This is a genomic window from Gemmatimonadota bacterium, from assembly GCA_016704275.1.
In the GTDB taxonomy this organism is placed as follows: Bacteria; Gemmatimonadota; Gemmatimonadetes; order Gemmatimonadales; family GWC2-71-9; genus Palsa-1233.
In genome coordinates, this window is record JADJAK010000001.1 from 1 (window position 1) to 54,108 (window position 54,108).

The 54,108-nt window shown below is 67.8% G+C and carries 61 protein-coding genes and 6 pseudogenes (1 of these 67 only partly in view); 26 read left to right on the forward strand and 41 right to left on the reverse strand.

Annotation, left to right across the window (positions count from 1 at the left end; translation table 11 throughout):
- Positions 1 to 1,141: hypothetical protein (locus IPG05_00005; protein MBK6493486.1), on the reverse strand; the 1,141-nt coding region annotated here is incomplete at its 3' end.
- Between the two features lie 50 nt (positions 1,142 to 1,191).
- Entirely contained in the window at positions 1,192 to 1,599 is a 408-nt protein-coding gene (locus tag IPG05_00010; protein MBK6493487.1) for an NUDIX domain-containing protein, read from the reverse strand.
- A 237-nt stretch (positions 1,600 to 1,836) separates the two neighbouring features.
- Here IPG05_00010 and IPG05_00015 point away from each other — a divergent pair, with 237 nt between their 5' ends.
- From IPG05_00015 to IPG05_00025, 3 genes are all read left to right on the forward strand, one after another.
- Entirely contained in the window at positions 1,837 to 3,144 is a 1,308-nt protein-coding gene (locus IPG05_00015; GenBank protein MBK6493488.1) for a hypothetical protein, read from the forward strand.
- Positions 3,145 to 3,224: 80 nt separating this feature from the next.
- The gene (locus tag IPG05_00020) at positions 3,225 to 3,869 is read left to right on the forward strand and encodes a hypothetical protein (protein MBK6493489.1); all 645 of its coding nucleotides are present in this window, start codon (positions 3,225 to 3,227) and stop codon (positions 3,867 to 3,869) included.
- A 118-nt stretch (positions 3,870 to 3,987) separates the two neighbouring features.
- Positions 3,988 to 5,424, forward strand: coding sequence for an alpha-L-fucosidase (locus IPG05_00025; protein MBK6493490.1), 1,437 nt, complete (start codon positions 3,988 to 3,990; stop codon positions 5,422 to 5,424).
- Positions 5,425 to 5,499: 75 nt separating this feature from the next.
- Here the strand turns inward: IPG05_00025 and IPG05_00030 are convergent, their stop codons facing one another.
- The 11 genes and pseudogenes from IPG05_00030 to IPG05_00080 all read right to left on the reverse strand — a co-directional run bounded on the left by IPG05_00030 (position 5,500) and on the right by IPG05_00080 (position 15,235).
- Positions 5,500 to 6,678, reverse strand: a complete 1,179-nt coding sequence (locus IPG05_00030; protein ID MBK6493491.1) for an exo-alpha-sialidase — start codon at positions 6,676 to 6,678, stop codon at positions 5,500 to 5,502.
- Positions 6,669 to 7,262, reverse strand: a complete 594-nt coding sequence (locus tag IPG05_00035) for a GNAT family N-acetyltransferase (GenBank protein ID MBK6493492.1) — start codon at positions 7,260 to 7,262, stop codon at positions 6,669 to 6,671. The genes IPG05_00030 and IPG05_00035 overlap by 10 nt, the downstream gene beginning before the upstream one ends.
- A 22-nt stretch (positions 7,263 to 7,284) precedes the next feature.
- A pseudogene (locus IPG05_00040) lies at positions 7,285 to 7,762 on the reverse strand (CYTH domain-containing protein).
- Complete coding sequence (locus IPG05_00045; protein ID MBK6493493.1) at positions 7,762 to 8,346, reverse strand: bifunctional (p)ppGpp synthetase/guanosine-3',5'-bis(diphosphate) 3'-pyrophosphohydrolase; 585 nt, start codon at positions 8,344 to 8,346, stop codon at positions 7,762 to 7,764. Before IPG05_00045 ends, IPG05_00040 begins: the two are co-directional and overlap by 1 nt.
- Before the next feature lie 72 nt (positions 8,347 to 8,418).
- Positions 8,419 to 8,559: a hypothetical protein gene (locus tag IPG05_00050; protein MBK6493494.1), complete on the reverse strand. Its 141-nt coding sequence runs from the start codon at positions 8,557 to 8,559 to the stop codon at positions 8,419 to 8,421.
- Positions 8,560 to 8,562: 3 nt separating this feature from the next.
- Positions 8,563 to 10,013 (reverse strand): annotated as a pseudogene (locus IPG05_00055) (NAD(P)/FAD-dependent oxidoreductase).
- A 325-nt stretch (positions 10,014 to 10,338) separates the two neighbouring features.
- Positions 10,339 to 11,307, reverse strand: a complete 969-nt coding sequence (locus IPG05_00060) for a zf-HC2 domain-containing protein (protein ID MBK6493495.1) — start codon at positions 11,305 to 11,307, stop codon at positions 10,339 to 10,341.
- The gene (locus IPG05_00065; protein MBK6493496.1) at positions 11,291 to 11,791 is read right to left on the reverse strand and encodes a sigma-70 family RNA polymerase sigma factor; all 501 of its coding nucleotides are present in this window, start codon (positions 11,789 to 11,791) and stop codon (positions 11,291 to 11,293) included. Before IPG05_00065 ends, IPG05_00060 begins: the two co-directional genes overlap by 17 nt.
- Complete coding sequence (locus IPG05_00070; GenBank protein MBK6493497.1) at positions 11,788 to 13,971, reverse strand: VWA domain-containing protein; 2,184 nt, start codon at positions 13,969 to 13,971, stop codon at positions 11,788 to 11,790. Before IPG05_00070 ends, IPG05_00065 begins: the two co-directional genes overlap by 4 nt.
- A 107-nt stretch (positions 13,972 to 14,078) precedes the next feature.
- A complete protein-coding gene (locus tag IPG05_00075) occupies positions 14,079 to 14,366 on the reverse strand; it encodes an N-acetyltransferase (GenBank protein MBK6493498.1) in 288 nt (95 codons plus the stop codon).
- A gap of 8 nt (positions 14,367 to 14,374) precedes the next feature.
- Positions 14,375 to 15,235, reverse strand: coding sequence for a hypothetical protein (locus IPG05_00080; GenBank protein ID MBK6493499.1), 861 nt, complete (start codon positions 15,233 to 15,235; stop codon positions 14,375 to 14,377).
- 166 nt (positions 15,236 to 15,401) lie between these two features.
- On the opposite strand from IPG05_00080, the gene IPG05_00085 reads away from it, so the two are divergent.
- Positions 15,402 to 15,617: a CsbD family protein gene (locus tag IPG05_00085; protein ID MBK6493500.1), complete on the forward strand. Its 216-nt coding sequence runs from the start codon at positions 15,402 to 15,404 to the stop codon at positions 15,615 to 15,617.
- Between the two features lie 27 nt (positions 15,618 to 15,644).
- Here the strand turns inward: IPG05_00085 and IPG05_00090 are convergent, their stop codons facing one another.
- From IPG05_00090 to IPG05_00150, 13 genes are all read right to left on the reverse strand, one after another.
- A complete protein-coding gene (locus IPG05_00090; protein MBK6493501.1) occupies positions 15,645 to 15,956 on the reverse strand; it encodes a hypothetical protein in 312 nt (103 codons plus the stop codon).
- A complete protein-coding gene (locus IPG05_00095) occupies positions 15,953 to 16,147 on the reverse strand; it encodes a hypothetical protein (GenBank protein ID MBK6493502.1) in 195 nt (64 codons plus the stop codon). Before IPG05_00095 ends, IPG05_00090 begins: the two co-directional genes overlap by 4 nt.
- Positions 16,148 to 16,630 (reverse strand): hypothetical protein, encoded by a 483-nt coding sequence (locus tag IPG05_00100; GenBank protein ID MBK6493503.1) that lies wholly within the window; start codon positions 16,628 to 16,630, stop codon positions 16,148 to 16,150.
- A complete protein-coding gene (locus IPG05_00105) occupies positions 16,630 to 17,085 on the reverse strand; it encodes a hypothetical protein (GenBank protein MBK6493504.1) in 456 nt (151 codons plus the stop codon). The genes IPG05_00100 and IPG05_00105 overlap by 1 nt, the downstream gene beginning before the upstream one ends.
- 83 nt (positions 17,086 to 17,168) lie before the next feature.
- On the reverse strand, positions 17,169 to 17,399 hold the full coding sequence (locus IPG05_00110; GenBank protein ID MBK6493505.1) for a hypothetical protein: 231 nt from the start codon (positions 17,397 to 17,399) through the stop codon (positions 17,169 to 17,171).
- 171 nt (positions 17,400 to 17,570) lie between these two features.
- Positions 17,571 to 18,068, reverse strand: a complete 498-nt coding sequence (locus IPG05_00115; GenBank protein MBK6493506.1) for a 2'-5' RNA ligase family protein — start codon at positions 18,066 to 18,068, stop codon at positions 17,571 to 17,573.
- A 10-nt stretch (positions 18,069 to 18,078) separates the two neighbouring features.
- Positions 18,079 to 18,603, reverse strand: coding sequence for a DinB family protein (locus IPG05_00120; protein MBK6493507.1), 525 nt, complete (start codon positions 18,601 to 18,603; stop codon positions 18,079 to 18,081).
- 113 nt (positions 18,604 to 18,716) lie between these two features.
- Positions 18,717 to 19,814, reverse strand: coding sequence for a hypothetical protein (locus IPG05_00125; GenBank protein MBK6493508.1), 1,098 nt, complete (start codon positions 19,812 to 19,814; stop codon positions 18,717 to 18,719).
- A 112-nt stretch (positions 19,815 to 19,926) separates the two neighbouring features.
- Positions 19,927 to 20,994, reverse strand: a complete 1,068-nt coding sequence (locus IPG05_00130) for a hypothetical protein (GenBank protein ID MBK6493509.1) — start codon at positions 20,992 to 20,994, stop codon at positions 19,927 to 19,929.
- A 201-nt stretch (positions 20,995 to 21,195) separates the two neighbouring features.
- Positions 21,196 to 21,669: an energy transducer TonB gene (locus IPG05_00135; GenBank protein MBK6493510.1), complete on the reverse strand. Its 474-nt coding sequence runs from the start codon at positions 21,667 to 21,669 to the stop codon at positions 21,196 to 21,198.
- Positions 21,666 to 21,872 (reverse strand): hypothetical protein, encoded by a 207-nt coding sequence (locus IPG05_00140; protein MBK6493511.1) that lies wholly within the window; start codon positions 21,870 to 21,872, stop codon positions 21,666 to 21,668. Before IPG05_00140 ends, IPG05_00135 begins: the two co-directional genes overlap by 4 nt.
- A gap of 82 nt (positions 21,873 to 21,954) precedes the next feature.
- Positions 21,955 to 24,336, reverse strand: coding sequence for a hypothetical protein (locus tag IPG05_00145; protein MBK6493512.1), 2,382 nt, complete (start codon positions 24,334 to 24,336; stop codon positions 21,955 to 21,957).
- Between the two features lie 34 nt (positions 24,337 to 24,370).
- Positions 24,371 to 24,838 (reverse strand): helix-turn-helix domain-containing protein, encoded by a 468-nt coding sequence (locus IPG05_00150; protein ID MBK6493513.1) that lies wholly within the window; start codon positions 24,836 to 24,838, stop codon positions 24,371 to 24,373.
- Positions 24,839 to 24,915: 77 nt separating this feature from the next.
- On the opposite strand from IPG05_00150, the gene IPG05_00155 reads away from it, so the two are divergent.
- Genes IPG05_00155 through IPG05_00170 form a run of 4 tightly spaced genes read left to right on the forward strand, consistent with a single transcriptional unit; the run spans position 24,916 to position 27,137 of the window.
- Positions 24,916 to 25,407, forward strand: coding sequence for a DUF2938 domain-containing protein (locus IPG05_00155; protein MBK6493514.1), 492 nt, complete (start codon positions 24,916 to 24,918; stop codon positions 25,405 to 25,407).
- 35 nt (positions 25,408 to 25,442) lie between these two features.
- The gene (locus tag IPG05_00160; protein ID MBK6493515.1) at positions 25,443 to 25,754 is read left to right on the forward strand and encodes a DUF2798 domain-containing protein; all 312 of its coding nucleotides are present in this window, start codon (positions 25,443 to 25,445) and stop codon (positions 25,752 to 25,754) included.
- On the forward strand, positions 25,751 to 26,458 hold the full coding sequence (locus tag IPG05_00165; GenBank protein MBK6493516.1) for a DUF2306 domain-containing protein: 708 nt from the start codon (positions 25,751 to 25,753) through the stop codon (positions 26,456 to 26,458). Before IPG05_00160 ends, IPG05_00165 begins: the two co-directional genes overlap by 4 nt.
- Positions 26,459 to 26,471: 13 nt before the next feature.
- Entirely contained in the window at positions 26,472 to 27,137 is a 666-nt protein-coding gene (locus tag IPG05_00170; GenBank protein ID MBK6493517.1) for a hypothetical protein, read from the forward strand.
- A gap of 70 nt (positions 27,138 to 27,207) precedes the next feature.
- Here the strand turns inward: IPG05_00170 and IPG05_00175 are convergent, their stop codons facing one another.
- From IPG05_00175 to IPG05_00190, 4 genes are all read right to left on the reverse strand, one after another.
- Positions 27,208 to 27,723: a hypothetical protein gene (locus IPG05_00175; protein MBK6493518.1), complete on the reverse strand. Its 516-nt coding sequence runs from the start codon at positions 27,721 to 27,723 to the stop codon at positions 27,208 to 27,210.
- 309 nt (positions 27,724 to 28,032) lie between these two features.
- Entirely contained in the window at positions 28,033 to 29,274 is a 1,242-nt protein-coding gene (locus IPG05_00180) for a hypothetical protein (protein ID MBK6493519.1), read from the reverse strand.
- 103 nt (positions 29,275 to 29,377) lie between these two features.
- A complete protein-coding gene (locus IPG05_00185; protein ID MBK6493520.1) occupies positions 29,378 to 30,043 on the reverse strand; it encodes a DNA alkylation repair protein in 666 nt (221 codons plus the stop codon).
- A gap of 28 nt (positions 30,044 to 30,071) precedes the next feature.
- Positions 30,072 to 31,331, reverse strand: a complete 1,260-nt coding sequence (locus IPG05_00190) for a hypothetical protein (GenBank protein MBK6493521.1) — start codon at positions 31,329 to 31,331, stop codon at positions 30,072 to 30,074.
- A 112-nt stretch (positions 31,332 to 31,443) separates the two neighbouring features.
- Here IPG05_00190 and IPG05_00195 point away from each other — a divergent pair, with 112 nt between their 5' ends.
- On the forward strand, positions 31,444 to 32,637 hold the full coding sequence (locus IPG05_00195) for a hypothetical protein (GenBank protein MBK6493522.1): 1,194 nt from the start codon (positions 31,444 to 31,446) through the stop codon (positions 32,635 to 32,637).
- Between the two features lie 33 nt (positions 32,638 to 32,670).
- Here the strand turns inward: IPG05_00195 and IPG05_00200 are convergent, their stop codons facing one another.
- From IPG05_00200 to IPG05_00220, 5 genes are all read right to left on the reverse strand, one after another.
- Positions 32,671 to 33,138, reverse strand: coding sequence for a hypothetical protein (locus IPG05_00200; GenBank protein MBK6493523.1), 468 nt, complete (start codon positions 33,136 to 33,138; stop codon positions 32,671 to 32,673).
- Between the two features lie 31 nt (positions 33,139 to 33,169).
- Positions 33,170 to 33,520, reverse strand: a complete 351-nt coding sequence (locus IPG05_00205) for a hypothetical protein (protein ID MBK6493524.1) — start codon at positions 33,518 to 33,520, stop codon at positions 33,170 to 33,172.
- A gap of 63 nt (positions 33,521 to 33,583) precedes the next feature.
- On the reverse strand, positions 33,584 to 33,952 hold the full coding sequence (locus IPG05_00210) for a DoxX family protein (protein MBK6493525.1): 369 nt from the start codon (positions 33,950 to 33,952) through the stop codon (positions 33,584 to 33,586).
- A 26-nt stretch (positions 33,953 to 33,978) separates the two neighbouring features.
- Entirely contained in the window at positions 33,979 to 35,679 is a 1,701-nt protein-coding gene (locus tag IPG05_00215) for a hypothetical protein (GenBank protein ID MBK6493526.1), read from the reverse strand.
- Positions 35,680 to 35,715: 36 nt separating this feature from the next.
- Positions 35,716 to 36,273 carry a GNAT family N-acetyltransferase gene (locus tag IPG05_00220; protein ID MBK6493527.1) on the reverse strand — a complete coding sequence of 186 codons (558 nt, stop codon included), beginning with the start codon at positions 36,271 to 36,273 and terminating at the stop codon, positions 35,716 to 35,718.
- Positions 36,274 to 36,402: 129 nt separating this feature from the next.
- Between IPG05_00220 and IPG05_00225 the strand changes: the two genes are divergently transcribed.
- The 15 genes and pseudogenes from IPG05_00225 to IPG05_00295 all read left to right on the forward strand — a co-directional run bounded on the left by IPG05_00225 (position 36,403) and on the right by IPG05_00295 (position 48,190).
- Positions 36,403 to 37,401, forward strand: coding sequence for a ketoacyl-ACP synthase III (locus IPG05_00225; GenBank protein MBK6493528.1), 999 nt, complete (start codon positions 36,403 to 36,405; stop codon positions 37,399 to 37,401).
- A 69-nt stretch (positions 37,402 to 37,470) separates the two neighbouring features.
- Entirely contained in the window at positions 37,471 to 37,752 is a 282-nt protein-coding gene (locus tag IPG05_00230; GenBank protein ID MBK6493529.1) for a hypothetical protein, read from the forward strand.
- A gap of 24 nt (positions 37,753 to 37,776) precedes the next feature.
- Positions 37,777 to 38,031 (forward strand): hypothetical protein, encoded by a 255-nt coding sequence (locus IPG05_00235; protein MBK6493530.1) that lies wholly within the window; start codon positions 37,777 to 37,779, stop codon positions 38,029 to 38,031.
- A 48-nt stretch (positions 38,032 to 38,079) separates the two neighbouring features.
- Positions 38,080 to 38,331 carry an oxidative damage protection protein gene (locus IPG05_00240; protein MBK6493531.1) on the forward strand — a complete coding sequence of 84 codons (252 nt, stop codon included), beginning with the start codon at positions 38,080 to 38,082 and terminating at the stop codon, positions 38,329 to 38,331.
- Positions 38,332 to 38,386: 55 nt separating this feature from the next.
- Positions 38,387 to 38,890 (forward strand): hypothetical protein, encoded by a 504-nt coding sequence (locus IPG05_00245; GenBank protein MBK6493532.1) that lies wholly within the window; start codon positions 38,387 to 38,389, stop codon positions 38,888 to 38,890.
- Positions 38,891 to 38,953: 63 nt separating this feature from the next.
- Positions 38,954 to 40,579, forward strand: a complete 1,626-nt coding sequence (locus IPG05_00250; GenBank protein ID MBK6493533.1) for an altronate dehydratase — start codon at positions 38,954 to 38,956, stop codon at positions 40,577 to 40,579.
- A complete protein-coding gene (locus IPG05_00255) occupies positions 40,576 to 41,361 on the forward strand; it encodes an SDR family oxidoreductase (GenBank protein MBK6493534.1) in 786 nt (261 codons plus the stop codon). The genes IPG05_00250 and IPG05_00255 overlap by 4 nt, the downstream gene beginning before the upstream one ends.
- 16 nt (positions 41,362 to 41,377) lie before the next feature.
- Entirely contained in the window at positions 41,378 to 42,247 is an 870-nt protein-coding gene (locus IPG05_00260) for a fumarylacetoacetate hydrolase family protein (protein ID MBK6493535.1), read from the forward strand.
- A complete protein-coding gene (locus tag IPG05_00265; protein ID MBK6493536.1) occupies positions 42,247 to 43,083 on the forward strand; it encodes an amidohydrolase family protein in 837 nt (278 codons plus the stop codon). The genes IPG05_00260 and IPG05_00265 overlap by 1 nt, the downstream gene beginning before the upstream one ends.
- Positions 43,084 to 43,086: 3 nt before the next feature.
- Positions 43,087 to 43,867 (forward strand): annotated as a pseudogene (locus tag IPG05_00270) (SDR family oxidoreductase).
- Positions 43,868 to 43,903: 36 nt separating this feature from the next.
- A pseudogene (gene fucP, locus IPG05_00275) lies at positions 43,904 to 45,200 on the forward strand (L-fucose:H+ symporter permease).
- A gap of 9 nt (positions 45,201 to 45,209) precedes the next feature.
- Positions 45,210 to 45,546, forward strand: a pseudogene (locus tag IPG05_00280) (L-rhamnose mutarotase).
- Positions 45,543 to 46,272 (forward strand): annotated as a pseudogene (locus IPG05_00285) ((Fe-S)-binding protein). Before IPG05_00280 ends, IPG05_00285 begins: the two co-directional pseudogenes overlap by 4 nt.
- Positions 46,273 to 46,274: 2 nt before the next feature.
- A complete protein-coding gene (locus IPG05_00290) occupies positions 46,275 to 47,636 on the forward strand; it encodes a lactate utilization protein (GenBank protein ID MBK6493537.1) in 1,362 nt (453 codons plus the stop codon).
- Positions 47,633 to 48,190, forward strand: a complete 558-nt coding sequence (locus IPG05_00295) for an LUD domain-containing protein (GenBank protein MBK6493538.1) — start codon at positions 47,633 to 47,635, stop codon at positions 48,188 to 48,190. Before IPG05_00290 ends, IPG05_00295 begins: the two co-directional genes overlap by 4 nt.
- Positions 48,191 to 48,802: 612 nt before the next feature.
- Here the strand turns inward: IPG05_00295 and IPG05_00300 are convergent.
- On the reverse strand, positions 48,803 to 49,231 hold the full coding sequence (locus IPG05_00300) for a DUF3187 family protein (protein ID MBK6493539.1): 429 nt from the start codon (positions 49,229 to 49,231) through the stop codon (positions 48,803 to 48,805).
- A 36-nt stretch (positions 49,232 to 49,267) separates the two neighbouring features.
- On the opposite strand from IPG05_00300, the gene IPG05_00305 reads away from it, so the two are divergent.
- On the forward strand, positions 49,268 to 49,846 hold the full coding sequence (locus IPG05_00305; protein MBK6493540.1) for a phosphatase PAP2 family protein: 579 nt from the start codon (positions 49,268 to 49,270) through the stop codon (positions 49,844 to 49,846).
- Between the two features lie 108 nt (positions 49,847 to 49,954).
- On the opposite strand, the gene IPG05_00310 is transcribed toward IPG05_00305, so the two are convergent.
- From IPG05_00310 to IPG05_00330, 5 genes are all read right to left on the reverse strand, one after another.
- Positions 49,955 to 50,338, reverse strand: coding sequence for a DUF983 domain-containing protein (locus tag IPG05_00310; GenBank protein MBK6493541.1), 384 nt, complete (start codon positions 50,336 to 50,338; stop codon positions 49,955 to 49,957).
- Between the two features lie 9 nt (positions 50,339 to 50,347).
- The gene (locus IPG05_00315; GenBank protein MBK6493542.1) at positions 50,348 to 51,058 is read right to left on the reverse strand and encodes a TetR/AcrR family transcriptional regulator; all 711 of its coding nucleotides are present in this window, start codon (positions 51,056 to 51,058) and stop codon (positions 50,348 to 50,350) included.
- A gap of 178 nt (positions 51,059 to 51,236) precedes the next feature.
- On the reverse strand, positions 51,237 to 52,520 hold the full coding sequence (locus tag IPG05_00320; protein MBK6493543.1) for a PDZ domain-containing protein: 1,284 nt from the start codon (positions 52,518 to 52,520) through the stop codon (positions 51,237 to 51,239).
- Between the two features lie 26 nt (positions 52,521 to 52,546).
- Entirely contained in the window at positions 52,547 to 53,155 is a 609-nt protein-coding gene (locus tag IPG05_00325; GenBank protein MBK6493544.1) for a hypothetical protein, read from the reverse strand.
- Positions 53,152 to 53,706 carry a sigma-70 family RNA polymerase sigma factor gene (locus IPG05_00330; protein MBK6493545.1) on the reverse strand — a complete coding sequence of 185 codons (555 nt, stop codon included), beginning with the start codon at positions 53,704 to 53,706 and terminating at the stop codon, positions 53,152 to 53,154. The genes IPG05_00325 and IPG05_00330 overlap by 4 nt, the downstream gene beginning before the upstream one ends.
- 219 nt (positions 53,707 to 53,925) lie before the next feature.
- Between IPG05_00330 and IPG05_00335 the strand changes: the two genes are divergently transcribed.
- Positions 53,926 to 54,108, forward strand: the start of a protein-coding gene (locus IPG05_00335) for a ferritin (GenBank protein ID MBK6493546.1). 333 nt of this gene lie beyond the right edge of the window; 183 of the gene's 516 nt are visible here — the first part of the coding sequence; the start codon lies at positions 53,926 to 53,928; the stop codon falls past the right edge of the window.

Below are 54,108 nucleotides of genomic sequence, written 5' to 3' on the forward strand. Positions count from 1 at the left end.
GCCCCACCCGATAGCGAACGACACCCTGCACGTCGTCCTCGTCCTTGGTCAGTCCCCAAATTGTACCGAGCTCCGCGACCTGCAGCTCCACTTCGGGTGGCAGCATGAGGGCGCCAACTGTCGCACCCTTCGGATCGAGGACGATCCAGCGATGGCCCGGGCCGAGGATGCGCTCCTCGAGCCAGACGGAGTAGTCACGGCCGAGCACGACTCGGCGGATCGGTGGATAGGTCGGGTAGGGAGTCACCTTGGGCATCGCCGCCACCATCGGAGCAGGCATTCCCTTTTGCGATTCCTTCCGCCGTGCAAGCATGCTGTCCATCGCGGGCTTGCTGATCGTCAAAGGTGTGTACGGAAACGACCGCGCGAAGCGGGTCGCTCCCTGATCGTCCACGACCGTGACTCGATAGCTCCCTGCCTTGCCCGCGCCCGCCTCGACTTCGACGGATGCTACCCCAATGGAGCCGTTCCAGTCGGTGGAGACTCGCTCAGGGCAAAACGGGATCATCGTGGTGCCGCTGCCCTTCTCGAAAGTGTACGAGACCTGGCACTTCGAACGGGCAGCGACCATCAACCGACGCTTGTACTCGCCCACCGGCGAGATGCGGACAAGCAGCGTGGCACCCGAGTCGACATCGGTGGCCCAGCTCGGCCGCGGGGCGGTCGCTCGGAGGGAGGCGATTGCGCGCAAGTCACCGCCCGGCAGCACGGCCTGGATGAAGTAGCTCACCGGGCGACTCGCGGCGCCACTCGTGGCCGACATCGGCTGGGGGAAGGTCCGGACATACTTGAAGTCGGGGCCGTAGATGTTGACGCGCATCAGGACGGGGTCGAGGGCCCACAGCGTGTCGCCCATGAAGCCGACTCGGGTCACCCGCTGGAACTCGCCGGGGCCACTCCCTTTCTGGCCGATCGTGGTGGTCGCGCCTCCGGGCGTGAAGACCTTGATGAGATTGTCGTCCATCTGCGCCACGAGGATCTGGCCTTTCGGCGAGACCGCGACGACTCCGCTGCCCGCGAGGTCAGCGTCGCTCGGCGGCACCAGCAGGTCCCGAGTGATCGTGAGGCTCTTGGGCGCTTGCGCCGCGAGGGAGATCGGCGACACGACCGCGGCGGCAGCCACCAGAAGCGCGAGGCGCATGAGACGCTCCAAACAGAAGGGGAGGGGTGTCCCTCGAATCTACGCCGAGGCTAGCGCAGGCGGCGGAATCCCCCCGCCAGCAGGTTCCGGATCGGCAGGAAGAGCGGTTCCGGCAGCGCGTCCCAGTCGAACCACCGCCACTCGGCGCACTTGGTCGGCTCCAGCACCATGGGCTCCCCGTCCGATGCCTCCGCCATCACGTACAGCGTGACGTAGTGCTTCCCCTCGGCCTCGAAGCGATCGTTGGTCCACGGCCCAAGCATGGGACCCGAGATGACGAGCCCGGTCTCCTCCAATGCTTCACGTGCGGCGCATTCCTCCACCGACTCGCCGTCCTCCAGATGCCCACCCGGGAACTGCCAGCAGCCGTCGCCGTGCGACGCGGAACGCCGGAGGCCGAGGAGGACGCGGCCCTGTCGTTCGATGATGACGGCGACGCCAATTTTGGGGAGGGGCATGCGGAAGGGAGGGCTGGGGGTGAACGGTGAATGGTGAACGGTGAATGGTAAGGGGTGAGGGGTGAGGGGGACTTACGACCTACGACCTACGACCCCTAACGACCAACGACTTACACCCTCCTGACATTCCCCGTACAACCATCCCCCGCCGACCCCCGTCCCAAGTGATTGGTGCCTTTCCTCCCTTCAGGAGTCCTCATGCCTGGTATCCGTTGCGCTCGTGGAACGTGTGTCCTCGTGCTGTCTCTCGGCTGGTTGCCCGTGCTGGCCGCGCAGGGTGGCACCGAGGCGCGGGCCGCGGCCCAGCGCGAGGATTTGCTCGCCTTTGGCCGGGACTTCCTTGCGGTCGACAAGGCGTACACGCCGGCGGCACGCGCGACGGCCGAGCAGCGGCTGGCGGCGCTCACGGCGAAGGCGGGGACGATCTCCGATGTCCGGATGGTGCTGTCGCTCGCGCAGATCGTGGCGCTCGCCGACAACGGTCACACGCTGATGGTGAGCCGCGGCTCCGCGCCGGAGATGGCGCGCGTCGGCATTCGCATCCTCCCCTTCGGCGACGACTTCGTGGTGGTCCAGGCGACCACCGATCATGCCGAGCTCCTCGGCGGTCGTGTCGTCGCGATCAATGACATCCCGATCGCGGCCGTGCGCGACAGCGCGCACACCCTCACCGGCGGCATCACGTCGTGGCGCGACCGGATGGCGCCGGCTTTCCTCGAGAGCCCCGGCCAGCTGCAGGCGATGGGGCTCGGCACCTCGGCGATGCAGGCGAGCTACCGTCTCGCGATGCCGGATGGCAAGAGCCGGGACGTCACGCTGACGAGTGGCCAAGCGTCGCCACGAGATCGACAGGGCTCGGTGGCGATGCTCTATCCCGCGAGTGGCGCGGGGTGGCAGAGTCTGCTGCCCGCCGACCGGGCACCGTGGTCGCTGCAGGGCGCGGGGGAAACGATGCGTCGGCGCGATGCGCCCGAGCTCGATGCGATGGTGGTCCAGTTGCGCGCCAACGTGAATGGTCAGCAGCCCATTGCCGGTTTCCTTGCCGAGTCCGATTCGTTGCGGAAGGCGGCAGGGCGGAAACACATCGTCCTCGACATGCGGATGAACGGTGGAGGCAACCTGCAGCTCACGCGCGACTGGATGCAGTCGATCGTGGCGAAGCTTCCTGCCGATGGACGTGTCGTCGTGCTCACTTCGCCTTCGACCTTCTCGGCGGCGATTTCGTCGGTTGGCTATCTCAAGCAGGCGGGCGGTGATCGCGTCACCTTGGTCGGCGAGGCACCGGGCGACCGGCTCAACTTCTTCGCCGAGGGGAGTCCGGCGGCACTGCCGCACTCCGGGGCGATGTTTCTGGTCGCGAAGGAGCGCCACGACTATCAAGGCGGGTGCAAGGCGTACACCGATTGCCACCGGCCGGTCGTGGCATACCCCATTGCGGTCGCGAATCTTGACCCGGCCGTGCCGGCGCCGTGGACGGCGGCCGCCTACCAGACGGGGCGGGACCCCGGGATGGAGGCCGTCGCCCGGGTGCTCGGCCACCCCTGACGCATTTCCAGTCAGCGAGTACTCTTGTGGGCGGCTCCCTGCATCGGGGAGGCCGCCCCCTATCGCATCACGAGGCTGCCATGCGCCGCATCCCCCTGGTCGTCGCCTGCTCGTTGCTGTCGTTCACCGCCACCGCCCTCCCCGCGCAGCAGCGCGTGCCGATCACGAAGGCCAAGGTCAGCGCCGTCCTTACCGCCTTCCTGGTCGACTCCGGCGTTCGCACACAGGGCCTCCCCTGGACCACCGGCAGTGGGTTGCCGATCCGATGGTCGACGAAGGCGCCGGTCCCCACCACCGATCCCGGACTGATCAAGCAGGGGATCACCCAGCACCGCGAAGGCCGCTTCCTCGGCACCTTGGGCGACAGCGTCGCGCTCTGGATGGAGCTGCGGCTGCGCGGCACCGCGACGGGGCTGACCGGGATGAGCATCGCGCTCGACTCGATGGAGGTCACCGGACCGCGGGGCAAGGGCGGCTTCTTTCTGACCCGCGAGATGATCGAGCAGGCGCTGAAGAACGACGGCCTCACCTTTCAACCGCTCAAGTGCAAGCGCGAGACTGAGGGCGCCTCCTACGGCAACCTGGTCGATGCGGTCAAGGCACCCGGCAAGACGGCCTCGGGCCTCTGGTGGGAATGGCACTCGGAGTCGCAGAAGCTGATGGTCTCGCTGAGCCTGCTGTATCGGAAGGCTGAGATGGCGCAGGTGGAGTGCTATGCGGGATGATGGATGATGGATGATGAATGATGGATGGTCGATGATCGATGGTCATCCCGGTTCACCGTTCACCGTTCACCCCTCCCCGTTTACCCTTCAGCACCCCCACTGCACCTCGGAGTCGCTGATGCGCCGCATCCTGCTGCCCTTGCTCCTGCTCGTCTCCCGCGCGTCGGCGCAGCATCCGCAGACGTACGTGCCCGACCCGGATCCGGTCGCGCGGCAGAAGATCGCCGAGTGGCAGGACCTGAAGCTCGGGCTGCTGATGCACTGGGGGCCGTATGCGCAGTGGGGGACGGTCGAGTCGTGGTCGATCTGTTCCGAGGATGTGGGGTGGTGCCGCAGTCGTCAGCGCGACTCGATCGGCGTGTATGACACCTACAAGCGTGCCTACGAGGGGCTGCAGACCACCTTCAATCCGACGCAGTTCGATCCCGAGCGATGGGCCCAGGCCGCCAAGGACGCCGGGATGCGCTACGTGGTCTTCACCACCAAGCACCACGACGGCTTCTCGATGTGGGACACGCGCCAGACCGACTACCGTGTCACCGGGGCGAAGACGCCGTTCTCGCTCAATCCGAGGGCGGACATCACCAAGGGGGTGTTCGATGCCTTCCGCGCGCAGGGCTTCCTGATCGGGGCCTACTTCTCGAAGCCGGACTGGCACTCGCCCGACTACTGGTGGCCCTACTATGCCACCCCGGACCGCAACCCCAACTACGACATCAAGAAGTACCCCGAGCGGTGGGCGCGCTTCGTGGCCTTCACGCACGCGCAGATCCACGAGCTGATGAGCAACTACGGCCGGGTCGACATCCTCTGGCTCGACGGCGGCTGGGTCCGGCCGCTCGCCGACTCGACGATCCGCACCGCAATGAACAAGCCCGACTACACCTTCGAACATCTGCAGAGTCAGGACATCGACATCCCGCGCCTGGTGCGGGAATCCCGCGCGCTCCAGCCGGGGTTGATCGTGGTCGATCGCGACGTCCCCGGGCCGTACCAGAACTACCTCACCCCCGAGGCGCGCGTCCCTGCCACGGCACTCCCCTATCCGTGGGAAGTGCCGATGCCGATGGCGAACAGCTGGTCGTACGTCGTGAACGACCGCTACAAGTCATCGCACGTGCTGATTCAGATGCTGGTGGATGTCGTGGCCAAGGGCGGCAACCTGATGCTCAACATCGGCCCCGGCCCCGACGGCACCTGGCACGATGCCGCCTACGACCGCCTCGCCGCGCTCGGTGCCTGGATGAAGGTCCATCAGGCGTCGATCTACGGCACCAAGCCGCTGGGCCAATCGTTGGAAGGGAAATTCCGATTCACGCAGTCGAAGGACGGCACCGGCTGGGTCACGTACCTCCCGGCCGAGGGCGAGGCGATGCCACGCGAGCTCACCGTCACCACGCTCGCCCTGCCCAAGGGGGCGACGATCACGCTGCTCGGCGCCAACCGAACCATCCCATGGGTGGCCGCAGGCAGCGGCTTCACGATGCGGATTCCGGCGGGCGTGGGTGCGCCGAATGCGGATGCGTGGGTGTTTCGGATCTCGAAGCTCCGTTGAGATTGAAGGAGCGTCACCAGTGACCCGTGACCAGTAACCAGTGACCGTCACAGGTTACTGGTTACTGGTCACTGGTCACTTCACGCACCGCTTCTCCATCCCCCGCACATCCACTCTCCGAAACGAAATCCACTCGTAGTCACCACGCTCGTACAGCACGCCGACAGTGTTTCGGTCCAGCATGGTGATCGTGGAGTAGGCGGACGGACCGGCGTCGATCACCTGCGACGCGGGCCACGTGGTGCCGTCATCGCAGGAGAGGCGCAGGGTCAGGTTGGTGCGCTGCGTCGGGTGGGCGGTGTTGCTGAAGAGCAGCCAGTGGGCGCGCGCATTGTTGGCCTTCGCCGTCGGATCGAGGCGGAGGATGGCGCCGTTGTTGGCCGGGTCGATGAGCGTCGAGTCGTCGTGCAGCGGGCCGTAGCTGACGCCACCGTCCGTCGAGAGGGCGACCTTCCGGTATCCCTTGGCACGGCTGTTGAGCATCACGCGGCCGTCGGCGAGCTCGACGGTCTTGTTCTCGTCGACGCCCGGGCCGACCAGCGAGCCCATGCGCCATGTGAGGCCGTGGTCGTCGCTGTAGGCCGAGGCGCCGTAGTTGCCGCCGCGAACGCGGACGACGTATTGCTGGATCAGGCGGCCAGCGTACGGGCCGTGCTGCAGCTGGATCCCCGCCCCCGACGACGCGAAGAGACCGCCCCAGGCCGGGTCCTTGATCGCGGCGGTGATCCGGCGATGCTGCCAGCTGCGGCCGTCGTCGTCCGACCAGGAGTACTCGGCGTGGAGCACCTTCGGGTCGGCGTCGTCGACCCCCGGCCCCGCGCCGAAGAAGCCCTGCTGGTGCGAGGCCACATAGAAGAGGAAGATCCGCCCGGTTCGTCCGTCGACCAGCAGCGATGGATCGCCGAAGCCGAACGGCGCGCTGTCGGCGCGCACCACCTGCCGGGCATTCCAGTGCTTGCCGCCATCGGTGCTCCGGCGCACCAGCACCGCGATGTTGCTCGGCACGTCGGCCCCGCTGGGGCGACCATCGTAGGCGGCGATCAAGGTTCCCTTGGTGGTGACCACGAGCGCCGGAATCCGGTAGACCGGATAGCCATCGCCCTTGTGCTCGAGGTCGACCGCAGGGCCTTGGGAGGCAAGTGGCAGCGCAACAGTCAACAGGAGCGATACGAGCCCATGCAATCGAAACGCCGTGTGCGTATGGGCGACGCATGCGTCGCCCGTTGCCCACCCTGCAGCGAACCTCAGCCCCATCGCGCCAGCCGCAGCTCCAGATGCCGCTTCACGTCGCGCCACTCGCTTCGGAGGATCGAGTAGAGGTGGCTGTCGCGCACGGTGCCATCGCGGCGCGCCATCTGGTGGCGAAGGACACCGTCGAGCTTGGCGCCGAGCGCGAGAATGGCGCGTTGCGAGCGAAAATTGAAGTTGTCGGTCCGGAGCCCGACGACCGCACAGCCGAGCGTGTCGAAGGCATGGCCGAGCAGGAGCAGCTTGCACGCCGTGTTGACGTGGCTGCGCTGTGCGCTGGCGCCATACCAGGTGTAGCCGATCTCCACACGATCGATCTCGGCGACGATGTCGTGATAGCGCGTCGATCCGACGATCGCGCCGGTCTCCAGATTGCGCACCGCCCACGGCAGCATATGCCCCGCGGCGGTCCCGTCGATGGCGTGCTGGATGTAGTCGGCGGTTTCGTCGGCGGTCGGCACCGAGGTGTACCACAGATCCCAGAGCTTGCCGTCGGCGGCGGCCGCAACAAGGCCGTCATGGTGCGCCATGGTCAGCGGCTCGAGCCGGACGCCGTTCCCCTCGAGGGTGATCGGGGCGGGGTGGATCATCGACGTCCTCGTGGCGGTGGGGTTACAGGGTGGACCAGGTGCAGAACGGCGCCTTCACCAGTGACGAATTGTAGTATCGCCGATCTCCCGTGACCTCCGCACCGAGCCAGTGCGGCCGCTCGAACGCCTCGTCCTCCGCGCCGAGCTCGATCTCGGCGACGACCAGCCCGGCGTTCTGGCCGAAGAACTCGTCGACCTCGAAGGTGTGCGGCCCGGCGGCCACCAGGTGGCGGAACCTTCTCGATCACGCCCGGTTCGGCGAGCGCCAGCAGCGCCTCGGCTTCGTCCACCGGAATCTCGCGCTCCCACTCGTACCGCGAGACGCCGGAGGCACTGGCCGCGCCCTTGATGGTGAGGAAGCCCTGATCGCCGGCGATTCGCACGCGCACGCTCCGCCCGGGCACCGAGGAGAGGTACCCCTGCACGATGCGCATCTGCCGATGGCTCTCGGTGCGCCAGCCGTCGTGCACCAGGAACTTTCGTTCGATTTCCTGTGGCATCAGGCGGCGCCGGCTTCCTGCAGGATCTTCTCGCGGCCGCGCACCACCACCTCGTCGAACATCCGTTCCAGCGCGGCGTTGGTGCCGCGGCAGCCGGCGATCACCCGCTCGGCCCAGGCGAGGTACTCGAGCCGCCGTTCCACGCTCCAGGTCGGCGGCGGCTGGTTCGTCACGTCGACGACGTTGACGATCTTGTCGCCAAGCTTCACCAGCTTGGCCGCCGGCGAGGCGTCGCGTGCGTGCTCGATCTGCAAGCGCTTCCGCTCCTCCTTCGGCAGCGCCTTGTCATCGGTGACCTCCGCCACGATCCGCGCCACGGCGGTGCCGAAGTGATCCGCGAGTTCCTGCGCTGTGGTTTCGGTGTCCTCGACCGTGTCGTGGAGGATGGCGGCCACCAGGACCGTCTGGTCGGTGATCTCGCCGACCCGCGCCAGCAACTCGGCCACGGCGATCACGTGGTTCACATACGGCGAGGCCTCCGCGTCCTTGCGCCGCTGGTCGCGGTGCTTGTCGGCGGCGAAGGCAATGGCGCGGAGCAGGTCGGCAGAGGTACTGATGGCGGCCCCCAGACAACGGTTGAGCATCGATCATCGATCATCGAGGGCCGTTCGGCAAGGCTCCCGTGGGACCGGATCCACGGGAGCCGCCGGTCGAGGTCAATCGTGGCTGCGTCGAATCACTCCCAGCATCTTCAGGTTGATCGCGACGAAGCGCCATGCCTGCCATGGGAAGAAGGTCCGCATGAAGACGGTCCAGCGCGTCGGCATGATCACGTGGGCATGCTTGGCCGAGGGCATGGGTTACTCCGGAATGAGGGACCACCCCGGACGGAGGCGGGCCTTGTGAAGGAAGAGATGGTGCAGGATGATCTTGATCCAATGCCCGGCCAGGCCGATTTCGCCGAAGGTCTGCTGGAGGTCGCGGCCCGTCTCCGGAAAGCGCTCGAAGTCCGGGACGATCGGATAGACAATCATCGACGCGGCGGTGCCGGTGAAGGGGTTGGCGCCGGCCGAGGCGACGCACGCGGCCCCCATGCGGGCCATCGACGCGGTGTGGAGCGGTCCCGAGCGACCCTGGATGATGTCGACGATGCTGCGGGCCACGGTCTTGCCGATGATCGCCGACGGCATCCCCGTGCGCGGTGGTGCGGGGGCGATTGCCGCGCCGCTTGGGGACGTGTACGGCCGGGAGATCGCATGGGGCGGCGCAAACGCGATCCCTGCCGCGAAGATGTTGGGGTAGGCCGGTGACTGATAGGTGTGCGGCCAGTCGCTGGCGCGCCACGCATCGTACGGCTTGGCGGTGTAGTCGGCATCCACCTTCATGAAGCCGTTCGGCTGGAAGAGGCGCTCGGTGATGTCGACACCCTGTCGGTCGATGGCCGTGAGGCCGACGCCGGCAAAGGGCGGCAGCAGCATCGCGAAGTCGAACGCCTGTTCGCCAATCGTTCCGTCCACCGTCTCGTAGTGAACCCGGCCCGGCTCGACCTGCAGCGGGTGCGCGCGCGTGATCCAGTCGATCCCCCGCTCCGCGAAGAGCGAGGCGTTGAACATGCTGCTCGGCGTGATGTAGCCGCCGGCGTTGAACTGCATCCCGCCCATGCCGAAGTCACCCAGCTCGTACTCGTTGGTCAGCCAGACGATCTCGGCGCGATCACGCACGCCGCGCGACCGCAGCTCGAATTCGAGGTTGACGATGTACTCGAAGGCGGCCCCCTCGCAGGTGCAGGTCCCGTGGCCCACACCCACGACGAAGCGCTGCTTCTCGCCGCGCTTCATTCGCTCCACCGACTCGCCGAAGGCCCGTGCGGCATCGGTGGCATGGTCCGCGGTGCAGACGGAGTGGCTGTTGGCGTCGGGACCGAGGCCCGGGGTCCGATCAAAGCGCAGCTGCGGGCCGGTCGCGTTGATCAGGAAGTCATAGGGGACGCGCACGCGCGCCTCGGGATCGCCTCCCGTGGGCGCGACCAGGACATGCGGCGTCGCGTCGTCGAGCGTCCCGTCGGGGTGGATGGCGCGCGCGGCGCCATGGACGAACTCGATCCCGGCCCGCTCGTACACCGGGCGCAGCGGGAAGGTCACCTGATCGGCGCGCATCAGGCCACCCCGACCCAGATGTTCGACGGAATCCAGTTGTAGAAGTCCTTGGGAGACACCACGGTCACCGTGTCGCCCCGATCCAGCCACTTTCGCGCAAAGGCCGCTGCGGTGTGACCAGCGACACCTGCCCCCAATATCACGACGCGACTCATGGTGTTACCTCCACCAACGGCCGTCCTGACACCCTCGTTCGCGCGTCGGTAATTCGCGGCAGAGGTGGCGCATCAGCGCCGAGCTGTGGCTGCATGGAGCGCCGATCACCTCCGCATGCACACCAGCGAACAGATCCGCTCGTTGGCCTTTCCCATGGTGTTGGCTCCCCTGCATCGCACGCCTGAATCATAGGGGATCGTCGAGAAGCGTGTCGCTGGCGGACTCATTCAATCTTGACGCGGGCGCTTCGCTCGGGGGTCGTAGTGCACGGCGACTGATTGCCGACAAGCCGCCTCGGATATTCTCTCCCACTCAACTGGCGGGCTACTCCCGCACCCGCCGCCGCAGTACCGCCAGCGAATCGGTCGGGAACCCCGGTGGCCCGTTGAGCGAGAGCCGGACGTCCCCGGCGACGAGCGACTGCACCAACTGCACCTCGACCTCTCCCAATCGATAGACGACGCGCACCGCGCCACCGCCCTGTTCGAATCGCAGCGGCACGAGCCCGTCGATCAGGCGGAGCTTGCCACCCATCGCCTCCATCGCCGAAACGAAGGAGATGGTGTCGACCCGCGCGATGTCGATCAACTGCTTCGTCGCCACGAGGTCCCGCGGTGCGAGATCGCTGCGATTGGCGCGTTCGGGCGCTGCGGTGCGCCGTGCTTCGGCGGCGCCCAATGCCAGCCCGCCTCCAGTCGCGGCGCGCGGGGCCATCGTGGCGGGTGCGGCGACCGGCACCGGTGCGGCAGCGCCGACCACTGCCTGCTGTTCCGCCGAGACCGACTTCGCCGTCACGTCGTTCCGACGATCGGCGAGCTCCTGGGCCGGCTTCGCCGACTCTTCCTGGCGGCCACGAACCACTGGTGCCGGTGCCGCGGCGCGCTCCGGCGCGGCCGGTGGCGCCGTCACGATGGTCGGCGGGACCGCGCTGATCGCGTCGGCGATCGGCGAGTCGACGCGTACCGCCGGCAGCACCCGCTGCACATCACCGCGTGCGTACCAGCCGGCGCCGACTGCGACGGCAATCGAGGCCGCCCACGCCAGCTGACGAATCCACGGACTCGATCGGGTGGGCAGTGGGGTGACGACCGTGGCAACCGGCGCTGCCACCGGCGGATCATCGAGCAACTCGACCAGTTCGTCACTGAAGTCCACCATCTCGCGCGCAGACTCGAGCCGAGCCCGACACTCGGCACACGACGCGAGATGCGCCTGCAGCGGCGGCAGCTGCGCTGACGGAATCTCGCCGTCGAGCAGTTCGTGAATCGTGCCGTCATCAAGATGCGATGTCATGGCGTCCCTCCCCGGCGCGGTAGGCTTCGACCAGCTTCTGGCGGGCGCGGGAGAGCGTCGTGCCGACCGCTCCCCGGGCCAGTCCCAGCGTGGCCGCAATGTCGTCGTAGCTGAATCCCTCGGCCTTCAGCAGCAATGCGTCGCGATCCCGCGCCGAGAGCTGGTCGAGGGCCGCACGCACCAGCGCCTGCCGATCACCGCGCTCCATGGCGTCGTCCGGCGCCTCGAAGGCCGCCGGCTGCTCCGCCTTGTAAAGCACCAGGCGTCGCTGCTGCCGGACTTCGCGGCGTCCTTCTTCGCGCACCAGGTTGAGCGCGACGGCAAACAGCCAGGGCCGCGGGTTGCGCGGTGGGGCGGCCACCGCGCGCGCAAAGACTTCCTGCGCGATCTCCTCCGCGCGATCCACGTCACCCGTGCGCCGCGTGAGCATGCGCACGAGTGAAGCGTGGTACTCGCGGAAGAGCTCTCCCACCGGTCCGGTCATCGGCCGTCAAACTCCGTCAGGAAGCGGTCGAGCGCACCGGCGCTCCACGTGGTGAGTCCACCCTCGGCGACCTTCACCGAGACTCGCCGACCGGCCAGGATCACCGGGGCGTCGAGGCCGAGTGCCTCGGCCAACGCCGGGCGCGCCTTCGCCAGCGCGAACCAGGCGGGGGAGAAGGGAGCAATCGTCGTGACCTTCAGCGAGTCGTGATGGCTCGCGTCGGTCCAGATGCCGCCCCGCTTGGCAAAGATACGTCCGGCGAGCCGACGGGTGGCGGCCGACTCGGTGCGTCCCACCGCCCCCCCGATCAGCTGCCGCGTGGCGACCTGGTCTCGCGCATCGGCGAGGGTGTTGCTCTTCGCCATCGCGGCATCGCTGCGGGCACTCTCGAAGGCGCGCTCCCCGGTCATCCGTCGGGCCTCGGCGGCACCAGCGGGTGCTGCCGGAAGGACCGGGCGACCACCACCCACCGCGACCACGCCGGGTTCCTGCACCAGATACGAGGTGTACTCGGTCAGGATGCCGTAGCGGAGGCCGAGGTCACGGACCTGCGCGATCAGCTCGGGCGACGACCCTTCGAGGCGGATCTGCCGGCTCAGTTCACCGATCCGGCGCCCGGCCCAGAGCGGGGCGATGTAGTCGTTCGCCGACGACTGCCGATCGAAGTGCCCGGCGAGACTGAATCGCTCCCGGCGACCATCGCGCGTTCCCTCGATCACGACCGGACCATCGCCGGTGCCGCGGTAGCGTGCCAGCACCACGAACTCTTCGCCGTAGAAGAGGTCGGGGAGCACGGCCGGCGCCTGGTCGAGGAAGCGGACCGGTGCACTCACGATGCGGAGATCGGAGAGCGCGGGGCGCGACAGCTTGCTCATCACGCCACCGACGGCATCGCCGACGTCGGCACCCGGCGCGACATAGGTGGCCGAGCCGCGGCCTTCGACGGCGAGCCGGTCGAGCAGGTAGGTGTTGACGTCGTGCCCGACGCCGAAGGTGAAGATCCGATGCCGACCGATCCGCCCTGCGGCACTCGCGGCGATCTTGTCGGGGGCATTCTCGCCGACCGACGGCAGGCCATCGGTGAGGAAGAAGATCAGCGACATCCGCTCCGCGTCGGCACGCTCGGCGAGTGCGGCGTCGAGCGCGCCCTGCAGGTTGGTGCCGCCGGTCGCGTTGAGGCCGTCGACGAACTCGCGCGCCTGGCGGAGGTTCGCGGGCGTCGCGGCGGTGTAGCCGTCACGGAAGGGACGGACGCCGCTGCTGAAGGCAATCAATCGAAAGCGGTCGCGCGCGGTGAGCGTGCCGAGGGCCTGGCGCAGCGCGGTGCGCGCCTGCTCCATCTTGTCGCCACTCATCGAACCGGAGATGTCGACCACGAAGGTCAAGTCACGGGCGACGACGGCGTTGTCACTGGCCGGCGGCGGCGAGAGGAAGAGGAGGGCATAGCCATCCTCACCCGGCACGGCGTGAGACAGCACGGTGCCACCGACGAGGCCACGGCGGAACGGCAGCACGAGGTCGACGTCGCCGCGCACCGGTGGCGTGATGGTGACGCGCAGCGTGCCGTCCCGGCGGCTCTGGGAGATCGGATGGGTCGGCGAGTAGGGCGTGGCGTACTCGGCTTCTCGTGCCACGTCGAAGCGCACCGCCACCGGCGCATCACCGCGCAGCCCGGCGGCATAGCGGAGGTGCAGCGCATCGCCGTCGCGGGCCAGGAGCTGGTTGTAGCGGAGGATGACGGTGCGGGTCTCGCCGGGCTGGATCGGGAAGACCTGCGCGCGGATCAGGCCGTGACCGACCAGGGTGATCAGCGCGGGATCCTTGAGCTGACGCACGATCCCTTCGTAGATGCCGCGCGCCTGGTCGGCGGGCATCATCTCCCCCTTGAGCTCCTTCTCGCCCTGAAAGAGGGAGAAGTCGGTGAAGAGCGCCTCGCCGGGCATCGGATAGTGGTATGTGCCCTCGGCGATGCCGCGACCGGTGTTCCGGAAGCGTTCCTCCACTTCGAAGCGGGCGATCCGGCCGTCGATGGTCACGCGGACCGTGGAACCGACACGTTCGATGGCGGGGGAGGAGCGGACAGGGCCTGGGCCCACGGGGCGTTCATCGATCCACCCCTGGGCGGCGAGCGGCGCCAGCGGGAGGAGGGCAAGCAGGAGCTGCGGAATGATGGGTCGCATCGGGTCGTCCCGGTTTGAGGTGCCGGGAGATGCGTATGGGGGGGAAACGTGCACACGGGGGGATCGGCGTCCGAAGGGGCGCAGCATGCTGCGCCCGTACGACGGCCCTATCCCCCCTGCCGGACGTCGTTGTAGGCGGGCGTCCGATCAAAGATCGCCCTCGCGAAGGGGCAGAGCGGCAGGAAGCGCTGGTGGTTGGCGCGCGCCCAGTCGACGGCGGCCGCCACCAGCGCCTTGCCGAGGCCGGTGCCGGCATGGCTCGGCGCGACCTCGGTGTGCTCGATGATCAGGTGCGAGGCGTTCATCCGCGAGGTGACCAGCTTGCCGGCGATCACGTCGCCGTCGTGTGCCGTGAAGGTGCCGCGATGGCCGGACTCGGTGAAGCGGATCTCCATGCTGGCTCCTACTTGGGGGTCATCGGGGCCATCGTGCATTCCCGGACCACGCGGGCGATCATCTCCTGCGGATTGCCCAGGCTCTTCGCCGTCATGAACTTGCCGGATCGGACCATGAAGTGCTCCGGCTTCTTGCCGCCGCCCTCATTGATGAGCAGTGCAGTCCCCTGCCCGATCTGGATCGAGATGGAGGTGCGTGGCGGCATCGTGTCCGACCCTTCCATCCCGCCAGGGCGGCTGTTGTCGCCGCGGTTGTCGTTGAAGAGTGCCGGGCTCCCGTTGGCGTCGAGCTCGACGTAGAGCGAGCGCCGCTCGGCGCGTGAGGCACCGGGGAACTCCTTGATCAAGAGGGTCCGGCCAGGTCCGGTGAAGGCGGGCTGCTGCGGCAGGCAGCGCCCGGAGGCGCTGTCATTCACCGCAACGCGGGCGACGAACTTCTCCGGATCGGACAGCAGCTTCACACGGACGTCGCTGCGCATCGGGACGATCGGCTTGCCGCTCGCCACCGCAGCATCGACGCCACGCGACGAGCGCACATCGAAGGTGTACTGATAGCGGTAGCGCATCAGGGTGTTGGCGGCCTCGACCCGCATCACCTCAACCGATTTGCCGATCGGGATCCGGATGTTCGGGGTCGCGCGCTGACAAGGCTGCCGCACGTTGACGCAGTCGACCAGCGTGAAGCCGGTCAACGTCAACTCTTCGCGGCTGTCGTTGCGCACGTAGAGGGTTGCGGCCTTGTTCGGCACGATGTCGATCGCGAACACCTGGACCGGCACGCCCTCGACGGGCGCCGGTCCCTTCGGTGATGCGGGGAGGCAGGCGGCACAGAGCAACGGGAACATCAACGCGAACGGATTCAGGCGCATGGAGGGCTCACCAAGTGATCGGCATGTTCAGTCGCGGCCATCAGGCCGCGGCAGGGCGGAGTACATCAGCCTTCCTGTTCCAACGATGGACATGTTGCATCATGCGCCTGTGCGCGCGCAGCGGCCTCGTTCGTTCACCGTGTACACCTCTGACATGGAGCACATGATGAACAAGGACATCATCGCCGGCAACTGGAAGCAGCTGCGCGGCAAGGTACAGCAGCGCTGGGGCAAGTTGACCAACGACGACCTCGATGTGATCGCCGGCAAGAAGGAGCAGCTGGTCGGCAAGATCCAGGAACATTACGGCGAAGCGAAGGAAGACGTCGAGCGCGACGTGGATGCGATGTGGGACTCCGCGGACGACGAGCTCAAGTCCTAGCGAGCTGTTCGGCCGTCGGTGTGGTGCTCAGCCCCACTGACTCAGCAGCATGGCGCCAATGGCCACCACCAGCATCACCGCGCCGAGCATCAGCCGTCGTGTCCTCGACACGGCGGCCTCGCGTGCTTCGTCGAGGTAGAATCGCCCGCCGCCGGCGTCCACCAGCACATGGCGATGTTCCTGGATTCGCACCAGCATCCCATGCCCGAGCCCGAGTTCTTCGAGCGTGCGGGCGGTCGTGGGCGAGGTGGCACCGTGGCTGCGGAACGCCGCAATCAGCTGGCGTCGCTTGCGCGCGATGAGTGCGGGGCCAACGGGCCCAAGGCCGGCCGGGATCATCGGGTGAGCGCGAAGTAGACGACGTAGACCCAGCCGAAGAAGCCGTGCAGGATGGCCCAGAGGATCGACTGGTGCAGGCTCCACGAAATCGTGATGGCGAGGGCGCTGCCCATGCCGATGCCTGCCTTGGCGACGTCGCGCGTGGCGTTCATCCGGGCCCGTCCGTTGTGAGTGTTGATCTCGACCGGCATTCAGGACTCCGAGGTGGTGCGGCGGAAGCGGATCGGGAGGCCGAGCAGCGGATCGTCGCGGAGCAGGCGGATGGTGATGCCTCCGACGATCGCGAGGGGAATCAGCAAGATTGCGATCCGCGCGGCGATTGACTCGGCGCCGAGGAAATCCGGGAGGAAGAGTCCGACCGCGAGTGCGCCGATCAGCGCGACGAGTGACCCCGCCATGATCCCGATGCTCCGGTAGGACGATCCCACCGCTCGGCCCTGCAACACCATGCCGGCCACCGCGGCAGTCAACCCGCACGCGGAGAATGCGGGGCTCCATTCGGGCACACCGAGCAGCGTCGACAGCTTTGTGGCCGTCAGCAGCAAGCCGAGGCCCCAGAGCGCCCGCGCGAGCGAGAGGCGCGCGGCCGTGCCGGTCAGGCGACGCCAGCGCCAGCCCCCTTCGAGCAGGATCCCGAGGCCCGGGATGAGCATCAGCCAGTCGTACGTGGTCATCATTGTGCCCTGGCGTTGCGGCGAACGCGCAGGAAATACCCCACGCTCAGGCCGGTGCCGAACACTGCCCCGCCCAGGACAATGAGGCGGACGGCCCCATCATCGATCAGGAAGGCGGAGAGCCCAGCGGCAGCAAAGGTGACCATCGCCGACGTCGCCGTGGTCGCTGGCGAATCGAGTTCCGGGTTCCGCCGGAGTTCGTGAGACATCATGTACCCGGCGATCGAGGCGACGACCGAGAGGGTGATGGCATAGCCCAGCATTGTGTCGACGCCCATCAGCATCGCGAGCGGCCAGCCGACCACGATGCAGGCGCCGGCGCTTGCCGCCATGACGAGCAAGGTCCGTCGATCGGCCCTCGGTTTCTCCGAGGCGGTCACGACGATCCCGAACGGGACGGCGACGCAAACCCACTGGAGCACGTCGAGCAGCGCGATCGAAGGCAGGAGGTCCATCGGCATCTCCGGGGCAGGCGGGGTGGCAAGCATTGAAGCTACATCGGAAGTTGAGGGCCGGGGGCGCCACCCAGCATGATGCCCTACCCCCGCTTCCCCGGCGGGCGGTACTTCATGTTGTACCAGGTCAGTCCGCCAAAGAGCAGGAGCTGACCCGCCAGATAGCCGTAGCCGCCCCACCCGAGCACGAGCCAGGTGATGATGCCGAGCAGGATGGAGAGTCCGGCCGTGACGAAGCCGGCACCATACTCGTGGTCGCCGATCCGATAGAAGAGGATCCCTCCAACGACGAGCAGGATGATCTGGGCTGGCATAGAGGTCCGGTGGGGAGGGGTTGGTGGAAACTACATCAGGGGCGGGAGGTGGAGGGCGCCACTCCCCGGAGTGTCATCCTGAGCGAAGCCCACGAAGTGGGCGCAGTCGAAGGCTTGCCGCCGCACACCCACGGGTCCTTCGACTTCGCGCCGGCTGCGCCGTCGCTCCGCTCAGGATGACAATCCACCCAACGCCGCCACCTCCCGCACCACCCACGGCCCCCCGTCGACCTGCTCGATCAGCGAAATCGTGTTGAATGTGATGCGAAGCGGCGTGGCGAGAGAGATCTCGCTCGGGGTGCTGTTCCCTGGCGCCCGCGGATTGCGTGGATGCGCGAGCGTTATGTGGGCCGCGTGCTGCCGGATCGCTGTCGAGCCGAGGATGGCCGCGCGAAGGCCGTGAAACTCCGTCGCCCCATCGATGCAGGGGAGCAGGACGCCGTGCGAGTCGAAGCCGACGGGCGCGCCAAAGGTCAGCGTGATCGCCATCGGACGCTGCGCCAGGCCGTGCAGCACGGCCAGCGGCGACTCTGCCAGTTCATCCTCCCGGCAGAGCGTGACATGCGAACCGATAAGCCCCTGTTGCACCGGGTCGAGTCGTTGGCGGATCGGCTCCAGGACGGCGGCGACGTCGTCAGGGACGAAGAGGGTGAGCTGCAGCCTGCGCATCTTCGGCGTCCTACCGGTCCAGCACGGGCAGGAACGCCCGCCACGGGCCGACCGCCTCGCGATACTGCTTGGCCATCACGCGCGACGTTTGCGCGATGTGGCCGAGGTCGTGGACCACCCACGCCGAGAGGAGCTGCCGAAGCGAGACGCGACCGAAGACCGGATGTTCCCCCTCAAGGGCGAGTTCATGCGCCCCGAGGTTCCAGCCCCGCAATGTCACGACGCTCGCGTTGCGCAGCTGCGCGAACTCGTCGAGCAACTCGGCGAGGCTTCGGTCGCGTCGTTCCTGCAGGTGACCGAAGCGATCAAACGGCGGAAAGCGCAGGTCGACGCCTTGCGCGAGGATCACCTCCGCGCGGGGAATCCAATCGGTCCGCTCGGCGTGGATCATGTGGCCAAGATTGTCGAGCGCGCTGAAGGTCTCAGGGCCCTCGTTCGGCGTCAGCCATGGATCGGTGAGCCCGCCGAGCAGGGCGCGGAAGGTCGCAGGAGTCCGGGTGAGAATCTCGACGGCGTGATCGAGGGCGAATTCCATCGGGGTGTCCCGGGGTGAAGGAAAGGGAGCACGATCGCAGGGAATCTACGACGGTGCTCGGTCGCCGAGGCTCATCCCGAGCAAAGCGATGGAGCTGTGTGATGGAACGGTCTTCACTCCTTCCGCGTCAACCTGAACACGATGATCCGCTGGGCCCCATCCGCATCCTCGGCGATCGCGACGATGTGGTCACGCCCGACCGCCTGGACATCCAGGTCGCCGGGGAGGCGGAGTGGCGGCAACGGCCGCCCGAGCGAATCGATCCCCTCGAGGACCGTCACGGGTTCACCCGCCGGTGACGTCACCGCCCACACCGCTCCGGTCGGATCGGCGAGGATGGCGCGGAAGGCAGGCATCGTGGCCGGGGCGGGGATGCGCATCAGGATCTCGCGCGGGCGCACCCGATCTTCCGGACGGCTGAGCATGCGTAACCACCGGTCGATCTCGGCCTGGTACTGTGCGGCCGTTGGGATGCGGCCGGCGGTGCCCAGCGGATGGCGAGTCCGCGTACTGTCACCGGGCCGCCAGCTCTCGACGAAGCCGGAGTCGCCCCGCCCGACGTACACGGTGCCGTTGGCCGACGCGATCCACCCCTGCTGCCCCATCGGGCGATTGCGATAGAGTGGAATGGTGTCGAGCACGCGGTCCGGCGTGTCAAAGCCGACCAGAGAGACGGTGCCCTGATAGAGTGGCGATTGCTCGGTTGGCATCCCGGTGTTGCCGATGAGGTCGAGACGCAGCATCTGCCCGGTCACATCACAGGCCATCATGCTGCCGCGGCTCTTGAAGGGGTGCTGCCGTACGAACTGGCCTTGGCTGTCGAAGAGCGAAACGCGGGCCGTGGCGGGATCAATAGCGAACAGAGTGTCGGGCCGGCACTCGCCCAGCCACATCGGGAACTGGAACTCGCCAGGGCCCTCCCCTCGGCGCCCGATCTCCCGGAGCGATTCCCCTGCGGCCCCGAACACGCGGATGGTCCGGCTCGATTCGTCGAGGATCGCCAGTTCGCCATTGGCCAGCCTCGCGACGAACTTGGTCGAGCCGAAATTCACCGAGTCGTTCGGCCCGAGCGACGGCAGCACCAGCACGGGTACCGTGTCGACGGTGACGGTTGTTGGGCTGATGGCGTTGGCGCCCACGCCAGCGGCGCGTTCGCTGCTGCAGGCCGGGAGGGTGAGCACGGCGATGAGGAAGGGGCGCGGAAATCGCATGAGTCATCCCAGGGTGGGGAAGGAGGAGTGCGATCCGAATGTCGGGAAACGAAATGGCGCTGGCGTGGCAGGGAGATGACAGTTTGGTGACACCTCCCGTCCCCGTCGTCCGTCAGCGCTGGTACCGATACACCCGCACGCTCTCGACGTCATCCTCGTTGCGGACGCGCGCCAATACATAGTCCCGGCCGATCTCGAGCGGCTCCACACCCGCCGGAAGCTCGATCGTCGCCATCCGCACGCCCGTCGCCGCGAAGACATGCCATCGCTGGGCCTTGGTCGAATCGCCATGCTCACGAGCCCAGACTTCACCGGTGCTCGCGACGACCAGTCCAGTGAACGCCGGATGGGTCGCCGGGAAGGAAAGCCATTTGCCAATCAACTTGCTTTGCTCAATTGACCGGGCGCGCATCGCCGGATCGGGATCCTTGTCGGCCTTGGCTGAGGCGATCAGGTCGGCGCGATGCGCGGCAATCTCCTTCGGCGTCACGGGCGCCGGCGTTCGCGCCAGGCGGACAATCGTCTTCAGCGCACCGCTCGGCGTGAACTCACGAAGCTCGAAGCGACGCCCGTCGTGGAACCAGAACGAGCTGGTGCCAGCCGCGACCTTGCCACCCGTGGTGAACGGGCGAATGTCCGACGAGAGGAGTCCAGTTGCGGATGATTCGAAGACATACACCTCGCCAATCTGCACCGCGCCGATGGTGGACACCGCACTGGGCGGCGTGATCCGGGCGAGGGAGAGGGTGTCACGGTAGAGCGCAGTTGGTGGATCGAGGCGCATTCCAGTGTAGCTCCCGAGCAGGGTGCCATCGGAGAATGCGCCGAGCAGCATGATCGAAGGGGTGGAGGAGACCATGCTGTTATGTCGGACGGTCGGAAGTCGATCGACGAGCGTCGTCCGCACGAGCAGGCCGGACCGCGAAAAGCGGGTCAGCCGATTCAGCTGAATGTCCCAGAGAAGGATGGTGTCCCCTGGGAGCCGAAGGAGTCCACCGAATCGTTCCAGGTCGCCAGGGCCCTCACCGCGCCGGGCCACCGTCCGCACGAGCCGTCCAGCGGCCTCGAAGAGCCGCAACTCCCTCGCCTTGCCATCGGCCACCACCACGCTGCCATCACTCAGGCGGATCGCGCCGACGACCGTGCCAAAGGTGACGGTGCCTTCATCCTCACCGAGCACGAGAAGCGGTCGAGGATCGATGCGCCGCGCCGGCACTGCGATGGTGCCGTTGGTGACAATGCGAATCCCGGCGCTGTCGCGGACCGTCGGGGCGCGCTGCCCCGTGACGGGGAGGGCGATCAGCCCGGCGGCAACGAGGGCGTATCGGAAGGGAGAGATAGCTCCTCCGGAGGTGGGCTCGGCATCAAGAAGCGCTGCGCCTCATCCACCACCCTTTGGCCGGATGAGGAATCCCCTCGAGTCGTAGTTCTTCGCCTCGAAGCCGAACGACTGGGTCACCTGCACGCGGACCGGGATGCCTGCGCGGCAGCCGGGCCAGAAGCGCGACCCGACGACCACGGCACGGGCCGGCGCGATCAACGTCGAGTCGCTGACCGTCATCACCACCACGTTGCTGCTGTCGACCCGGCCATCGGCGTTCACGACGTAGGCGAGCGTCACGCCACCCTTCCCGCCGGCTTCGCGGAGGGCCGTCGGCATTTCCAGCCTCCGAAAGCTCCGAAGCTGGGGACCGGGTGATGCTTCCTCGGCGTCGTAGATGGTGGAGTCCGCGGTCGGTGTGCCCTTGCACCCCTCCGGGGGCGCCGGCCGCACGTCGATCTGCTGGGCGGCGATGCCGAGGAGTGGCAGCCCGCACCACAGCAGCGCGAGGGCGATCGTGTCGCCACGCCTCATCGCGTTTCCGGCAACCGAGGGGGAACATCACTCGTATCGCGCGGCTTCAGAAACACCGTCACGATCGCTTGGCCGATCCAGGTCGACCCGAAGAGAAACATCGCGTTCGAGCCCCAGCGGAGCTCGCCAAAGAACGCGAGGATTGCCAGATAGACCAATCCCATCTGGAGGAGCCGCTGAACGGCCGGATGCTGCAGCGTCATGGTCGACCGACGGTTGAAGGATTCCCTCCCAAGCTACATCGAGGCGGTCCAGGGTGGGGCGCCACCCTGGCATCAGGTCACCTCACGGAACGGTCACGATCAGCCGTTGCTGGCGGCTGACCGAGCCGCTCGACGACTCGATCGTCACCTTCAGTTCGTACTGCCCGCCGCGGAGTTCTGCCAGGCCGAGGCGACGCTCCACCGAGACCGGTCCGTCGCCCACGACCTCGCGGAACGCTGCCGAGATGCGATCACTCCCGCGTCCCGGCGCGAGTGAGCGGATCTCGATCCGGCTTTGCAGCGTGTCCCCGGTCCGCGCGCCGTACACTTCGTAGTAGACCGCCGCCTCATCGCGCCGCGGCCAGGTGCCGAGCGTGTTGACCGGGAAGCTGCCGCCGTGCGGTGTCTTCCACGCGGCGCCCCCGGCCCGACCCAGCACGAGATCACTCATCGTCATTCGACTCGAGGGACCGATCGTGAGCTCCGGCAGGAGCGCGTACGAACCGGTCGTATCGATTCCCTGGGTCAGCTTGACGGCGACGCGCCAGGACCCCGGCGTGAGCGGGAGCTCGAGCAGCTGGTTGGCGAAACTACCGGAGAAATCGGTGTCGCGGCTCAGGAAGTGGACCAGCGAGTCGAGCGCCACGAATCGGCCGCTGCTCCGCTCGTACGCCGTCACGCGGATCTGCACCGGCTGGTCACGCCGCCCGTCGCCGACCGGCGTGCTCTCGAGCCGGTCGCGCGGGATCGCGAGCGCGATCAACGCCTTCCCCGTCGCCGCGTCGTGTCCGAGGCCGTAGACCGCAATCGCCGACGGCCAGGGGTCGTACATCGGCGGCGAATCGCTGTCGGTGGCGATGCCGAGCTCCGCGTCGACCCGCTGCTGGCGTACCGCGGCGCCGAAGACGTCGTCGCAGGTGATGGCGCGTGGATTCCCCGCCGTCGGCCGCTCCCGCAACCGGGCGTCTGCGCGCGCCCACTCCTCCGAAAGCCCGACGCGCAGCTGCCAATCGGCCGCGAAACTCCGACCGATCGCATCGGTGAGCGGGAGGTAACTCATCAGCGTGGTGGCGGCGTGGTAGCCGAGTGCCTGGCTGCCGCGGAAGGAGAAGGTGCGCCACCGTCCTTCCAGCCAATAGACCCAACTCTCGTTGAAGCGCATCGACTCCGCCATCACCTCGGCACGCAGCGCGGGGGCGAGGTTCGCACCGCGGCGGTTGATGAACTTCTGGATCGTCGTGTCGGTATCGGCTGCTGGCCTGCCGTGGACGCGACGCACCGGCAGCCCATGCCGCAACACGATCAGGCCGCGGTGGTCGAGGATCGGTTCGTCACTGCGCGTGTCGCCGGTCAGGCTTGGCTGCAATCGCGCGAGGTCCTCCTGCAGTCGGCGACCGGCGTTGTTGAGGCAGAGGTCGAGCTCCTCGAAGAGGTGCTCGACCCGGCCGAACTGCGCCCTGCGCCACGGGAGCGGGACGTGGTAGTCACGGAAGGCGTCGTTCCACCGCAGGAGCTGCTCTTGCAGTCGTTCGCCGGGCCGGTTGGCCGCGAGCGCATCGCGCTCGAGCCAGAAGCGCTGCAGCCAGTCATGGACCGAGTCGGTCGGCACGCGGTCGAAGGGTGCCAGCGTGTCGGGGTGGACGAACCAGGCGAGGTCCGTGCGATACGCTTCGCGCCCGGCCGGCGTGAGTGCCGTCATTCCCTCCCAGTACGCCGCTTCGCCTTCCGCGACTCGACCGAGGACCGCAAGCGTTCGCGCCCGCTCCAGGCCCAGGACACCGCGGTCGCCACCATGGGTGCGGGCGGCGTCGAAACGGGCCAGTGCGGCCGGCATCGCGCCCGTCGCGCGAAGTCGTCGTGCTTCCACGATCATCAGGTCGGCGTTCGACGGCTCGCGCAGCAGCAAGGTGCGCAGGACGGTCAGCTCATCGGGGCGAAGCGTGCGATCGCCAAGCGCGAGGAGCGCGTCGGTCGCGAGGCGCGCGGCGGGGGCAAATGCCGGGTGGGCGTCGATCAGCGGCACGAGCAGATGCCAGAAGGTCGCGACGTTCGATTCGCCCTCGGGCTGCGCCAGATTGCTCCGGATCGGCGCACGAAGCACGCTCAGGTCATGGAAGCCGCGTGCGAGGAAGTACGCCGGCCACGGCGACTCTCGCTGTGCGGTGCGTTCGATCACCAGCACGCGGATGCCGGCTTCGACGGTGTTCGCGTTGCCCGTCACGACGCCGCGCCGGAGTTGCCACCAGCCGCGGGCGAGGGAGCGTTGCCCGCCGTTCCAGATCTGAGTGTTGGCGCGCAGTGCGTCGAGTGCCGCGCCGGATGGTGCCGACGCAACCGAATCGGTCCACGCGACGAAGTCGTGTCCGGCCGGGCCGCCCTGGGCGTGTGCCACGGCGGGCATCACGAGCAGGGCAGCGAGCAGCAGACGAGGAAGATCAGGCGCCGATGGATGCTGCAGCGTCATGGTCAACCGACGGTTGGGGGAGTCTCCTTCCAAGCTACAACGAGGTGGGCCGGGGCGGGGCGCCACCGCGGCGTGGCGGCGGCGGTTGCGATCGCCCCGCACGCTTCGGCGTGACGGCCGCCTTCCACACCGCGAGCCCCATCAACCGACGGAACTTCGGACACGCCAGATGATCGGGCGCCTGGCAGGCGGCCGCGTGACGCAGTCCCTCGCGGATGGTCGTCAGCTTGCGGATCTGGTCGTCGATCGCATCCGCACGATCCGTCAGCAGCTGACGATCGACCTTCGCACGGCCACCCACCGTCAGCATCTGCCCGATCTCGTCGAGCGTGAGCCCCGCCGACCGCCCCAGTGTGATCAACGCCACCTGATCGAGCACCTCCGGCTCGTACTGGCGGCGCAGGCCGTGCCGTCCGCTCGAGCGGATCAATCCCCTCTCCTCGTAGAACCGCAGTGCCGACGGCGCCGAGCCCGACTGCCGCGCCAATTCCCCGATGTCCATCCGCCCCCCTTGACCTCAAGTCGACTTGAAGTTGTAACCTGTCCGCTCGAAGGGTTCAAGGTCACCTGGGAGGAACGATGGAACTGCTCATCCATGCATTGCCAATCGGCGTCGGTGCCACGCTGTGGATGGACCTCTGGGGCGCCGTGCGGCAGCCCCTCTTCGGCTTCGCGCGCCTCGACTACGCGTTGCTCGGCCGCTGGGTCGGCGGGATGGCCTCCGGGCGATTCCGTCACGACGCCATCGCCCGGTCGGCCCCCGTCCGCGGCGAGCGCCTCATCGGTTGGACGGCGCACTACCTGATCGGCGTCAGCTTCGCGGCCCTGCTGCTCGCCATCTGGGGCGCGGCCTGGCTGCAGCGGCCAACCCTCGGCCCGGCACTCCTCGTCGGCATAGGCACCACGGCGGCGCCGCTGCTGATCATGCAGCCAGCCATGGGCGCCGGCATCGCCGCGTCACGGACGCCGCGCCCCAACGCGGCCCGACTGCAGAGTCTCATCACCCACACGATCTACGGCCTCGGGCTCTACCTCGCGGGCTGGCTCGATCACGCGCTCTTCGCGTCGTGACCAACACGACCACAACTCAACATAAGGAGCACACAATGCGCATCCCTACTCGCTTCGCCCCCGTTCTCTTCAGCGCCCTCCTCTCGGCCGTGATGGTCGCGATCGTCTCGGGCTATGTCCTGTTCACCACGCAGGGCATTCATCCTGGTTTGCTCGCCCAGTGGGGACACAGCTGCCTCCGGACCTGGCCGATCGCATTTCCGACAGTGTTCGTCGTCGCGCCGCTGGTCCGTCGCCTCGTGGCTCGGCTCACGATGCCTGCGGCGGTTGCAGCGCTGGTGCTGCTGCTTGCTCCCGCAGCCGCCACGGCGCAGGCCGCGTTCGTGAACGCGGGTGCCCGTCGGTGAAGCCGGCGTCCACCACCGCGCGCCGAGGCGACTGGTTGGTGCCGTCGCTGCTCCTCCTGCTGGCGCTGGTTCCGTCGGTGGCGGGTGGGGCGCGTGTGGCTGACCTCGCGCGCGGCGGACCGATCACCGAAGCAAATGCTCGATTCATGGCGATGCCGCTTCCCGTGCTGTTGCACCTGCTGGCGGCGGTGCCCTTCGGCATGGTCGGCGCGTTCCAGTTCTCGGCGGGACTGCGGCGCCGCGCGCCGCGTTGGCATCGGGCCGCGGGGTGGCTCCTGCTCCCCCTCGCCCTGCTCGTTGCGGTGACTGGACTCTGGATGACACTCACCTATCCCTGGCCCGCCGGAGACGGCGTGGCGCTCTACGCGATGCGCCTCCTCGTTGGCGTCGCAATGCTGGGGTCGCTGGTGCTGAGCCTCGACGCGATCTGGCGGCGGCGCTACGCCGAGCATGGCGAATGGATGACCCGTGCCTATGCGATCGGGATGGGCGCCGGGACGCAGGTCTTTACGCACCTGCCATGGTTCCTGCTGGTCGGGCAGCCGACCGAGGGGCCGCGGGCGGTGATGATGGGGCTCGGCTGGGTGATCAACATCGTGGTGGCGGAGTGGGTGATTCGGCGCGGGGCGATGCGGGTGGCGGGTCGCGCAGGATGTCGCCTGTGCGGCCGATCTTCCGCATCATTGAGGTATGACCTACCCTGACCTGGAGATTGACATGACGACCCCGCGACGCGACTTCCTCGGCCTCCTCGGTGCCGCGACCCTCCTTGGCGGACACCTACCGGAAGCCCTCTCGGCAACCGCGGGACCGTCGCCGAGCTCGCCGACGCGCGGCCCGTGGGACATGACGTGGCGCTCGCGACTCGTCGGCGCCCACCGGGCAGTCTTTGACGCCCCTGAAGTGAGCGAGGGCGATCCGGTCCTGCGAGCCGTCATCTGGGGGAGGCAGATGACCGAGGTGTTCGGCACCAAGCCGTCGGGGATGAGCCGCGTGCTGGTACTGCGCCACAACGGGATCGAGCTGGCGATGCAAGACAGCTACTGGGCGGCATTCGACGCCTCGACCCGCCACGGATTCCGCGATGCCGCCGGCGCACCACTCAAGGTCAATCCCGTCCGTGCGGCGCGCGCCGAGGTTCCGGAACCGTTCCGAGACCTGACGCTCGAGCGGTTTGCGGCCGAGGGTGGGGTCGTGTTGGCGTGCGACGTGGCACTGCGCGTCTACGTCGTGCCGCGCTACGTCGCGACTGGGCTGTCGGAGGCGGCGGCCTACGCGACGGCGGTCCGCGCGTTGCTCCCAGGGGTGATCCTCCAGCCGTCGGGGATCTTCGCTCTCTCGGTGGCGCAAGAGGCGGGCGCCCGCTTCATCCCCGCGAGCTGAGCGAGGGGCGCGCTCCCGCAACCCCTGACGCCGCGCGGTCTCGTTGGTCCGGATCGTCGCGAGCTCGTGCTCAGGCTGGCTCGATCGCTTCGAGCCAGCCGAGTCGCGTGGCAGCCCAAGCCAGGCCCGCGACACAGAGGACGTAGAAGTAGCCAACGAGCAGGCTGAGCACACCATACATCAAGCCGATGTCCCAGTCCGCCACACCAAGCGACTGGCCGGTGAACATCATCTGCCACGCGATCCAGGCCAGGAGCGGCGGGAGGAAGAGTACCGGCGACCACCACGAGACGCGGCGCAGCTCTCTCCCACTCTTGCCACGGCTCCAGATCAGGATGAGCAGAGCGAAAGCGGCGTAGGGGATCCCTCCGAGCACGAGCGAACCCAGCAGTGGTCCGAGGACGATCCCGCTGGGATCTGCGGCACCCGCAATGTCGGCCAGTGGCGCCGGCAGGAGCCAGAATACTCCGGGGAGCAGAATCGGGAGGAGGAGGCTCGCGCGGTAGAAACTGCCGCGGCGCACGCGGGGCCCTCCGCCGATGCCGAGCTTCTTGCTGAGCGGGGTACCGGAGTAGCCGGCGGTCATGGGGCAATGGGAGACGGCCGATCCCAGTGCCCCCGTGAAATCACCCAGGCGGGGTTGATCGGCATCCCGTTGCTGACGACAAATGCGAGCAATCCCCCTTCCTCGCTCGGCAATACCTCGAATTCGTCATCTTCGACGATCCATATACCCAGGAACGATTCCCGCCCCAGATGGGGGGATTCGCCTCCGACCTCATCTGCAGTGTCGTCGTTCAATCTCGCCTCCCGTTGGAACACCGACTCGGCAGTGAGTGCTGGATGCCAAATCAACATGTCGCGGTGGTGTGACAATTGGGGCGCCACCCGACGGCTACCGCGTGACGCGGTAGACCCCAACCAGGACGCCGCCCTCGACGGTCCGTCGCTGCACCAGCAGGAAGTCTTTGCCGGCCTGGATGATGCGGGCGTTGCCAGGCAGCCGGAACGATCCAAGGAAGCGACCGTCTGGGGCAAAGACATCCCAGCTCGATGCGGACTGCATCGCGAGGAATCCCTCTCGCTGCACAAGGAGGTGTCCGTCGCTCGTGAACTCGAGATCCACGAGAGCCGGCATCGAATCGGGTCGTGGCACGGCGTCCAGCACGCGCTCCCGCGTTGCGGCGTCGAGGTTGAAGATCGTGCGGGCAGTGTACTCGCGCTCCTCTGGCGTCGCCACCTTCGGCGTCGCGCGCCGTGCGCCGATGCGCTGGACGATCCGCTCGAGGACGCCCGCAGGTGTCCACAGTTCGATGCGGTAATCGTGGCTCGCCCAGAGCGCGATGCGGAGTGGGGAGCCGCCGCCCGCGATCTGAGGCCAGGGGTCGAAGGGGTGCAGGACGGACACCGTGCGCCCGGGGGCCACGGCGATGTTGTGGCTAGTGAGCCCCGAGAACATCCCGAGTGGGTAGGCGGTGTCGAGCGTGGGCGGGACCGCCCATCGCCTGATCCGGCGTCGGTGGGTGCCGGGAGCGTCGTCGGGCGACGACTCAGTGCCAGATGCCCCGGCCGCGGTCGAGTCCTCCTGGCAGGCGAGCTGCGAGCCGTCGACGAGGAGCATCGGGACGCACTCGACCCATCGGCCAAGCGCGTTGAACCGATCGAGGGCCAAGGGCTGCTCGCGGGAGTACCGTCCGTCGGGCGCATAGTAGGCCACACGCGTGAGCCACGGGTCGTGAACGCGCAGCGTGTCTCCCGCCACGAGCTGCAGCGCCCCGACGCGGCGGAACTCGCCCGGCCCCTCGCCCGTGCGGCTGAGCAGCCGCACGAAGCGGCCATCCGCACCAAAGAGCCGAATGGAGCCATCGACCGCCACGGCGATGCGGCCGTCGGCGAATCGCACGGCCGCTTCGATCGAGCGCCACTGCTGCTGCGGATCGTTTTCGTCGGCGCCGAGCACAGTGGTCGGGACGGAGTCGACCTCCCACGCCTCGCCATCCTGCCACGCGCCCGTGGTGCTCGTGACGATTGCGACGCCAGCCGAGTCGCGGATGCTCGCGATGGGTATCGCTGGCTCAGCTGTCGAGCTGCATGCGAGCAGCGCGAGTGTGAGCGCGACAGGCGAAAGGAGGCGCACGGTGACTCCGGTCAAGGGTCCTTCGACTGCGCAGCCCTTCAGGCTGCTCCGCTCAGGATGACAGTTCCACCGATCATCGACCATCGATCATCGATCATCGCCCCTACCCCTGCCGCCTCACCATCTCATTGATCCACACCGGCGCAAACGGCGACGTGCACCCCTTCGAGACCGGATAGTCGCGATAGATGCCGAGACGTTCGCCGATGGCGAGGGCGCGCTTCCGCAGCGCGGGATGGTGGATGCCGATGTTCGCGAGGCAGCTGTTCATCGTCCACTGCGTCGGCGCGGGTGCCGTCGGCATCTCGGCCTCGATCCGGTCGAGCAGTGCGGTCAGGTCGATTCCTTCCGGACTCCGAGCGACGCGGCCGGAGGTGAGTCCCCACCCGGCGCGCGCGGCCCACGGGTCGGCGTCGGCCATCCACCTCACGCGCAGCGCCTCCTTCTCGGGGTACTCCTTCACCAGGTAGGCGTTGACCCAGTCGGCCACCTGCGAGAAAGTCGCCGCACGCACAATGCGGTCGAGCTCATCGAGTGAGAGCTTCTTCGGCTTGATCAGCAGGATGGCGAGCAGCTGCGCGTCGATGATACCGCTGTCGTAGAGGTCCATCGCCGACTGATGGTCGGCCTTCATTTGCGCGGCGAGTTTGCGGATGTCGCCGAGCTTGGCGCCGTATTGGTTGTCGCCGGCGCCGAACTTCCGATTGTGCACGCGGACACTTTCGTTGCCGAGCGCCTTGAGCGCGTCGAGGGCTTCCTGCAGCGTCATCGGGGCCTCAGGGGAGAGTCATCCAATATTACCGCTTCAGTCGGTAGGCCTCGACCAACCAGGCATCGTCGGGGGTTCGGCGCATCACCAGCAGGTGGTCGGACCCGGCGGCGAGCAGCCGCATGTGGCCGGGGATGCGAATGTTGCCGAGGAGGCCGCCATCGGTGCCGAAGACATCCCAGACCGTGGCCGGCTGCGACAGGAGGCGACCCTCCCGCTGGACGAGCAACTCTCCGGAAGGCATCATCGCCAGGCCAGATACGGCGGCGAGGGAGTCCGGCGTGGGCACCTGGGCGAGCACGCGATCCCGCGTCGCCTGGTCCATGTAGTCCAGCTGGCTGGCCATGTATTCGTGTGCCCGCGCGATCTCGTCGGGGGGCGGGGTCTGTCGAGCACCGGGCCGTTCGATGATCCGTTCGAGCTTGCCCGTCATCGACCAGAGTTCGATGCGATACTCCGGATTGGTCGCGATCGCGAGGCGCTGCGGGGTGCCGCCGCTGGCGAAGTACGATCGCGAATGGAACGGATGCATTACGAACGCCTCGCGCCCCGCCTCGAGCGTCACGCCGAATTGCTCGAGCCCCGCCTCGATCCCGACCGGGTAGGCCGTGTCGCGGGCAGGCGTGACAAGCCAGACGCGGTTCAGCTGGCGGAGCAGCCCGGGCCCGGGGGAACTCATGCCGCTCGCATCGATGACGCTTGGGCGATTCGTCGCGGAAAGCGGGATCGACGGGTCCTTCTTGCAGCCGTAGCGAGAGCCGTCCGGGAGGAAGCCGTTGCTGCATTCGGACCACGGGCCGAATCGCGCGAGCTGCTCGCGGTCGAGGCGCTCCTCGCGAATGAGCCGGCCGCTCGGCGTGTACCAGGCCACCTGGTACCCAAAGCTGTTGTTGGCCCGGATCGTGTCACCCGGCAGGGCGAGCAGGTCGCCAAGGTAGCGAAATTCGCCCGGCCCTTCGCCGGTCCGGCTGATCAGTCGCACGAAGCGGCCGTCGGCACCGAAGAGACGGATCGATCCGTCCGCGGCGACGGCGATGCTGCCATCCGAAAGCCGGGCGGCTCCCTCCACATACTTCCACTGTTGCTGCGGGTCGCTCTCGTCGGCGCCGATCACCGTCATCGGCATGGTATCGACCTGCCACCCCTCGCCCTCCTGCCAGGTGGGCGTCGTGCTGGTGACGATCTCGACGCCAGCCGAGTCGCGCACGGAAGCGGTGCTCGTGGATGGCTCTGGCGCGGTCTGGCAACCGATGAGGGCGGTGGTGATCAGCAGGGCGGCAGCGCGCATGGGCACTCCGGGGAGGGGAGGGTGCGTCGGGAGGTCGCCTTGCAAGCTATAGCGGGGGAGGCACTGGCGGGGCGCCACTTCCGCGCCTCCGAGTCTGGGGCGATCATCAGGGATGCCTCCTTCCCTGACCAGTCGGCCAACGCTCCTCCTGGTGGTGCTCGCACTGCTTGCGGGCGCGCGCGCCCCTTACGTCTCGGCGCAGTCCGTCATCCAGGCACGAGAAGAGCTCCGCATCGACGCCGAAGCGAACGACCTGCTGCCGATCTGGTGGCTCTTCGTCTCGCCCAAAGGCGTCATGGTGGCGAGCCAGCAGCAGGATCGGAACTTCCGCTTCTTCGCCCCCGATGGCCGACCGCTTGGCACCTTCGGCCGGAACGGGGAAGGCCCGGGCGAGTTCCGTCGCATTGAGGGCACGCGGGCGGGGTGGGTCGGTGACACGCTCTGGTTGACCGAGGCCAGCCAGCCACGCCTCACCTTCGTCGGGCCTGACCTGAAGCTCGTGCGCATGGAGAAGTTGCCGATCGCGCTGCTGGGCCCGCGCGGCGAGGCGATCACTGAGGCCCCGATCACGCAACCGTTCCTGTTCGGCCTCGCGCCCGATCGCTCGTTGCTCACCATGAGTTTCTGGCGAGAGGGCGCGACCTTACCCGCGTGGCTCAACGTGCCTGCGGGCCATTCGCGGTTCTTCTTGCGGGAGAGCCGCGAGGGACGCCTCACGCAGTACCTGGGCGCGATCCCAAATGACGTGACCACGTGCGAATCCGGCGACCGCAATGGGAGGGTCGTCGTCCCGTGGTGCCCGCGGGCGGCGATCACCGAGCCGCTGGACCGGAACCGATTTGCGCTCGTGACGGCCGGGCCTGGTACCGCCACCGAAGGTCGTTACCGCGTCGTCGTGGTGGATGCGACGAAGGGCGACTCGCTGTTGAATCGAGAGTACCGCTACCGACCCGTGGCAATCCCGTCGCGCGCGATCGACAGCGCCAGGGCCGCGCTCATGAGTGCGAAGGGTGTTCCGCCGCAACTGCTCCAGATGTACGGCAAGGCGACCTTCCCGACACACTACCCACCATTTCGCAGCGCGCTGATGGGCCGTGATGGGACGATCGCGATCGAGCTCTTCGGCGTCGTTGGAGGGCGGCGGCAGTGGCGCTTTCTGGACTCTCGTGGCGGCGACCTCGGCATCGTCGCCTTTCCCGCCTCGGTGCGGCTCTACGCCATCGAACGAGGGAGGGCATGGGGCACTGATGGCGAACCGGGCGACCAGGATAGCATCGTGCGGTACAGCTGGCGCGTGGGGTCGTGAGCGGGAGTCGTTCGACAGCGTGGCACCACGGCGTCAGGCCGGGAGGTGTCGATCGTCAGAGTCTGCGTCGCCCTTCGGCAGGGCCCCGCGCTTGGCCGTATCAGAAATGGCGTAGCCGGTCGCGGCCCCGAGGATAGCGAAGACGCTGACGGGGAAGACGATAGCGCCGAGCACATTGACCTCACTCACGCCGCGCAGGAGCGCGAGCAGAATGAGGCCAATCATCACGACGCCGCCGAGCGCGCCGATGAGCGCGGAGCGCCATGGGCTGAGTCCCGGTGAGTCGTCACGCCTCGGCAGCAGCGCAATCGCCGTGGCGTAGAGAATGCCGCCGACGAAGCCGATAATCGTGGTTGGTACGAGAAGGACAGCGCTGAAGCCCAGGGTGCCGTGCTTGAGCAACTGGTAGCCCGCGAAGCCAAGCAGCGAGGCCGTTCCCCAGAACACCCCGGAGACCACGCCCATCGTGAGGATCGCCCGCAGTTTGCGGAGGGCGCTCATGGGGTGAATCCGGGCAATGTCGGCATCCGGGTTACCGCAGCGCCGCGCCGCAATAGAGGCACACACTCCGCCCCCCGGCATTCGGCCGCTGGCAGGTCGGGCAGTGCGTGACGCCTGCGGTCATCCGGCCATCGACCCGACCGTCGCGGGCGTCAATCTCGCGCACCTTCGCCTCAAGATCGTCAGCATCCAGGCCAAGCCGCTCCTGCACGATCTCCCAGAGCGCCTGGTTGACCAAGGCCAGGCGTTCCGCTGCGTCACGAACCTCGCCGAGCTCCGAGCGCGTTGCGCGATTGTCGACCGCGTGTCCGTCGGCCGTGCTGCGCGCCTCGCGGAGCCGCTGTTCCTGGCTGAGGTCCCAGAAGAAGGAGAAGAGTCCCATCGTTGGCTCGGCCGGTTTGAGGGAATGTTCAACAGAATCTACGTCGCAGTACGGTCGCGCACCCTAGGCCTCGCTGCGCGACACCCGCCACACCGCCCAGATCAGCACCAACTGCAGGGGAAGGCGCAGCCAGAGCAGCACGATCTCCCGCGATGGGGCACCGCGCGCCTGATAGTTCAACAGCATCTGCACGTTGGCCGGCAGGATCATGATCAACATCACGATCAGCCCGATCCCCGCAGCGCGGCGCCACCTCGGCAGCAAGAGCCCGACGCCGCCGGCGAGTTCCGCAATTCCGCTGATCTGCACCAGCAACGCGTGGGCCGGTAGCCAGGGCGGCATGATGGCCAGGTACGGCTCAGGCTTGAGGAAGTGCAGCACACCGGCCGCGATGAAGCCGAAGGCGAGCAGGGTGCGCACGACACGCCGCAACAGCAGAGGATGGCGAGTGGGCACGCTCACCCCCCACTCTGCTGGCGCGGCGCACGCGCGGTCCCGCGATCCAACTCCTCGGCCCGTGCCCGCGCTGCGGCCACCACCGCCGCCGGTGCGCCCGTCGCCTCCAACAGTGCGATCGCCGTGCGCGTGCTCGCGGGCCCTTCGTGGCGGTGATAGTCGAAGGAGAGTCCCTCCGGCCCGATTGTCTCGCGGAAGTGGAACGGTGCGTAACGGTCCGCCAGCATCGACACCAGTTCACCGTCGTGGGTGGCAACGATTACCGCGTGTGGGGATGCGCCGGCATGCGCCGTGAGCAACGCCCGCAACACCGCCTCCCCCGCCGCGAGACGCTCGATCGTGTTGGTGCCCCGAAGCAGTTCATCGAGCAGGAAGAGCGTCGCCTGCCGAGCATTCGCATCCTGCAGCATCGTCACCACCCCATCGGCCTCGACCTGGTAGTAGCTCTTCCCGGCTGCGAGGTCGTCGTTGCGTCCAATCAATGACCGCACCCGGAACAGCTCGCCCTGCCACGCGTCCGCGGGGCAACTGTTCAGCGCACGCGAGAGGACGGCGGCGATGCCGACGGTCCGGAGGTAGGTGCTTTTCCCCGACATGTTGGCGCCGGTGATGATCGCGCCGTGCCCGGGCGCCAGCGTCACGTCATTGGTCACCGGCTCTGCAATGAGCGGATGCCACATCCGCGTCACCGTCGTCGCGCCGGCTCGCACCACCGGCACGCACCAGTCGCGCGGCTCGGCCCGGAGCGAGGCCACGGTGAGGGCCACGTCCACGTCGCCGATCCACGACGCCACGCGCGCGAGCACGGGTCCGAGTCGGCGCAGGTGCTGCGCCCCGAGAAAGAGGGCGTTGGCGTCGAGGATGAAGAGGAGGTTGAAGTACTCCCAGATCGCGGTGAGAATCTCCCCGCTCGCCACCGCGTCGCGGCTCACCCATCGGGAGATGCGCTTCAGCGGGCGGAGATCCGCCACGTCGGTGGCGATCCGACCCTTCCCCAGGTCGCGCAGTGCCTCGATCTCCAGCAGGCGCTCGGCACTCCCGATCATCGGTCCGATCTGGCGCATCGGTGCAAGCAGCCCCGGCATCTGCCACGCGGTCGCCATGCGCACGATCAGGTTGATCACGACCAGAGCCAGCGTGAGCAGCACGATCTTCGGGACGAAGGCGATCGCGATCAGGCTGCCGAGCATGGTGATCGCGAGCAGCGGGAAGGCCCAGTACCACCAACGGACCACGATCAATTCGGGCCGCGTGAGGACCCAGAGTCCGTAGCCCAGGTGACGACCGGCGCCGCTCAGCTGGCTGCCGACCGCCTCGCGGAGCGCGGCATTGCTGCCGAACTCCTGCACGAGCGGTTCAAGGGCCGGCGTTGCGTGCCACGGCGCACCACTGCGCAGGCGCCAATACAGCCGCTGACGGCCGAGGCCGGTGTGCGTCCGGTCGAGCGTCGCGAGGACGCGATCGAGATCGAGGTCGGCCCAGGTGCGGTCGTCGATTTCGTCGCCGTCGGGCGGCACGTGCCGCAGTTCGCGCCACGCCTCTGCCACGCCATCGTCGTCGAGCGTGCTGATCGGGCCGACCCGGCCCCACGCCGCGCGCAATCGGGCGAGCAATTTCTCGCGGTGGTGCCGCTGAAAGAGCCAGGCGACGATCGGCATGAGCACGGCGATCGCCAGGAGCCACGGCAACGGAGGGAAGGTCACGACAACTCGTGGAAGGAGACGACCTGCCGATCCGGACTACTGCGACAGCGCGATCCTGAACCGCAGGCTCTCGCCGCCACCCACGACGTTGGGCGGGGAAAATTGTTCCACCAGCACGCCGCCGTTCACTTCAATGACACGGCGGGAGGCGGCGTTGTCGGTGTTGCAGGTCAGCTCCACGTAGCGCAGCCCGAGCGGCGGCAGGTCGGCGAGGAAGTGGCGGAGCGCCTTGGTGGCGTAGCCGCGCCCCTGGCGCCAAGGGACCACCGAATAGCCGACGTGGCCGAGGCAGTAGGGCGGCAGCGATTCGCCACCCGGCTGCCAGCGAAAGGAGATCACGCCGGCGAACGCGCCATCCCAGAGCCAGCGGCGGTAGCCCGGCAGCCGGGGCACCGCGGTGCCATCAGGCAGATGGATCGGTGGCCCGCTGGCGGTCATGTCGTCCTGTTCCCTCAGGAAACGGGCCGGATCGGCCTCGACCCGCTGCAACTCCTCACCGGCAGCCGCCGGCCGCCGAGTATCGGGCGACCAGCCGCGCGCCAGGGCGTCGCGGTAACTGGCAAGATGGTCGGCGGCGGGGACGACGAGGTGCATGACACCAATATCAACGGGACGCCGGGATGCGCGTAGGGCGCGCGGTGGACCGTGGGGTAGGGGCGCAGCATGCTGCGCCCCTACGCGCCCCTACAGGCCCCACCGCGCGACGCGGCGCTACATTTGGGGATGCCCAACACCCGCCTTGTCGCCACCGGCCGCGCCGTCCCCGAGCGCGTCGTCACCAACGACGACCTCAGCAAGCTGATGGACACCACGGACGAATGGATCCGCCAGCGCACCGGCATCCAGCAGCGTCACTGGGCCGTCGAAGGCGAGTCGGCCACCGGCTTCTCGCTCCTCGCGACCCAGCGCGCCCTCGCCAAGGCGGGGATGGAGGCCTCGGAGATCGACGCGATCGTCTACGCCACCTCCACCTCCGATCACTTCGCTCCCGGCAACGGCGTCTACCTCCAGAAGGCACTCGGCATCGGCACGGTGCCGGCGCTCGACATCCGCACCCAGTGCAGCGGCTTTGTCTACGGCCTCTCGATCGCCGATGCCTATATCAAGAGCGGGATGTACCAGACGGTGCTGGTGGTCGGGTCGGAGCTGCAGAGCACCGGGATGGATGTGACCGACCGGGGCCGCAACACGTCCGTGATCTTCGCCGATGGTGCCGGCGTCGCGATCGTGCAGGCGTGCGACGAGGCCGCCGGCTCGGAGATTCTCGCGTGGGACCTCCATTCGGAAGGCGAACACGCGGGGCTGCTCTGGGTCGACACGCCGGGGAGCATCTACCACCCGCGCAACCAGGCCGAGCACATTGCCGAGGGGAAGGGCTTCCTCGACATGGACGGCAAGGAAGTCTTTCGCCATGCCACGACGCGGATGCCGGAGTCGATCGGTGCCGTCCTCGAGAAGGGGGGGAAGCGTGCCGAGGAGCTGGCGCTCCTGATTCCGCACCAGGCCAACCTCCGCATCTCCGAAATGGTCCAGAAGCGCCTGGGGCTCCGCGACGACCAGGTCTACAACAACATCCAGCGCTACGGCAACACCACCAGCGCGACGATTCCGATCGCGCTCGACGAGGCGCTGGAGCAGGGGCTCCTGAAGCGCGGCGACCTGCTGGCCATCACGGCGTTCGGGTCGGGCTTCTTGTGGGGGAGTGCGCTGATTCGGTACTAGGCCCCCGGACCCTGAATCTTCCCGGGTGCTGTTGCGTACTGAAACAGGTCACCCCCTCAGGAGGGCAGCATGTTCGCAGGAATCTGGAATCTCGTCACCTTGGCCGTCACCGCCGTCGTCGGCATCGGCCTGTTCGGTTTCGCGCGGGAATACGTCCGCCACCGCCTCCGCTTCGTCGACGCCGTCCGTCACCCGCTGGCGCCCTGGATGGCCGGGGCGGCCGTCCTCATGATCGGCACCCCGGTCGCCGCCCTGCTGCCGTTCGTCACCGGCTTTACCGCCCTGGTGGCGGGGGCGGCCGTCGGATTGGGCACCGCCAGCGGCGTCAAGGCGATCCGCTCTGGCGACTGATCCACTCCCGAACCCGGAGCCGAGATGAAGGACCTCATTCCCCTCATGATCTTCGCGATCCCGATCATGGGGATCGTCCACTCCATGGTGACGAAGCTCGCCAAGACTCGGCTTGAGGAGGCCAAGCTCCGTGCCGGCGTTCTGGTCGATGGCGGGGTCGCCGCCATTGAGGACCTCCGGGCCGAGATGGATCAGCTCCGCGCCGAGCTCAGCGAGGTGCACGAACGGCTCGATTTCGCCGAACGTCTCCTCGCCAAGGGGACCCCGGCCGCCGAGTAGCCCAGTGGTTGGATGTCCGACTGTCCAAGTCGGCTTTATATTGCCTGCATGGCAACCATTTCCTGCGTCCGCTGCGGCACCTCCGGGGAATCCCAGGCCTTCAAGCCCTTCCCCAACGAACTCGGCGAGCGCGTCTACACCACGATCTGCCGGAATTGCTGGGCCGAATGGCTCAAGACCCAGCAGCAGCTGATCAACCACTACGCCCTGATTCCCCACCAGCCCAAGGCCAAGGAGTTCCTGCTCCGCAACATGGAGCAGTTCCTCTTCGGCGAAGGCGCACCGGATTCGCTGCCGTGAGGTAATTCCTCCTCGGCCGCTGCCGCGACGCGTCCCCCCACCATGGAGCCCCCCCATGACCCACCTCGGACCGCGTGAAGGCATCACCACCGGCTTGATCGGCGCCGCAATCGTCGCCGCGTTCTACCTGCTCCTCGACACCATCAACGGCATTCCGCTCCTCACGCCGAGCATCCTCGGCGAAGTGCTCGTGCTGCGGAGCGGAACGCCCAACCTGACCGCGCCGGTCGGCATGGCCATCGGGATGTACACGGCGGTCCACCTGATCGCCTTCGCGCTCTTCGGCCTCTTCCTCACGAAGATGGTCCACCTCTCCGAGCGCTCCTCCGTGGCGCGGTACGGCGTGCTGCAGCTCCTCGTGGCCTTTCTCTTCGCGTTCTACGGCGTGCTGGCCGTGGCCTCCGAGGTGACCCGCGGCCTCTTCCCGCTCTGGGGCGTGCTCGCCGCCAATGTCTGTGCCGCCTTGGCGATGGGCGCCTATCTCTGGAATCGTCACCCGGCATTCCGTGCCGCCATCCGCCGCACACCACTCGGAGCGGGCGACAGCGCCGACGCATGATCCGGATATAGCGTCGGACCGCCGGACGGATTAGCATCCGGGCATTCCCCTAGCCGGAAGTCCATGCCCGATCGCGTCCTGCGGGTCCATCCCGACGACAACGTCCTCGTGGCGCTCGTGCCCCTCGCCGCAGGGGAGCACGTGCGTCATGCGGACGTCGAGCTGGCCCTCACCACGCAGGTCTCCCCCAAGCACAAATTCACCACCGTTGCACTCGCCGTGGGCGAGCCGATCATCATGTACGGCATCCTCGTGGGGAGGGCGGTCGTTCCGATCGCGGCCGGCGAGGCGATCACCACCAGCAACGTGCGCCACGCGGCGGCCAGCGTGCACGCCGCCGCGACGCTCCGTCCGTACCATCCGCCCGATGTTGGTGCCTGGCAGCAGCGCACCTTCCTCGGCTATCACCGCAGCGATGGCCAGGTCGGGACGCGCAATCATTGGCTGGTGATCCCGCTGGTCTTCTGCGAGAATCGCAACGTCAACATGATCCGCCAGGCGTTCGAGGAAGAGCTCGGCTTTTCCCCGCCCGACATCTACCGCCAGCAGGTCCGCGCGCTGCTGGAACGCCACGGTGAGGGCGGCCGTGGCAACACCCAGGGGCGCGTGCGCCAATCGGGGCGCGTCTTCGGCAACATCGACGGCATCAAGTTCCTGACGCACTCGGGCGGATGCGGCGGCACGCGCGAGGACTCGCGCAATCTCTGCGGACTGCTGGCCGGCTACCTGCACCACCCGAACGTCGCCGGTGCCACGGTGCTCTCGCTCGGCTGTCAGCACGCGCAGGGCGACCTCCTCCGCGAGGAGATCGCCAAGCGCGCGCCGCACTTCAACAAGCCGCTCTTCTACTTCGAGCAGCAGGGGCAGCGCTCCGAACAGGCGATGCTCACTGCCGCGATCGAGCAGACGTTCTACGGCCTGGTGGAGGCGGATCAGGTCACCCGATCGCAGGCGCCACTCTCGAAGCTCACCGTCGGCCTCAAGTGCGGTGGCAGCGACGGCTTCTCGGGGATCACTGCCAACCCGGCCGTGGGCCATGCCGCCGACCTGCTCGCCGCACTCGGCGGCACGACGCTGCTCGCCGAGTTCCCGGAGCTCTGCGGCGTGGAACAGGAGCTGATCGACCGCTGCGTCGAGCCGCGCCACGCCGAGCGCTTCCTTCACCTGATGACGGCCTACAACGCGCGCGCGCAGGCGGTCGGCTCGGGCTTCGACATGAATCCCTCCCCCGGCAACATCAAGGACGGATTGATCACCGATGCGATGAAGTCCGCCGGTGCGGCGCGGAAGGGCGGCAGTTCGCCGGTGACCGACGTGCTCGACTATCCCGAGTATGCCACGACGCCCGGGCTCAACTTGCTCTGCACGCCGGGCAACGACGTGGAGGCGACCACGGCGCAGGTCGGCGCGGGGGCCAACGTGGTGCTCTTCACCACCGGCCTCGGCACCCCCACGGGCAACCCGATCGCCCCGGTGGTCAAGCTCGCCACCAACACGGCGCTGGCCACGCGGATGGCCGACCTGATCGACATCGACTGTGGTCGCATCCTCTCCGGCGACACCACACTCGCCGGCATGGGCGAGGAAATCCTCGAGTTGATCATCGCCGTGGCGAGTGGACAGCTGACGCGCGCCGAAGAGCTGGGGCAGGACGACTTCATTCCCTGGAAGCGCGGAGTGTCTCTGTGAGTGCGGCGAAATTCCGGCTCGACGGCAAGACGGCGGTGGTCACCGGCGCGGGCAGCGGGATCGGTCTCGCGATTGCGCGCACCTTCGCCGACGCCGGGGCGAACGTCCACCTGGTCGACATCTCGGCAGAGGCGGTGCAGTCCGCGGCCCACGAGTTGGTCAGCGGTGGGGCGACGGCCTGGGCGCACCCCTGTGACGTCAGCAGTCACGACGATGTGGCGCGTGTCTTCGCCGACATCCACCGCCGCGGCACGGTGCAGCGGCTGGTGAACTCGGCAGGGGTGGCGCACATCGGCAACCTCGCCAATACCCCCGAGCAGGACTTCGACCGTCTCTTCCGGGTGAACGTGAAGGGCAGTTACCTCTGCATGCAGGCCGTGATCGATGGGATGCAGGCGGCAGGCGAGGGCGCCATCGTCAACATCGCGTCGGTGGCGGCCACGGTCGGCATCGCCGATCGCTTTGCCTATTCGATGACCAAGGGCGCCGTCGTCTCGATGACGTTGTCGGTCGCCAAGGACTATGCCAAGCACGGCGTGCGCTGCAATGCCATTTCGCCGGCGCGGGTGCACACCCCGTTCGTCGATGGCTTCCTGGCCAAGACCTATCCCGGTCGCGAGGCGGAGATGTTCGCCAAGCTCGCGGCCACGCAGCCGATCGGTCGGATGGGCCGCCCCGAGGAGGTCGCCGACCTGGCGCTCTTTCTCTGCTCGGACGAGGCGTCGTTCATCACCGGCAGCGACTATCCGCTCGACGGCGGCTTCATCCGCCTCAACAGTTGAGTCTCGGAGTGCCAGCATGAAGTTGATCCGCGTGGGTCTTCCGGGCGAGGAACGACCCGGCGTCCTGGCCGCCGATGGCAGCCGCATCGACTGCAGTGCGCTCGGCGAGGATTGGGACGAGCGCTTCTTCGGACACGGCGGCCTGCCCCGACTCGCCGCATGGCTGGAGACCCATGGCGCCACGGCCCCGCGCTTCGACCCCACCGAGCGCCTCGGATCCTGCGTGGCCCGGCCATCCAAGATCATCTGCATCGGGATGAACTACCGGCTGCATGCCAAGGAGATCGGTGCGCCGGAGCCGACCGAGCCGATCATCTTCCTCAAGGCCACCACGGCACTCTGTGGTCCGAATGACGACGTGATGATTCCGCGCGGCTCGCAGAAGACCGACTGGGAGGTGGAGCTCGCTGTCGTGATCGGCAGCACGGCCCGCTATGTGAGCGAAGTCGACGCCATGTGCCACGTGGCCGGGTTCGCGCTGCACAACGACTACAGCGAGCGCGAGTACCAGATGGAGCGCGGCGGGCAGTGGGTCAAGGGAAAGAGCTGCGACACCTTCGCGCCGCTCGGCCCCTTCATGGCCACGCGCGACGAGATCGCCGATCCGCACGCCCTGCGCCTCTGGCTCACGGTGAATGGGGAGACGCTGCAGGACAGCAACACGAACGACCTGATCTTCAACATTCCGACGATCGTCTCGTACCTCTCGCAGTTCATGACGCTGCTGCCTGGTGACGTCATCTCGACCGGCACACCCGCCGGCGTCGGCCTCGGCTTCAAGCCGCCGCGCTACCTCAAGCCGGGCGACGTGGTCGAACTTGGCATCGACGGCCTCGGGACCTCGAGTCAACGCGCCGTGGCCTACCCCGGGACGCCGAGCGCCTGATGCTCAGAATCGATGCACACCAGCACTTCTGGCAGTACGATCCGGTGCGTGACGCCTGGATCAACGACGGCATGGCGGTGTTGCGCCAGGACTTCCTCCCCGCCGACCTCGGCCCGCTGCTCGCCGCCAACGGCATCGACGGCTGCGTGGCCGTCCAGGCCGACCAGTCGGAGCGTGAGACGCGGTTCCTCCTCGATCTGGCCCGCGACTATCCCTTCATCCGTGGCGTCGTGGGTTGGGTCGACCTCCGCTCGCCGCAGGTCGGCGATCGCCTCGCGCACTTTGCCGACGACCGACACTTTCGTGGCGTGCGCCACCTGGTCCAGGGCGAACCGGATGACGAGTTCCTGCTCCAGCCCGACGTGGTGCGCGGCATCGGAGCCCTGACGCCGCTCGGCCTGACCTACGATCTCCTGCTCGTGCCCCGACAGCTCCGAGCCGCCACCCAGCTGGCCGCCATGCTGCCCGACCAGCGCTTCGTCCTCGATCACATCGCGAAGCCGCCCATCAAGGAGGGCGTGCTCGAGCCATGGGCCAGTGACCTCGGCGCCCTGGCACTCCACCCGAATGTCTACTGCAAGCTCTCGGGACTGATCACCGAGGCCGAGTGGGGGGCGTGGAAGCCGGCGCAATTGCGGCAGTATCTCGATGTGGTGGTGGAATCGTTCGGCGTCGATCGCTTGATGTGGGGGTCGGATTGGCCGGTCTGCCTGCTGGCCGGGAGCTACCACGAGGTGCGCGAGGTGATCGCCGAGTATCTGGTGCGCTTCAGCGTGGATGAGCGGAGCGCGATCTTCGGCGGCAACGCTGCGACCTGCTACGGTCTCGAGGGCTAGCCCATGGATCTCGGACTCGGCGGCAAGGTTGTGGTCGTGACGGGCGGCGCGAAGGGGATCGGTGCGGCGATCATTCAGCTGCCGCGGCCGAGGGAATGACCACGGTGATTGTGGACCGTGACGAGGCCGCGAGCACCGAGCTCGCCGCCGGGCTTCGGAGCGCGGGCAACATGGTCGAGGTCGTCATCGCATCGCTCGACCGGGCCGAGGCGTGCCGAGGCGGTCGCGACGGTGATGTCGCGTTGCGGGCGGATCGACGCACTGGTCAACAACGCCGGGGTGAATGACGGGGTGGGGCTGGCGAATGGATCGCCAGCGGCGTTCGCTGCCTCGCTGGAGCGCAACCTCTCGCACTACTATGCCATGGCCCACCCATGCGTTGCCGGCACTGACGGCAACGCGGGGGTGCATCGTCAACATCGCGTCGAAGGTGGCGCTGACGGGGCAGGGTGGGACGTCGGGCTATGCGGCGGCGAAGGGGGCGATCCTCGCGCTCACACGGGAATGGGCCGTCGAGTTGCTCCCCGCCGGGATCCGAGTCAATGCCGTGGTGCCCGCCGAGGTGATGACACCGCTCTACGAGCAGTGGCTCGCGACGCACCCCGATCCGGCGGCGAAGCTCGCCGGGATCGTGGCGAAGATTCCGCTTGAACACCGGATGACCACGGCCGAGGAGATCGCGACAACGGTCGTCTTCCTCCTGTCCTCCAAATCGGGCCACACCACCGGCCAGCAGCTGCACGTGGACGGCGGCTACGTCCACCTCGATCGCGCCATCACCTGAGCGGTTCCCGCTCGACCCCCTGCGCACAGGACTGCCATGACTGGCCAGACGGCACCGCTCACGGAACGGCGCTTCCTCGTCCCCCTGATGTTGATCACCTCGCTCTTCTTTCTCTGGGCGCTGGGCGTCAATCTCAACGACATCCTGATTCCGCACCTCAAGAAGGCGCTCGACCTCACCGACTTCCAATCGTCGTTGATCCAGACCGCCTTCTTCGGCGGCTATTTCCTCGCGGCATTGCCAGCCGGGTGGCTGATGCGGCGGGTTGGTTACAAGCGCGGCATCCTGACGGGGCTGATGATCTGCGCCACCGGCACGCTGCTCTTTCTCCCGGCGGCCGCGACGCGTGAATACGGCTTCTTTCTGCTGGCGCTCTTCGTGATGGCGTGCGGTCAGTGCTTCCTCGAGGTCGCCGCCAACCCGTACGTGACGGTGCTCGGGCCGCCGGAGTCGGCCGCGCGCCGGCTGAATACCGCACAGGCCTTCAATTCCGTCGGTGCGCTGATCACGCCGATCCTCGGCGCGACCTTCATCCTCTCCGGCGTCGAGTACTCCCAGGCGCAGCTCGCCGCGATGGGGCCCGAGGCGGTCGAGCCCTACCGGATCACCGAGTCGCAGGCGGTGCGCGGGCCGTACCTGGTGATCACCGCGATCTTCCTCGTCGTGGCCTTCCTGATCTGGCGCACCGTTGCCCGACGTGGTCGAGGCGGCGCACGATGGTCACGCCGCCGCCCCGGCCACGGGCAGCATCATGGCGCACGGCAATCTGGTGCGCGGAGTGATCGCGCAGTTCTGCTACGTCGGCGCGCAGGTCGGCGTCGCCTCGTTCGTCATCCGCTTTGCGCAACAGGTGGTCCCCGGCACCGCCGAGCGGGCCGCCGCCGGTTTCCTCAAGTACCACCTCCTCGGCTTCATGATTGGCCGCTTCCTCGGCTCGGCCATCATGCAGACCATTCCGGCACCGCGGATGCTCGCGTTCTTCGCCGCCGGGTCGCTCGCCTGCGCCGTGACCGCGATCTCCACCACCGGCGCGATGGCGATCTGGGCGGTGGTCCTGATCGGCTTCTTCCACTCGATCATGTTCCCCACCATCTTCGCCCCGGCACTCGACGGCCTCGGCGCGCACACCAAGTTCGGCTCTTCGCTGCTGGTCATGTCGATCGTCGGCGGCGCCATCCTCCCCGCGGTGATGGGCTATCTCTCCGACGTCCGCGGCATCCAGACGGCGTTCATCGTCCCGGCGCTCTGCTACCTCGTGGTCTTCCACTTCGGTTTCCGCGGCTATCGCCACCCCGGCATCAACGACACGGCCACCCTCGAACCGGCCGCCTGAGGATTTCCCATGCTGCGACGCTTCTGTCTGACCCTCGACCTGCAGGACGAGCCCGCGCTGATCAAGGAGTACGAGGCGTGGCATCGCGACGTCTGGCCCGAGGTGCTCGAGTCGCTGCGTGACTCGGGGATCAAGGAGATGACGATCTACCGGCTGCAGAACCGCTCTGCATGATCACGGAGGTGGCCGAGCACTTCTCCTTCGAGGCGAAGGCGGCGGCCGACCTCCCTCAACGCCCGGGCAGGAATGGGAGGAGATGATGTGGCACTTCCAGCGCCCGCTCCCGTGGGCCAAGCCGGGCGAGAAGTGGTTGCCGATGGAGCCGATCTTCATCTTCCACGCATGAGCGTCGCGCTCTTCATCCCGTGCTACGTCGACCAGCTTCTACCCCAGGTGGCGCGCGCCACGTTGGCGGTGCTGGAGGCGCGCGGGTGAAGGTCGAGTATCCGCTGGCGCAGACCTGTTGCGGCCAACCGATGGCGAACGCCGGCTGCGAGGGTGATGCACACGCGGGCCGCGCGGCGCTTCGTCCGAACCTTCGCCGGCTATGACACCATCGTGGCGCCGTCCGGAAGTTGCGTGCAGTACGTCCGGCACCACTTCGATGCCCCGCCGCAGACGCCCTGCGCAACAAGTGCGAAGCCGCACCATGGAGCTCTGTGAGTTCCTGCTGACCCTCTCGACGGGCCGCCGATCGATTTTCCCTATCGGATCGGCGTGCATGTCGGCTGTCATGCCGTGCGCGGCCTCCGCCAGGCCACCGCCTCCGAGCTTGGGCCCGTGCCGGGTGGCGCGCTGCGTACCTTTCTGCCACGCCCGCGGTGCGGAGGTGGTGCCGCTTGACCGCCCCGACGAGTGCTGCGGATTCGGCGGCTCCTTTGCCGTCGACGAAGCCGCCATCTCTGCCCGGATGGGGAGCGACCGCATTGCCGATCACCGCCGCCACGGCGCTCAGGTGTTGGTGAGTGGCGACATGTCGTGCCTGATGCATCTTGACGGGATAGTGCGCCGACAGGGCACGCCACTCCCCGTGATGCACATTGCCGAAGTGCTCAACGGCGAACGGCCGTGACGATCACCACGCATCCTGAGGCCGCCGAGGCGTTCGCGCAGGATGCCGAGCGGACGGCGTGGCACGATCAGGCGCTCTGGTTCGTGCGAGCCAAGCGCGATCAGGTGACCCGCGCGATCCCCGAATGGGAGGCGCTCCGCACCCTCGCCTCGGGGATCAAGGCGCACACCCTGTCACGGCTCGACGAGTACCTCGAGCAGTTCGAGCGGAACGCATTGGCGAATGGCGTGGTGGTGCATTGGGCCGCCGATGCCGACGAGCACAATCGGATCGTCCTCGGCATTCTCCGTGATCGCGGCGCGACCCGGCTGGTCAAGAGCAAGTCGATGCTCACCGAAGAGTGCCATCTCAATCCCTACCTCGAGGCGCACGGCATCACCGTGGTCGACAGCGACCTGGGCGAGCGGATCGTGCAGCTCGGCCGCGAAGCGCCAAGCCACATCGTGATGCCGGCGATCCACAAGCGGAAGGCGGAGGTCGGGGCGCTCTTCGCCGAGCACTTCGGCACGTCGCCCGACGAGGACGACCCGGGGCGATTGGCTGATGCCGCGCGCGGCCCGCTGCGCACGGCACTCTTCGGCGCCGAGGCGGCGTTGACGGGCGTCAACTTCGCGATTGCCGAAACGGGTGGCATCGTGGTCTGCACCAACGAGGGGAACGCCGACCTCGGCGTCCATCTCGCGCCGCTGCACATCGCCTGCATGGGCATCGAGAAGCTGATCCCGCGGGTGGCCGATCTCGGCGTCTTCCTCCGGCTGCTGGCGCGGAGTGCCACCGGCCAGCCGATCACCGCGTACAGCTCGCACGTGGTGACACCGCGTGGGCCCGGCCAGCTCCATCTGGTGATCGTCGACAACGGTCGGAGTGAGCACCTCGGCCGTCCGGAGTTCCGCGAGGCACTCGCCTGCATCCGCTGTGGCGCGTGCCTCAACACCTGCCCGGTCTATCGTCGGAGCGGGGGACACAGCTACGGCAGCACCATCCCGGGTCCGATCGGCGCGATTCTCTCGCCTGGGATCGACCTGGAGAAGCACGCGTCGCTGCCGTTTGCGTCGACGCTCTGCGGGTCGTGCGGCGACGTCTGCCCGGTGAAGATCGACATCCCGCAGCAGCTCTACCGCTGGCGGCAGGTGGTCGGCCGTGCCGGACTCCTCCCCGCTAGGAAGCGACTCACCATGACGCTGCTCGGCGGCGTCTTCGGATCGCGCGCGTGGTATGAATGGTGTGGCCGAGTGGCGCGGGTGGCCCTGCGCATGGTGCCAGGGTGGTTGGCGCGCCGGACCGCATGGGGACGGGAGCGGGAATTGCCCGTGTGGCCGAAGGAGTCGTTCCGCGAGTGGTACCAGCGGAGCGGACGCGGATGAGCAGCCGTCAGGAGATCCTCGACGCGGTCCGGCGCAATCGTCCCGATGTGCGGCCACTGCCGGACCTTCCGACCGGCGCGGCATTGCCGCATGATGCCGTGGAACGCTTTGCGGCGATGGTCCGCGAGGTCGGTGGCGAGGCGGTGATCACCGGCGACGTGTCGACGGCGATCCACGATCGCTACCCGGAGGCGCGCCGAGTCATCTCGATGATGGACGGGGCGCCGTTCACCGATGACTCACTCGACGGAATCGACCTGGTGATTGTCTCGGGTGAGCTCGGCGTGGTCGAGAACGGCGCGATCTGGGTCAAGGACTCGGCGATGGGGCATCGGGCGCTGCCCTTCGTGACGATGCATCTGGTGCTGGTCCTGCGCGCCACGGACCTCGTGGCCGACATGCACGGCGCCTATGCGAAGCTGGGCCTGGAGCGTGACACGCCCGGCTTCGGCGTCTTCATCTCCGGGCCCTCGAAGACGGCCGACATCGAGCGCGCGCTGGTGATCGGTGCGCAGGGCCCGCGGTCGCTGGTGGTCGTCATCACACCGCCGTAGGGGCGACGCATGCGTCGCCCCTACGAAAATCGACACTAGCCCGCTGCAAGGATATCCCATTTCGTACGGGCGACGCACGCGTCGCCCCTACCATCTCAATCCCACCTTGAAGCCGACGTCCACCGCCGGCCCGCGCGGCGCGAGGTCCTCGGTGATGCCGATCTGGACCTCAGGCCATCCCTGCTTGAAGTTGACCAGCCCCCCGCATCGAGCGTCACGTCGCGCCCGTCGACCGACGCCCAGCCAGTCTCCTTCCAGTTCGCCGTCTGGAAGGCGATCGTGGCGAAGAGGGACTGACTCCCGGAGAAGCGCCAGCGACTGCCAATGAGCCCGCCGAGGAAGGCGCTCTTCTGGTAGGCCGCAAGGGCGCCCTGCGTCGGGGTCCAGCCGGCAGAGAGGCCGGCGTCGACAATGATCCGATCGCTCTCCGCCAACCGTGAGGTGAAGGAGCCCGCGATGCCGACCGACTTGCGCCCCCAACCTTCCCCAGAGGCCGTCGCCGTGGGCAGCGTGACGGTGCCGACCAGCTGGGACCGCCCGAAGCGCCGGCCGGCGCTGAGCCGGAGGTCGCCGAGGAAGGTGCCGGGGCGGGAGCGGTCGATGACGCGGCCGTCAGGGGAGGGTCTGCGTCCAGCCGAAGGTGTCCTCGGGACGCCGGTTGCGCGCGGGCACCGGCAGCCCGATCAGGTCGTGATACCAGTTGAGGAAGGCGTCGAGCTTTCCATCGTAGCCGCCACGCACGGAGAGATCCGCCATGAGAAACGCCCTCGGCGACAGATCCCTCGTCACCCACAGGTCCATCTGCAGCAGTTCCGCGTCAAACAGGTATTCTCGGCGGTCAACCGATGTCCCCGTCTCGATCACATTGCTGTAGTCGGTGACCAACCGCACCCGCCACCCCGGCGCCGCCCCAACGATCGGCTGCGCGTAGAGCGGTGAGCGGGCGGCAATGATCGGATTGACCGGAACGAACGGCGGCAAATCCTGGGCGGCAACCGGCACCGCGGCGAGGAAGAGCGCGAAGGCAGGGAGGAGGCGCATCCCGGAAAGGTAGCGCCGCACGGCTATACTCTAGGAATGCGCCCCGCCACCCGCATCGCCCTCCTCGCGACCCTCGCTATCGCCGTCGCCCACCTCGGCGACCAGTACGCCTGGCTCCACCTCGGCAAGCCGGGCGTCTACGACAACGACTTCGGCCGGATGCTGCGGATCGTCGGCTACCTCCCGCTCTGGATCCTGATGGCGGTCGCCGTCTGGCTGCACACGAGCGATCGCCGCACCGCCCTGCTGATCGGCGGCATGCCGGCGCTCGGCGGACTGGCGGCAGAGGTGGCCAAGATCCTGCTGCGTCGAGAACGGCCCAAGTTGCACGATGGCGCCTACTATTTCCGGCCGTTCAACGACCACTTCTGGTCCACCCGCGATATCGGCCTCCCCTCGTCACACGCCTTCGTGGCGTTCAGTGGCGCCTGGATCCTCTGCCGACTCTACCCCAAAGGGTGGCCGGTCTGGGTCGGGCTGGCGGCAGGGTGCGCGCTGACGCGCGTGCAAGCCGAAGCGCACTTCCTCTCGGATGTGACGGTGGCGGCAGTGCTGGCGTACGGGATGGTGGCGTGGTGCTGGGCCAGATGGGGTGCCCCACCAGTGTCATCCTGAGCGAAGCCCGCGTAGCGGGCGTAGTCGAAGGACCTCTTTCCCAAGGACAGGGAGAGAGGTCCTTCGACTACGCAGCCGTTCCGGCTGCTCCGCTCAGGATGACACGCCTCAGCGCCCGACCCCGTGAACCTTGGCGTCGGGCATCGCCTCGGGGTGCATCGCCAGGTCAAAGGCAATGAAGAGCATCTTCGAGAACGGATAGAGCACCAGCGGCGCGATCACCATCAATGCCGGCGCACCAAACTGCAGGAAGCTCCACGGCGGGTTCGGCCAGCTCCGGACGATGATCACCGCCATCGCGATGAAGAGCGTCACTTCCGAGGCCACCAGATTCAGCAGATTGGCGCCGACCCGATTCCCTGACGCCAGGGAGTAGCCGCAGTGCGGGCAATCCTGGATCATCTGGACCCAGTAACGAAAGAGCCCACCCCCGCCGCAGTGAGGACAGCGGAGTCGCAGGGCCCGCGTGATGATGGTGGTGCGTCGATCCATCCGGACAACTTAATGGGAAGCGGGCGGCCGCAGTGTCGTGATGCGCAGCGTCCCAGGCGCGACCGGCTCGCTCGGGAGTGCGGGGCTCGAGGAATTGGGGGCGAGGGCAACCGCGAGGCTGATCTGCTCGAGTCGGGGAAGCCCCCGAACCAGCAGGGCGCTCTGCGTGCCAGCATCCGCGAGCGGGCCGAAGGTCGCCTCCCACACGAGCTGCTCCAGCGGCGCCCCGATCAAGGCCCGAGCCGTGGCCTCGATCGGGAGCAGCGGGAATTCGCCGCGCTCGATGCCGTGGCGAAGGGCGCGCTCGAGCGAGAGTCGGCCCCTCGTTAGTAGTTCTGTCTCATACAACGTCACCACGTCCGGGAACAGTGGCGCCTCGCGCATCACCAGGATCGCCACCCGCCGCGGCCCCGGCTCCTGCAAGACCGCCTCCCACCGACTGAGCAACAACGCCACGACCTCGCGCGCCGTCATCGTGCCATACGCCTCGGCGATATCCCGGCCCCGGCTCCAACTCGAGTCGAGGTGCCGCTCCACCACGGCCCGAAAGATCGCCTCCTTCGACGGGAAGTAGCGGTAGACCGTCCCCACCGTCACGCCGGCCGCTCGGGCAATCTCCTCGATCTTGGCCGCAGCAAAGCCAGCCCGGTAAAACTGCTCGAGGGCAGCATCCAGGAGCTCATTGGGACGCTCGGCGGCACGGCGATTGAATTTGGCCATGTAGGTAAATGGTCACTTATTTAGCGTGGAGTCAAGCACGAAGGTGTCATCCTGAGCGAAGCAGCCTGGAAGGCTGCGAAGTCGAAGGACCTCTTTCCCATCGCACAGGAGAGAGGTCCTTCGACTGCGCCCGCTCCGCGGGCTTCGCTCAGGATGACAACCGCAGGGGATCACCCCCTCACGGCATCTTCCCCGTCACCGTCTCCGTCTTCTTCTGCCGCATGATCTGCAGCTTGTACTCCTCGCCCTTCTCGTAGGTGCGGAGGATGCGGGCCAGCTGCCCCGGCGAGGTCACCTTGCGGCCATCGACCGCGGTGACGACGTCGCCTGCCTGGAGGCCGGCGTCCTGCTTCCCGCCCGCGTTGATGATCAGCACCCCTTCCGTGGCGCCGAAGTAGGCGCCGAGGCCGGCGTTGAGCGAGGTCATCTCGACCTCGGCGAGCGGGCCGCCCATCGCCGCGCCAGCGATGGTGACGAACTGGTAGGATCCGCTCGTGAGGGGATCGCCACTACGCTCGATCATCCGCATCATCTCGGCGTTGGCGCCCGCCCGCGTCCGGTTCCCGCTGAACGTCGGGACCTCGAAGGTGGTGGTGAAGGCGCGTCGCGACGAATCGAGCACGACGGCTGGGCCGGCGAAGAACGAGTCGTCATCCGATGGCGTGACCTTCACCGTCTTGGTGTCGTTGCCTCGGCGGATCTGGACGTCGATCCGCTTGTTCGGCTCGAGCGCACCGATCATGGTGATCAACCGGATGCCCGGCGTTTCGTCGCCCGACCCGGTCACGGCCTTGCCGGCGAGCTTGGCGATGACGTCGCCCGAGCGAACGCCGCCCTTGTCGGCGGGGCCGCCGGGGGTGACGGCGCTGACGTAGGCGCCCCACCGGTCGGTGTCGCGAGCGCGGGTATCGATGGTGATGCCGAGGCGCGGACGCGCCGCAATGGCGATCATCGCGCGGCCGGTCAGGCTGCGTGCTTCGGCGAGCCTCGCATTGGAGGCCGCGAGTTCGCCCATCTGGCGCGCCATCGTGCCGGCGCGCACCTCAGCCAAGCGGCTCGTCGCGTCGAGTTCGGCCATGCGGCCGGCAACGGCGCGCTCGGAGAGATCACTGCGCATCCGGATCTGTGCGCCGGCCGCGCCACGGGTTGCCTCTTCCACGGCTCGCATCTGGCCAGTGATGGCACGCTCCTGCACGCCAGTGCGGGCAACCTCATTCGCCATCCGCTCGGCCTGACGCTGCATCTGCACTGACTGCGCCTGCAACCGCACCGTCTGTTCCTGCATTCGGGCCGACGCGGCGCGCATTCGCTCGCAGGCCTTCTTCTCCTCTGCCGCGGGAAGCCGCTTCCCGTCGACCTTCACGGTACAGTCCTTGTTCTGGATCATCACCGAGGTGTCCTGCGCGGCGGCGGGGGCCGCAGCGAGCAGGACGAACAGCAGTGAGTGGGTCAGGTTCCGCATGGTTGCTGCTCCGTCAGGGGGACCGCTTAGAGGTCCACGTTGCTGGCCTTGGTGACATGGACTTCCACCAGGGCATTCATCAGGCCGACGCGCTGTTGCCAGAGCGCCACTTCCTTCTCCAGCCGTTCCGCCTCGCTGGCCGAGCCCGCCCGGGCGAGCTCCGCATCCAGCGCGGCGATCTTGTCTTCCAATTGCATCACGACTTCCGCGGTCGCACCATCAAGGACGCGCGAGTCGGGCTTCCAGTCGCGCAGTCGCTGTTCGAGCAACTGCGAGTTGCTCATCGCCGTCTCGAGTTGCTGCTCGGCGTCGAGGGTCGGCGGTGCCAACAGGTGGCGGCCGACCACGGCGATCAGGAAGCAGGCGGCGATCGAGAGGCCCAGCGTCGCGAGGCGGCGCTGCCGAGTGTGCGACTGTTCCCAGTGGAGCCGTGCCTTCACGGCCGGGAACTGGTCGCGACCCGGCGTCATCGTGGCCAGGGCGCGGAGCCGAGCGGTCCGCTGGTGCAGGCGATTCAATTCCGCCTGGCAGTCGGCGCAGTCGGCGAGGTGCCGGTGTGCCTCGGCCAGGACGGGCTCACTCCGGTCGCCGTCACGGACGGCGAGGAGCTGTTCCATCGAGAGGTGGGTGATCATGCCAGGGACTCCTCGCCCAGCCAGACCCGGAGGCGCTGATGCGCCCGGGCCAACTGGGACTTCGAGAAGGACGCCGTCTTCCCCATCTGGGTGGCGATCTCCTCATGGGTGAAACCCTCCACGTCGTGCAGCCAGACGACGGCGCGAGCGGTGTCGCTCAGCCGTTCCAGGGCGGCCTCGAGGTCCATCTTGAGGGCCACTGAGGCCCCCCGGGCGGGGGCCAGGTCGTCGTGGAGGTCGTCGGTGACGCGGTACTTGTTCCGCCGGAGGCGCATCAGCGCCTTGGAGGAGGTCACGGTGCGGATCCAGCCCCAGATGGAGCCATCACCACGGTAGTTGCGAATGCTACGACAGACCTCGAAGAAGGTCTCTTGCAGGACATCCTCGGCATCCTCGGTCGTGCGGCAGATCCGCCGGGCGAGGTTGTACGCCGGGGTGCTGTAGGCCCGGTACAGGGTCTCCAGCGCGACCGGGTCGCCTTGCTTCGCGAGGGCGATCACCGAGTCGGCGTTCGGAAGGGTCATCGCATCCATCGTCAGGGCTCGTGTCATGGCAGCAGTATAGATGCAGGGACGGCCGGGAGCGTCGCAGGCCGGACGGCGGGGGGTGGGGCGGGGGTTTCAAGGGAGGGCGAGAAGCGAGAAGCGTGAAGCGAGAAGCGAGGGGACAGGCGTGGTGGTGGGAAGTTCGCACAGGGTGGCGCTTCTCGCTTCTCGCTTCTCGCTTCTCGCCACTAAATTCAGCCAACCCTCCACCGGAGCTCCGCCCGCATGGTGTCCCCGAAGCTGCAAGACGCCCTGAACGCCCAGATCAACCTCGAACTCGCCTCGTCCTATTCCTACCTGGCGATGGCGGCCTACTTCGACGCCAACTCGCTTCCCGGGATGTCGAGCTGGATGCGGGTGCAGTCCGAGGAGGAGCGGGTCCACGCCATGAAGATCTATGACCACATG

What these genes read in the sequence shown, in the direction of transcription:
- IPG05_00010 (MBK6493487.1), bottom strand. Translation starts at nt 1,599, where the DNA reads ATGCCCCTCCCCAAAATTGGCGTCGCCGTCATCATCGAACGACAGGGC.
- IPG05_00020 (MBK6493489.1), top strand. Translation starts at nt 3,225, where the DNA reads ATGCGCCGCATCCCCCTGGTCGTCGCCTGCTCGTTGCTGTCGTTCACC.
- IPG05_00025 (MBK6493490.1), top strand. Translation starts at nt 3,988, where the DNA reads ATGCGCCGCATCCTGCTGCCCTTGCTCCTGCTCGTCTCCCGCGCGTCG.
- IPG05_00030 (MBK6493491.1), bottom strand. Translation starts at nt 6,678, where the DNA reads ATGGGGCTGAGGTTCGCTGCAGGGTGGGCAACGGGCGACGCATGCGTC.
- IPG05_00035 (MBK6493492.1), bottom strand. Translation starts at nt 7,262, where the DNA reads ATGATCCACCCCGCCCCGATCACCCTCGAGGGGAACGGCGTCCGGCTC.
- IPG05_00045 (MBK6493493.1), bottom strand. Translation starts at nt 8,346, where the DNA reads ATGCTCAACCGTTGTCTGGGGGCCGCCATCAGTACCTCTGCCGACCTG.
- IPG05_00050 (MBK6493494.1), bottom strand. Translation starts at nt 8,559, where the DNA reads ATGCCCTCGGCCAAGCATGCCCACGTGATCATGCCGACGCGCTGGACC.
- IPG05_00060 (MBK6493495.1), bottom strand. Translation starts at nt 11,307, where the DNA reads ATGACATCGCATCTTGATGACGGCACGATTCACGAACTGCTCGACGGC.
- IPG05_00065 (MBK6493496.1), bottom strand. Translation starts at nt 11,791, where the DNA reads ATGACCGGACCGGTGGGAGAGCTCTTCCGCGAGTACCACGCTTCACTC.
- IPG05_00070 (MBK6493497.1), bottom strand. Translation starts at nt 13,971, where the DNA reads ATGCGACCCATCATTCCGCAGCTCCTGCTTGCCCTCCTCCCGCTGGCG.
- IPG05_00075 (MBK6493498.1), bottom strand. Translation starts at nt 14,366, where the DNA reads ATGGAGATCCGCTTCACCGAGTCCGGCCATCGCGGCACCTTCACGGCA.
- IPG05_00080 (MBK6493499.1), bottom strand. Translation starts at nt 15,235, where the DNA reads ATGCGCCTGAATCCGTTCGCGTTGATGTTCCCGTTGCTCTGTGCCGCC.
- IPG05_00085 (MBK6493500.1), top strand. Translation starts at nt 15,402, where the DNA reads ATGAACAAGGACATCATCGCCGGCAACTGGAAGCAGCTGCGCGGCAAG.
- IPG05_00090 (MBK6493501.1), bottom strand. Translation starts at nt 15,956, where the DNA reads ATGATCCCGGCCGGCCTTGGGCCCGTTGGCCCCGCACTCATCGCGCGC.
- IPG05_00095 (MBK6493502.1), bottom strand. Translation starts at nt 16,147, where the DNA reads ATGCCGGTCGAGATCAACACTCACAACGGACGGGCCCGGATGAACGCC.
- IPG05_00100 (MBK6493503.1), bottom strand. Translation starts at nt 16,630, where the DNA reads ATGACCACGTACGACTGGCTGATGCTCATCCCGGGCCTCGGGATCCTG.
- IPG05_00105 (MBK6493504.1), bottom strand. Translation starts at nt 17,085, where the DNA reads ATGGACCTCCTGCCTTCGATCGCGCTGCTCGACGTGCTCCAGTGGGTT.
- IPG05_00110 (MBK6493505.1), bottom strand. Translation starts at nt 17,399, where the DNA reads ATGCCAGCCCAGATCATCCTGCTCGTCGTTGGAGGGATCCTCTTCTAT.
- IPG05_00115 (MBK6493506.1), bottom strand. Translation starts at nt 18,068, where the DNA reads ATGCGCAGGCTGCAGCTCACCCTCTTCGTCCCTGACGACGTCGCCGCC.
- IPG05_00120 (MBK6493507.1), bottom strand. Translation starts at nt 18,603, where the DNA reads ATGGAATTCGCCCTCGATCACGCCGTCGAGATTCTCACCCGGACTCCT.
- IPG05_00125 (MBK6493508.1), bottom strand. Translation starts at nt 19,814, where the DNA reads ATGCGATTTCCGCGCCCCTTCCTCATCGCCGTGCTCACCCTCCCGGCC.
- IPG05_00135 (MBK6493510.1), bottom strand. Translation starts at nt 21,669, where the DNA reads ATGAGGCGTGGCGACACGATCGCCCTCGCGCTGCTGTGGTGCGGGCTG.
- IPG05_00140 (MBK6493511.1), bottom strand. Translation starts at nt 21,872, where the DNA reads ATGACGCTGCAGCATCCGGCCGTTCAGCGGCTCCTCCAGATGGGATTG.
- IPG05_00145 (MBK6493512.1), bottom strand. Translation starts at nt 24,336, where the DNA reads ATGACGCTGCAGCATCCATCGGCGCCTGATCTTCCTCGTCTGCTGCTC.
- IPG05_00150 (MBK6493513.1), bottom strand. Translation starts at nt 24,838, where the DNA reads ATGGACATCGGGGAATTGGCGCGGCAGTCGGGCTCGGCGCCGTCGGCA.
- IPG05_00155 (MBK6493514.1), top strand. Translation starts at nt 24,916, where the DNA reads ATGGAACTGCTCATCCATGCATTGCCAATCGGCGTCGGTGCCACGCTG.
- IPG05_00160 (MBK6493515.1), top strand. Translation starts at nt 25,443, where the DNA reads ATGCGCATCCCTACTCGCTTCGCCCCCGTTCTCTTCAGCGCCCTCCTC.
- IPG05_00170 (MBK6493517.1), top strand. Translation starts at nt 26,472, where the DNA reads ATGACGACCCCGCGACGCGACTTCCTCGGCCTCCTCGGTGCCGCGACC.
- IPG05_00175 (MBK6493518.1), bottom strand. Translation starts at nt 27,723, where the DNA reads ATGACCGCCGGCTACTCCGGTACCCCGCTCAGCAAGAAGCTCGGCATC.
- IPG05_00185 (MBK6493520.1), bottom strand. Translation starts at nt 30,043, where the DNA reads ATGACGCTGCAGGAAGCCCTCGACGCGCTCAAGGCGCTCGGCAACGAA.
- IPG05_00190 (MBK6493521.1), bottom strand. Translation starts at nt 31,331, where the DNA reads ATGCGCGCTGCCGCCCTGCTGATCACCACCGCCCTCATCGGTTGCCAG.
- IPG05_00195 (MBK6493522.1), top strand. Translation starts at nt 31,444, where the DNA reads ATGCCTCCTTCCCTGACCAGTCGGCCAACGCTCCTCCTGGTGGTGCTC.
- IPG05_00200 (MBK6493523.1), bottom strand. Translation starts at nt 33,138, where the DNA reads ATGAGCGCCCTCCGCAAACTGCGGGCGATCCTCACGATGGGCGTGGTC.
- IPG05_00205 (MBK6493524.1), bottom strand. Translation starts at nt 33,520, where the DNA reads ATGGGACTCTTCTCCTTCTTCTGGGACCTCAGCCAGGAACAGCGGCTC.
- IPG05_00220 (MBK6493527.1), bottom strand. Translation starts at nt 36,273, where the DNA reads ATGCACCTCGTCGTCCCCGCCGCCGACCATCTTGCCAGTTACCGCGAC.
- IPG05_00225 (MBK6493528.1), top strand. Translation starts at nt 36,403, where the DNA reads ATGCCCAACACCCGCCTTGTCGCCACCGGCCGCGCCGTCCCCGAGCGC.
- IPG05_00230 (MBK6493529.1), top strand. Translation starts at nt 37,471, where the DNA reads ATGTTCGCAGGAATCTGGAATCTCGTCACCTTGGCCGTCACCGCCGTC.
- IPG05_00235 (MBK6493530.1), top strand. Translation starts at nt 37,777, where the DNA reads ATGAAGGACCTCATTCCCCTCATGATCTTCGCGATCCCGATCATGGGG.
- IPG05_00240 (MBK6493531.1), top strand. Translation starts at nt 38,080, where the DNA reads ATGGCAACCATTTCCTGCGTCCGCTGCGGCACCTCCGGGGAATCCCAG.
- IPG05_00245 (MBK6493532.1), top strand. Translation starts at nt 38,387, where the DNA reads ATGACCCACCTCGGACCGCGTGAAGGCATCACCACCGGCTTGATCGGC.
- IPG05_00250 (MBK6493533.1), top strand. Translation starts at nt 38,954, where the DNA reads ATGCCCGATCGCGTCCTGCGGGTCCATCCCGACGACAACGTCCTCGTG.
- IPG05_00260 (MBK6493535.1), top strand. Translation starts at nt 41,378, where the DNA reads ATGAAGTTGATCCGCGTGGGTCTTCCGGGCGAGGAACGACCCGGCGTC.
- IPG05_00265 (MBK6493536.1), top strand. Translation starts at nt 42,247, where the DNA reads ATGCTCAGAATCGATGCACACCAGCACTTCTGGCAGTACGATCCGGTG.
- IPG05_00295 (MBK6493538.1), top strand. Translation starts at nt 47,633, where the DNA reads ATGAGCAGCCGTCAGGAGATCCTCGACGCGGTCCGGCGCAATCGTCCC.
- IPG05_00300 (MBK6493539.1), bottom strand. Translation starts at nt 49,231, where the DNA reads ATGCGCCTCCTCCCTGCCTTCGCGCTCTTCCTCGCCGCGGTGCCGGTT.
- IPG05_00305 (MBK6493540.1), top strand. Translation starts at nt 49,268, where the DNA reads ATGCGCCCCGCCACCCGCATCGCCCTCCTCGCGACCCTCGCTATCGCC.
- IPG05_00310 (MBK6493541.1), bottom strand. Translation starts at nt 50,338, where the DNA reads ATGGATCGACGCACCACCATCATCACGCGGGCCCTGCGACTCCGCTGT.
- IPG05_00315 (MBK6493542.1), bottom strand. Translation starts at nt 51,058, where the DNA reads ATGGCCAAATTCAATCGCCGTGCCGCCGAGCGTCCCAATGAGCTCCTG.
- IPG05_00320 (MBK6493543.1), bottom strand. Translation starts at nt 52,520, where the DNA reads ATGCGGAACCTGACCCACTCACTGCTGTTCGTCCTGCTCGCTGCGGCC.
- IPG05_00325 (MBK6493544.1), bottom strand. Translation starts at nt 53,155, where the DNA reads ATGATCACCCACCTCTCGATGGAACAGCTCCTCGCCGTCCGTGACGGC.
- IPG05_00330 (MBK6493545.1), bottom strand. Translation starts at nt 53,706, where the DNA reads ATGACACGAGCCCTGACGATGGATGCGATGACCCTTCCGAACGCCGAC.